At 67.7% G+C, this 53,643-nt stretch carries 54 protein-coding genes and 1 tRNA gene (1 of these 55 only partly in view); 32 read left to right on the plus strand and 23 right to left on the minus strand.

The genetic code is table 11. The features are described from left to right. Positions 1 to 389 precede the first annotated feature (389 nt). From ACFWZ3_RS13510 to ACFWZ3_RS13540, 7 genes are all read left to right on the plus strand, one after another. Positions 390 to 893 carry a chemotaxis protein CheW gene (locus tag ACFWZ3_RS13510; RefSeq protein ID WP_439708236.1) on the plus strand — a complete coding sequence of 168 codons (504 nt, stop codon included), beginning with the start codon at positions 390 to 392 and terminating at the stop codon, positions 891 to 893. Positions 894 to 905: 12 nt separating this feature from the next. Beyond that, positions 906 to 2,633, plus strand: a complete 1,728-nt coding sequence (locus ACFWZ3_RS13515) for a methyl-accepting chemotaxis protein (protein ID WP_439708237.1) — start codon at positions 906 to 908, stop codon at positions 2,631 to 2,633. Positions 2,634 to 2,637: 4 nt separating this feature from the next. Continuing rightward, a complete protein-coding gene (locus tag ACFWZ3_RS13520; RefSeq protein WP_439708238.1) occupies positions 2,638 to 3,513 on the plus strand; it encodes a CheR family methyltransferase in 876 nt (291 codons plus the stop codon). Beyond that, positions 3,510 to 4,160, plus strand: coding sequence for a chemoreceptor glutamine deamidase CheD (gene cheD, locus ACFWZ3_RS13525; RefSeq protein WP_439708239.1), 651 nt, complete (start codon positions 3,510 to 3,512; stop codon positions 4,158 to 4,160). Before ACFWZ3_RS13520 ends, cheD begins: the two co-directional genes overlap by 4 nt. 136 nt (positions 4,161 to 4,296) lie before the next feature. Continuing rightward, a complete protein-coding gene (locus ACFWZ3_RS13530) occupies positions 4,297 to 5,397 on the plus strand; it encodes a protein-glutamate methylesterase/protein-glutamine glutaminase (RefSeq protein ID WP_439708240.1) in 1,101 nt (366 codons plus the stop codon). A 16-nt stretch (positions 5,398 to 5,413) separates the two neighbouring features. Continuing rightward, positions 5,414 to 6,595, plus strand: coding sequence for a methyl-accepting chemotaxis protein (locus tag ACFWZ3_RS13535; RefSeq protein ID WP_439708241.1), 1,182 nt, complete (start codon positions 5,414 to 5,416; stop codon positions 6,593 to 6,595). An 18-nt stretch (positions 6,596 to 6,613) separates the two neighbouring features. Continuing rightward, on the plus strand, positions 6,614 to 6,913 hold the full coding sequence (locus ACFWZ3_RS13540) for an STAS domain-containing protein (protein WP_439700180.1): 300 nt from the start codon (positions 6,614 to 6,616) through the stop codon (positions 6,911 to 6,913). Between the two features lie 249 nt (positions 6,914 to 7,162). Here the strand turns inward: ACFWZ3_RS13540 and ACFWZ3_RS13545 are convergent, their stop codons facing one another. After that, positions 7,163 to 7,489 carry a hypothetical protein gene (locus ACFWZ3_RS13545; protein WP_439708242.1) on the minus strand — a complete coding sequence of 109 codons (327 nt, stop codon included), beginning with the start codon at positions 7,487 to 7,489 and terminating at the stop codon, positions 7,163 to 7,165. 110 nt (positions 7,490 to 7,599) lie between these two features. Here ACFWZ3_RS13545 and ACFWZ3_RS13550 point away from each other — a divergent pair, with 110 nt between their 5' ends. The 3 genes from ACFWZ3_RS13550 (at position 7,600) to ACFWZ3_RS13560 (ending at position 10,923) form a co-directional block, all read left to right on the plus strand. Then, positions 7,600 to 8,184, plus strand: a complete 585-nt coding sequence (locus ACFWZ3_RS13550) for an RNA polymerase sigma factor (protein ID WP_439708243.1) — start codon at positions 7,600 to 7,602, stop codon at positions 8,182 to 8,184. Then, positions 8,181 to 8,621: a hypothetical protein gene (locus ACFWZ3_RS13555; RefSeq protein WP_439708244.1), complete on the plus strand. Its 441-nt coding sequence runs from the start codon at positions 8,181 to 8,183 to the stop codon at positions 8,619 to 8,621. Before ACFWZ3_RS13550 ends, ACFWZ3_RS13555 begins: the two co-directional genes overlap by 4 nt. A 208-nt stretch (positions 8,622 to 8,829) precedes the next feature. Then, entirely contained in the window at positions 8,830 to 10,923 is a 2,094-nt protein-coding gene (locus ACFWZ3_RS13560; RefSeq protein WP_439708245.1) for a M13 family metallopeptidase, read from the plus strand. 203 nt (positions 10,924 to 11,126) lie between these two features. Here the strand turns inward: ACFWZ3_RS13560 and ACFWZ3_RS13565 are convergent, their stop codons facing one another. The 6 genes from ACFWZ3_RS13565 to cdd all read right to left on the minus strand — a co-directional run bounded on the left by ACFWZ3_RS13565 (position 11,127) and on the right by cdd (position 17,236). After that, positions 11,127 to 11,477, minus strand: a complete 351-nt coding sequence (locus tag ACFWZ3_RS13565; RefSeq protein ID WP_439708246.1) for a hypothetical protein — start codon at positions 11,475 to 11,477, stop codon at positions 11,127 to 11,129. Positions 11,478 to 11,660: 183 nt separating this feature from the next. Beyond that, positions 11,661 to 12,224: an NUDIX hydrolase gene (locus ACFWZ3_RS13570; RefSeq protein ID WP_439708247.1), complete on the minus strand. Its 564-nt coding sequence runs from the start codon at positions 12,222 to 12,224 to the stop codon at positions 11,661 to 11,663. A gap of 133 nt (positions 12,225 to 12,357) precedes the next feature. Further along, positions 12,358 to 14,613: a KAP family P-loop NTPase fold protein gene (locus ACFWZ3_RS13575; RefSeq protein WP_439708248.1), complete on the minus strand. Its 2,256-nt coding sequence runs from the start codon at positions 14,611 to 14,613 to the stop codon at positions 12,358 to 12,360. Positions 14,614 to 15,244: 631 nt separating this feature from the next. Continuing rightward, positions 15,245 to 16,150 carry a 5'-3' exonuclease gene (locus ACFWZ3_RS13580; RefSeq protein ID WP_439708249.1) on the minus strand — a complete coding sequence of 302 codons (906 nt, stop codon included), beginning with the start codon at positions 16,148 to 16,150 and terminating at the stop codon, positions 15,245 to 15,247. Further along, entirely contained in the window at positions 16,138 to 16,704 is a 567-nt protein-coding gene (locus tag ACFWZ3_RS13585) for a nitroreductase family protein (protein WP_439708250.1), read from the minus strand. Before ACFWZ3_RS13585 ends, ACFWZ3_RS13580 begins: the two co-directional genes overlap by 13 nt. 130 nt (positions 16,705 to 16,834) lie before the next feature. Then, complete coding sequence (cdd, locus tag ACFWZ3_RS13590; RefSeq protein WP_439708251.1) at positions 16,835 to 17,236, minus strand: cytidine deaminase; 402 nt, start codon at positions 17,234 to 17,236, stop codon at positions 16,835 to 16,837. Between the two features lie 165 nt (positions 17,237 to 17,401). Between cdd and ACFWZ3_RS13595 the strand changes: the two genes are divergently transcribed. Further along, entirely contained in the window at positions 17,402 to 18,502 is a 1,101-nt protein-coding gene (locus tag ACFWZ3_RS13595; protein ID WP_439708252.1) for an NAD(P) transhydrogenase subunit alpha, read from the plus strand. 154 nt (positions 18,503 to 18,656) lie between these two features. Here the strand turns inward: ACFWZ3_RS13595 and ACFWZ3_RS13600 are convergent, their stop codons facing one another. The 3 genes from ACFWZ3_RS13600 to ACFWZ3_RS13610 are packed head-to-tail and all read right to left on the minus strand — an operon-like array spanning position 18,657 to position 20,125. Beyond that, positions 18,657 to 19,160, minus strand: coding sequence for a DUF3106 domain-containing protein (locus ACFWZ3_RS13600; protein WP_439708253.1), 504 nt, complete (start codon positions 19,158 to 19,160; stop codon positions 18,657 to 18,659). A gap of 3 nt (positions 19,161 to 19,163) precedes the next feature. Beyond that, a complete protein-coding gene (locus ACFWZ3_RS13605; protein WP_439708254.1) occupies positions 19,164 to 19,544 on the minus strand; it encodes a hypothetical protein in 381 nt (126 codons plus the stop codon). Then, positions 19,541 to 20,125, minus strand: a complete 585-nt coding sequence (locus ACFWZ3_RS13610; RefSeq protein ID WP_439708255.1) for an RNA polymerase sigma factor — start codon at positions 20,123 to 20,125, stop codon at positions 19,541 to 19,543. Before ACFWZ3_RS13610 ends, ACFWZ3_RS13605 begins: the two co-directional genes overlap by 4 nt. A gap of 144 nt (positions 20,126 to 20,269) precedes the next feature. On the opposite strand from ACFWZ3_RS13610, the gene ACFWZ3_RS13615 reads away from it, so the two are divergent. Then, on the plus strand, positions 20,270 to 20,575 hold the full coding sequence (locus ACFWZ3_RS13615) for an NAD(P) transhydrogenase subunit alpha (protein ID WP_439702400.1): 306 nt from the start codon (positions 20,270 to 20,272) through the stop codon (positions 20,573 to 20,575). Continuing rightward, on the plus strand, positions 20,572 to 21,999 hold the full coding sequence (locus ACFWZ3_RS13620; RefSeq protein WP_439708256.1) for an NAD(P)(+) transhydrogenase (Re/Si-specific) subunit beta: 1,428 nt from the start codon (positions 20,572 to 20,574) through the stop codon (positions 21,997 to 21,999). The genes ACFWZ3_RS13615 and ACFWZ3_RS13620 overlap by 4 nt, the downstream gene beginning before the upstream one ends. A 60-nt stretch (positions 22,000 to 22,059) precedes the next feature. On the opposite strand, the gene ACFWZ3_RS13625 is transcribed toward ACFWZ3_RS13620, so the two are convergent. Beyond that, on the minus strand, positions 22,060 to 22,488 hold the full coding sequence (locus ACFWZ3_RS13625; protein WP_439708257.1) for a hypothetical protein: 429 nt from the start codon (positions 22,486 to 22,488) through the stop codon (positions 22,060 to 22,062). 224 nt (positions 22,489 to 22,712) lie between these two features. On the opposite strand from ACFWZ3_RS13625, the gene sufT reads away from it, so the two are divergent. Further along, on the plus strand, positions 22,713 to 23,270 hold the full coding sequence (gene sufT, locus ACFWZ3_RS13630; RefSeq protein WP_439708258.1) for a putative Fe-S cluster assembly protein SufT: 558 nt from the start codon (positions 22,713 to 22,715) through the stop codon (positions 23,268 to 23,270). Positions 23,271 to 23,717: 447 nt separating this feature from the next. Beyond that, positions 23,718 to 25,880, plus strand: a complete 2,163-nt coding sequence (locus ACFWZ3_RS13635) for a M4 family metallopeptidase (protein ID WP_439708259.1) — start codon at positions 23,718 to 23,720, stop codon at positions 25,878 to 25,880. 121 nt (positions 25,881 to 26,001) lie between these two features. On the opposite strand, the gene ACFWZ3_RS13640 is transcribed toward ACFWZ3_RS13635, so the two are convergent. The 4 genes from ACFWZ3_RS13640 to wrbA form a co-directional block, all read right to left on the minus strand. Next, the gene (locus ACFWZ3_RS13640) at positions 26,002 to 26,490 is read right to left on the minus strand and encodes an asparaginase domain-containing protein (RefSeq protein ID WP_439708260.1); all 489 of its coding nucleotides are present in this window, start codon (positions 26,488 to 26,490) and stop codon (positions 26,002 to 26,004) included. 99 nt (positions 26,491 to 26,589) lie between these two features. Continuing rightward, positions 26,590 to 28,224 carry an acyl-CoA dehydrogenase family protein gene (locus ACFWZ3_RS13645; protein ID WP_439708261.1) on the minus strand — a complete coding sequence of 545 codons (1,635 nt, stop codon included), beginning with the start codon at positions 28,222 to 28,224 and terminating at the stop codon, positions 26,590 to 26,592. Between the two features lie 271 nt (positions 28,225 to 28,495). Further along, positions 28,496 to 28,846 (minus strand): DUF2069 domain-containing protein, encoded by a 351-nt coding sequence (locus tag ACFWZ3_RS13650; protein WP_439708262.1) that lies wholly within the window; start codon positions 28,844 to 28,846, stop codon positions 28,496 to 28,498. Then, positions 28,843 to 29,442 carry an NAD(P)H:quinone oxidoreductase gene (gene wrbA, locus ACFWZ3_RS13655; protein WP_439708263.1) on the minus strand — a complete coding sequence of 200 codons (600 nt, stop codon included), beginning with the start codon at positions 29,440 to 29,442 and terminating at the stop codon, positions 28,843 to 28,845. Before wrbA ends, ACFWZ3_RS13650 begins: the two co-directional genes overlap by 4 nt. A 70-nt stretch (positions 29,443 to 29,512) precedes the next feature. Here wrbA and ACFWZ3_RS13660 point away from each other — a divergent pair, with 70 nt between their 5' ends. Genes ACFWZ3_RS13660 through ACFWZ3_RS13670 form a run of 3 tightly spaced genes read left to right on the plus strand, consistent with a single transcriptional unit; the run spans position 29,513 to position 31,510 of the window. Beyond that, positions 29,513 to 30,778: a YihY family inner membrane protein gene (locus ACFWZ3_RS13660; protein WP_439708264.1), complete on the plus strand. Its 1,266-nt coding sequence runs from the start codon at positions 29,513 to 29,515 to the stop codon at positions 30,776 to 30,778. Beyond that, entirely contained in the window at positions 30,775 to 31,242 is a 468-nt protein-coding gene (locus tag ACFWZ3_RS13665; protein WP_439708265.1) for a TlpA family protein disulfide reductase, read from the plus strand. The genes ACFWZ3_RS13660 and ACFWZ3_RS13665 overlap by 4 nt, the downstream gene beginning before the upstream one ends. 1 nt (position 31,243) lies before the next feature. Continuing rightward, positions 31,244 to 31,510 carry an acylphosphatase gene (locus ACFWZ3_RS13670; RefSeq protein WP_439708266.1) on the plus strand — a complete coding sequence of 89 codons (267 nt, stop codon included), beginning with the start codon at positions 31,244 to 31,246 and terminating at the stop codon, positions 31,508 to 31,510. Here ACFWZ3_RS13670 and ACFWZ3_RS13675 read toward each other — a convergent pair. The 5 genes from ACFWZ3_RS13675 to ACFWZ3_RS13695 all read right to left on the minus strand — a co-directional run bounded on the left by ACFWZ3_RS13675 (position 31,500) and on the right by ACFWZ3_RS13695 (position 36,394). Next, positions 31,500 to 31,808 carry a hypothetical protein gene (locus ACFWZ3_RS13675; protein WP_439708267.1) on the minus strand — a complete coding sequence of 103 codons (309 nt, stop codon included), beginning with the start codon at positions 31,806 to 31,808 and terminating at the stop codon, positions 31,500 to 31,502. The genes ACFWZ3_RS13670 and ACFWZ3_RS13675 overlap by 11 nt on opposite strands. Further along, positions 31,805 to 32,347 (minus strand): sigma-70 family RNA polymerase sigma factor, encoded by a 543-nt coding sequence (locus ACFWZ3_RS13680; protein WP_439708268.1) that lies wholly within the window; start codon positions 32,345 to 32,347, stop codon positions 31,805 to 31,807. The genes ACFWZ3_RS13675 and ACFWZ3_RS13680 overlap by 4 nt, the downstream gene beginning before the upstream one ends. After that, positions 32,331 to 32,669: a DUF6249 domain-containing protein gene (locus ACFWZ3_RS13685; protein ID WP_439708269.1), complete on the minus strand. Its 339-nt coding sequence runs from the start codon at positions 32,667 to 32,669 to the stop codon at positions 32,331 to 32,333. The genes ACFWZ3_RS13680 and ACFWZ3_RS13685 overlap by 17 nt, the downstream gene beginning before the upstream one ends. An 8-nt stretch (positions 32,670 to 32,677) precedes the next feature. Then, the gene (locus tag ACFWZ3_RS13690) at positions 32,678 to 34,129 is read right to left on the minus strand and encodes an alpha/beta fold hydrolase (protein WP_439708270.1); all 1,452 of its coding nucleotides are present in this window, start codon (positions 34,127 to 34,129) and stop codon (positions 32,678 to 32,680) included. A 111-nt stretch (positions 34,130 to 34,240) separates the two neighbouring features. Next, a complete protein-coding gene (locus tag ACFWZ3_RS13695; protein ID WP_439708271.1) occupies positions 34,241 to 36,394 on the minus strand; it encodes an O-linked N-acetylglucosamine transferase family protein in 2,154 nt (717 codons plus the stop codon). Between the two features lie 54 nt (positions 36,395 to 36,448). On the opposite strand from ACFWZ3_RS13695, the gene ACFWZ3_RS13700 reads away from it, so the two are divergent. Beyond that, on the plus strand, positions 36,449 to 37,189 hold the full coding sequence (locus ACFWZ3_RS13700) for a hypothetical protein (protein ID WP_439708272.1): 741 nt from the start codon (positions 36,449 to 36,451) through the stop codon (positions 37,187 to 37,189). Next, entirely contained in the window at positions 37,186 to 38,727 is a 1,542-nt protein-coding gene (locus ACFWZ3_RS13705; RefSeq protein ID WP_439708273.1) for an XVIPCD domain-containing protein, read from the plus strand. Before ACFWZ3_RS13700 ends, ACFWZ3_RS13705 begins: the two co-directional genes overlap by 4 nt. Before the next feature lie 69 nt (positions 38,728 to 38,796). Here ACFWZ3_RS13705 and prfA read toward each other — a convergent pair whose 3' ends face one another. Together prfA and hemA are read right to left on the minus strand one after the other, a co-directional pair. Further along, the gene (gene prfA / locus ACFWZ3_RS13710) at positions 38,797 to 39,873 is read right to left on the minus strand and encodes a peptide chain release factor 1 (protein WP_439708274.1); all 1,077 of its coding nucleotides are present in this window, start codon (positions 39,871 to 39,873) and stop codon (positions 38,797 to 38,799) included. Positions 39,874 to 39,953: 80 nt separating this feature from the next. Beyond that, a complete protein-coding gene (gene hemA, locus ACFWZ3_RS13715; RefSeq protein WP_439708275.1) occupies positions 39,954 to 41,219 on the minus strand; it encodes a glutamyl-tRNA reductase in 1,266 nt (421 codons plus the stop codon). Between the two features lie 216 nt (positions 41,220 to 41,435). Here hemA and ACFWZ3_RS13720 point away from each other — a divergent pair, with 216 nt between their 5' ends. From ACFWZ3_RS13720 to ACFWZ3_RS13760, 9 genes are all read left to right on the plus strand, one after another. Continuing rightward, positions 41,436 to 43,064 carry a tetratricopeptide repeat protein gene (locus tag ACFWZ3_RS13720; protein WP_439708276.1) on the plus strand — a complete coding sequence of 543 codons (1,629 nt, stop codon included), beginning with the start codon at positions 41,436 to 41,438 and terminating at the stop codon, positions 43,062 to 43,064. Then, a complete protein-coding gene (gene lolB / locus ACFWZ3_RS13725) occupies positions 43,061 to 43,690 on the plus strand; it encodes a lipoprotein insertase outer membrane protein LolB (RefSeq protein WP_439708277.1) in 630 nt (209 codons plus the stop codon). The genes ACFWZ3_RS13720 and lolB overlap by 4 nt, the downstream gene beginning before the upstream one ends. Positions 43,691 to 43,694: 4 nt before the next feature. Further along, the gene (gene ispE, locus ACFWZ3_RS13730) at positions 43,695 to 45,101 is read left to right on the plus strand and encodes a 4-(cytidine 5'-diphospho)-2-C-methyl-D-erythritol kinase (protein ID WP_439708278.1); all 1,407 of its coding nucleotides are present in this window, start codon (positions 43,695 to 43,697) and stop codon (positions 45,099 to 45,101) included. A 44-nt stretch (positions 45,102 to 45,145) separates the two neighbouring features. After that, positions 45,146 to 45,222: transfer RNA gene (locus ACFWZ3_RS13735), tRNA-Gln, on the plus strand. 61 nt (positions 45,223 to 45,283) lie between these two features. Next, positions 45,284 to 46,222, plus strand: coding sequence for a ribose-phosphate diphosphokinase (locus ACFWZ3_RS13740; RefSeq protein WP_439708327.1), 939 nt, complete (start codon positions 45,284 to 45,286; stop codon positions 46,220 to 46,222). Positions 46,223 to 46,310: 88 nt separating this feature from the next. Continuing rightward, positions 46,311 to 46,958, plus strand: a complete 648-nt coding sequence (locus ACFWZ3_RS13745) for a 50S ribosomal protein L25/general stress protein Ctc (RefSeq protein ID WP_439708279.1) — start codon at positions 46,311 to 46,313, stop codon at positions 46,956 to 46,958. Between the two features lie 51 nt (positions 46,959 to 47,009). Continuing rightward, entirely contained in the window at positions 47,010 to 47,585 is a 576-nt protein-coding gene (pth, locus tag ACFWZ3_RS13750) for an aminoacyl-tRNA hydrolase (protein WP_439708280.1), read from the plus strand. 97 nt (positions 47,586 to 47,682) lie between these two features. Next, complete coding sequence (gene ychF / locus ACFWZ3_RS13755) at positions 47,683 to 48,774, plus strand: redox-regulated ATPase YchF (RefSeq protein WP_439708281.1); 1,092 nt, start codon at positions 47,683 to 47,685, stop codon at positions 48,772 to 48,774. A gap of 426 nt (positions 48,775 to 49,200) precedes the next feature. Beyond that, a complete protein-coding gene (locus tag ACFWZ3_RS13760; protein ID WP_439708282.1) occupies positions 49,201 to 49,614 on the plus strand; it encodes a hypothetical protein in 414 nt (137 codons plus the stop codon). Between the two features lie 64 nt (positions 49,615 to 49,678). Here ACFWZ3_RS13760 and ACFWZ3_RS13765 read toward each other — a convergent pair whose 3' ends face one another. Further along, positions 49,679 to 50,104 (minus strand): DUF6491 family protein, encoded by a 426-nt coding sequence (locus ACFWZ3_RS13765; RefSeq protein WP_439708283.1) that lies wholly within the window; start codon positions 50,102 to 50,104, stop codon positions 49,679 to 49,681. Positions 50,105 to 50,332: 228 nt separating this feature from the next. Here ACFWZ3_RS13765 and egtB point away from each other — a divergent pair, with 228 nt between their 5' ends. The 3 genes from egtB to ACFWZ3_RS13780 form a co-directional block, all read left to right on the plus strand. Further along, positions 50,333 to 51,580: an ergothioneine biosynthesis protein EgtB gene (gene egtB, locus ACFWZ3_RS13770; RefSeq protein WP_439708284.1), complete on the plus strand. Its 1,248-nt coding sequence runs from the start codon at positions 50,333 to 50,335 to the stop codon at positions 51,578 to 51,580. A gap of 20 nt (positions 51,581 to 51,600) precedes the next feature. Next, entirely contained in the window at positions 51,601 to 52,587 is a 987-nt protein-coding gene (egtD, locus tag ACFWZ3_RS13775) for an L-histidine N(alpha)-methyltransferase (RefSeq protein WP_439708285.1), read from the plus strand. Between the two features lie 130 nt (positions 52,588 to 52,717). After that, positions 52,718 to 53,643 carry the 5' portion of a class I SAM-dependent methyltransferase gene (locus ACFWZ3_RS13780; RefSeq protein WP_439708328.1) on the plus strand. Its footprint extends 130 nt past the window's final position, so the window shows 926 of its 1,056 coding nt (coding positions 1-926); the start codon lies at positions 52,718 to 52,720; its stop codon lies off the right edge, out of view.

Genomic DNA, 53,643 nt, shown 5'->3' on the forward strand with positions numbered 1-53,643 from the left:
CGGCTCGCGGGGAAGCTGGCCAGTGCGTCCCAACCCGAAGCGTCTGCCGGCGCTGCAGGTGAGTCTTTCGCCAGGCCGACCCCTCACCCCAGCCCTCTCCCCGGAGGGGAGAGGGAGCAGAGGCGGTGAGGTCTTTCGCCCGCGGGGAGCGGCCGCCGATTTGAAGCCCTCTCCCCTCCAGGGAGAGGGAAGCAAGGCGGTGACGTCCCTCGCCCAGAGGGAGCCGGCGGCGAGGCCTCTTGCCCGCGAACCCGGCGAGCGCCAATCCGTGACCTGGCGCCCTTTCCCGCCAAGGCCGCCCCCGGCAACGCCTCAAGTTCGCGGCACCGTCGCCGACACAGCCTTGGAAGACGGACTCCCGCAGGCATCCGTCAAAGGTCAATTGCCCCATGTACGCAGACAAACCGGGTGCACCGTCGGTGCAGCAGCTCACTTTCAGCCTGGCAGGCGAGGAGTACGGACTGGACATCCTTGCCGTGCGGGAAATCCGCGGCTGGACGCCGGTCACCCGCATTCCGCAAGCCCCCCACTACGTGCTCGGCGTGCTCGACCTGCGGGGCACGGTCGTGCCGGTGCTCGATCTGCGCCTTCGCTTCGGACTGGTCCGGGACGAATACCCGCCCACGACGGTCACGGTGATCGTGACGGTATCGGGACGTCCGTTCGGCGTGGTCGTCGATGCCGTCTCGGACGTGGTCGACGTCCAGGCCGACCAGATCAGGCCGGTACCGGACATGGGCACCACGGTCGACACCGAATACCTGCGGGGACTGACCGCGGTCCAGGGCCGGATGGTGCTGCTGCTGGACGTGGACAAGCTTTTGCATCCGAAGGATGCGCAAATGCTGGAAGCCGCCTTGCCCGCGGCCGAAGAACTTGAAGCCGTGGCCTGACAGGAACCACCGATGAGACTGCCGAAAATCAAATTCAAGATCCCCTCCCTCTCTGTGCGTGGTCGGCTGCGGCTGGTCATGGGCATGCTGATGCTGATGCTCGTGGGTGGTGCCGTGATCGGCATCGGCTCGATGCAGCTGCAGAACGAAGGCATGCGCACCATGTACGAGGGCGAACTGGTGCCGGCGCAGACCGTCCAGCGCATGCGCTCGACCTCGCTGATGCAGTTCATCGTGCTGGGCGAGGCCGCCAAGCTGGTCACGCAGGCGCCGCAGCTGAAGCAGAAGCTGGCCGACTACGCCGAGCAGGAGAAGAAGTTCCTCGAACTGAAGAAGGACTTCGACGCGGCGCCCAAGAGCGAGAAAGTCGCGGCCGAGTACAAGAAGTACCTGTCCTTCGAGGATGACTACATCACCGGTCTGAAGGACATGACCGATGCGCTGAACCAGCATGACGAAGCCGCCGGCGACGTACTGGACATGGAAGTTCGTCCGCTGATGATGATGCGCCTGGAAGTGCTGGACAAACTGGTGAACCTGCAGCGCGACGAAGCGCTGGAGGCCTACCAGGCGCAGGTGTCGCGCTTCAAGGTGATCCGCGCGATCAGCATCGGCGCCCTGACCGCCGGCCTGCTGCTGGCGCTCTGGATGGCATTCTCGCTCAGCCGCTCCATCGTCGGCACGCTCGCCTACGCCGGCCGCGTCGCCCGCGAGATCGCCCAGGGCAAGCTCGGTCACGCGATCCAGTGCAACCGCAACGACGAGCTGGGCCAGTTGCTGGAAGCGTTCCGCAGCATGGACGAGCGCCTGTCCGCGATCGTCGGCGAAGTGCGCCAGGGCTCCGGTGCGGTGAGCACCGCCGCCCAGCAGATCGCCCGCGGCAACGACGACCTTTCGCAGCGTACGCAGGAGCAGGCCTCCAGCCTGGAGGAAACCGCCTCCTCGATGGAGGAGATGACCTCCACCGTCAAGCAGAACGCCGAGAACGCCAGCCACGCCAACCAGCTGGCCCGCGGTGCCCGCGAGCAGGCCGAGCGCGGCGGCGAGGTGGCCTCGCAGGCGGTGGTGGCGATGAAGGAGATCAACGCCTCCAGCCGCAAGATTTCCGACATCGTCAGCCTGATCGACGAGATCGCCTTCCAGACCAACCTGCTCTCGCTCAATGCGGCCGTGGAAGCGGCGCGCGCCGGCGAGCAGGGCCGCGGCTTCGCCGTGGTCGCCACCGAGGTGCGCAACCTGGCGCAGCGCTCGGCCGGTGCGGCCAAGGAGATCAAGGCGCTGATCAACGACAGCGCGGAGAAGGTCAGGACCGGTTCGGAGCTGGTCGACCAGTCCGGCAAGGCGCTCGCCGAGATCGTCGACAGCGTCAAGAAGGTCACCGACATCGTGGCCGAGATCGCCGCGGCCAGCCAGGAGCAGTCGGCCGGCATCGACCAGGTCAACCACGCCGTGCTGCAGATGGACGAGATGACCCAGCAGAACGCTGCGCTGGTGGAGGAGGCCGCCGCGGCCGCCCGTGCCATGCAGGAGCAGGCTGGCGAGCTGTCCCGGCAGGTCGCCTTCTTCCGTCTCGATGGCGACGCCGCGCCGGCGCCCGCGCCGGCGAAGCCGCAGGCCGCCTCGGTCGTGGCCGAAGCCGAGGCGGTGTTCGCCGCCGTGCGCAACACCCCGGTGCGTGCTGCCCGCGCGGCCGAGCCGGCCGCGGTGACCGCCGACGCCGGCGCGTGGAAGGAGTTCTGAAGCGATGAACGCGGTCGCCAGCCATGACAACACAATGGCCGGCGTCGCCGGCCCCGTGCTCGGCGACGGCGAGTTCCGGTTCCTGCGCGAGTTCGTGTACGAGCACTGCGGCATCGCGCTCAGCGAGCAGAAGCGCCAGCTGGTGCAGGGGCGCCTGGTGCGCCGCCTGCGCGCGCTGGGCATGAAGGGCTTCGACGCCTACTGCGAGCTGTTGCGCGCCGATCCGGAAAGCGAGCTGGGCGAACTGGCCAGCGCGATCAGCACCAACGTCACCTCGTTCTTCCGCGAGGTGCACCATTTCGAGGTTTTGGCCGACGACCTGCTGCCGCGCTGGCTGGACCAGAAGCGGCGCGAGGGCGACCGCCTGCGCATCTGGTCGGCCGGCTGTTCCAGCGGCGAGGAACCCTATTCGCTGGCGATGGTGCTGGCCGAGGCGCTGGAGCGCTGCGGCCGCAGCATCGACGCGAAGATCCTGGCAACCGACCTGTCGCCCGCGGCGCTGGCCGCCGCGCAGAAGGGCGTCTATCCGGTCGAGCGGCTGGAAGGCGTCAGCGCCGAGCGGCGCCGGCGCTGGTTCCTGCGTGGCGAGGGCGAATACGCGGGCCTGGCCTGCGTGCATCCGAAGCTGCGCGAGCTGGTCAGCATCCTGCCGCTCAACCTGCTGCACGAATGGCCGATGCAGGGACCGTTCGACGCGATCTTCTGCCGCAACGTGGTCATCTATTTCGACCAGCCGACCAAGCAGAAACTCTTCCGCCGCTTCGCGCGGCTGCTGCCCGCGGGCGCCCCGCTGTTCCTGGGGCACTCCGAATCCATGCACGGTCTCTCCGACGAGTTCGAACTGATCGGCCGCACCATCTATCGGAAGAAGACTGCATGACCCAGGTTGCCGCGAGCCTGCCTTTCGGCCAGGCCATCGCACCCGCTTTACCCGGTTTCGAACACCTGCGCAGGTTCTGGGACCCGACCCAGCAATGTGTCACCGCCAAGGTGCTGCCGGGCGAGTTCTACGTGAGCACGCAGGAGGAGATGATCTCCACCGTGCTGGGCTCGTGCATCGCCGCCTGCATCCGCGACAAGCGCCGGCGCGTGGGTGGCATGAACCATTTCATGCTGCCCGAGCCGGTGGGCGAGCGCGACAGCTGGTCGGCTGCGGTCGGCCGCGCGGCGCGCTATGGCTCCGATGCCATGGAGCAGTTGATCAACGCCATCCTCAAGGCTGGCGGACGCCGCGAAGACCTGGAAGTGAAAGTGTTCGGCGGCGGCCGCGTGCTGGCGCAGATGACCGACGTGGGCCGGCGCAACATCGAATTCGTCCAGCGCTACCTGACGATGGAGCGGCTCGATGTCGCTGCCTCCGACCTGGGCGACGTGTATCCGCGCCAGGTCCAGTACTTCCCCGCCAGCGGCAAGGTGCGCGTGCGGCAACTGCGCGGCACGCGCGATGCGCAGCTGGTCGATGGCGAGCGCGTCTACCTCAAGCGTTTGGCAAACGATCCGATAAAGGGAGAGGTGGAGCTCTTCTGACACGGTGGCGCTGGGCCGTGGGGGCGCGGCATCCGCCGTTCCCGCGGCGCCCACCGCAGGCGCAGGCGGATCAACGCCCTCACGACCCAGCGCCATCGCTCCACTTCATTTCAAAGGCAAGCTCGAGACATACGGCATGGATAAGGTGCGAGTTCTGGTAGTCGACGATTCCGCACTGGTGCGCAAGCTCCTGTCGACCATGCTTGCCTCCGATCCGCAGATCGAGGTGATCGGCACCGCGGCCGATCCGCTGATCGCGCGCGACAAGATCAAACAGTTGAACCCGGACGTGCTGACGCTCGACGTCGAGATGCCGCGCATGGACGGGCTGACCTTTCTCGAGAACCTGATGCGCCTGCGGCCGATGCCGGTGGTGATGGTGTCCTCGCTGACCGAGCAGGGTGCGGACATCACGCTGCGGGCGCTGGAGCTGGGCGCGGTGGACTTCTTCACCAAGCCGTCCAGCGACCTGGCGAACGTGTTCGCGGCCAGCGCGCAGGACATCTGCGCCAAGGTGAAGACCGCCGCGCGGGCCAAACCCCGCGCACGCACCGCCGTGCGCAAGCTCGACGTGGCGCCGCGGCTGTCGGCCGATGCCGTGCTGCCGCTGTCGCAGTCAGCCGGCACGCGCGGCGGCAGCCCGATCATCGCCATCGGCGCGTCGACCGGCGGCACCGAGGCGATCCGCGCCGTGCTGGAAGCCATGCCGCCGGACGCGCCGCCGGTCGTCATCACCCAGCACATCCCCGCTGCTTTCAGCGGCCCGTTCGCCGCACGCATGGACAACTGCTCGGCGATGCGTGTGTGCGAGGCGCGCGATGGCCAGCCGATCCAGCAGGGCCACGCCTACATCGCGCCCGGCTCGCAGCACCTGCTGGTGATGTGGGATGGCGCCAAGTACGTCTGCCGCCTGCACGACGGTCCGCCGGTGAACCGGCACAAGCCCAGCGTGGACGTGCTGTTCCGCTCCATGGCTGCCAGCGTGGGCAAGGCGGCCGTTGCCGCGCTGCTCACCGGCATGGGCGACGACGGTGCACGCGGACTGCTGGAACTGTCCCAGACCGGCGCCGCCACGCTGGTGCAGGACGAAGACAGCTCGGTGGTGTGGGGCATGCCCGGCGCCGCCTGGAAGCTCGGCGCCGCCCGCGAAGCGCTACCCCTGGACCAGATTGCCGCGCGCCTGCTCAAGCTGGCGCGCCTACCCCTCGACAGCGCGTTACGCGCCGCCGCCCTTTGATCGCGGAAGAGATTTCATGAACGCCATCCTCTCCTTCTTCCACACCCGCCACCTGGTCGGCTTTGCGGCCAGCGCCGCGGCGTTGCTGGTCAGCCTGCTCTGGCACCCGGCGTGGCTCGCCCCCGTGCTGGTCATCGCGCTGGCCGCCGCATGGATCGTCGATGCCCGGCGCAGCGCCGCCGCCGTCGGGGCGGTGGTGCCCGAGGCGGTCGACCCCACGCCCGTGCGCGAGGCGCTGGAAGACGTGCGCAGCGCGCTGGTCGACGAACTCGGCCACGCCACCCGCGAACTGCACCAGGGCCTGGACCTGCTGCGTGACGCGGTGCAGGAACTGGGCGGCGGCTTTGACGGCCTGTCGCAGAAGACCGGCCTGCAGCAGTCGCTGCTCAAGCAGATCATCGACGTGCAGAACGGCGGCGTATCCGTACAGGACTTCGCCGCGCGCACGTCCGACCTGCTGGAGCACTTCGTCGGCATGATCGTGCAGATGTCGCGCGAGAGCCTGCGCATCGTCTACCGCATCGACGGCATGGCAAAGGAAATGGACGCGGTGTTCGGCCTGCTGAAGAACGTCAACACCATTGCCGAGGAAACCAACCTGCTGGCGCTCAACGCCTCGATCGAGGCGGCGCGTGCGGGTGAGTCCGGCCGCGGCTTCGCGGTGGTCGCCGGCGAGATCCGCAACCTGGCGAGCAACTCCAACCAGTTCAATGAGCAGATCGGCAGCCACGTCGAGCGTGCCCGCACCGCGATGGAACAGTTGCGCGGGCTGGTCGGCACGATGGCCTCGCAGGACCTCAACGTGGCGCTGTCGGCCAAGGGCGGCATCGACGCGATGATGGCGCACGTGACCGAATCCGACGCGCGCACCAACGCGGTCGCCGACCAGGTGGTCGAGATCAACCGCGGCCTGGGTTCGGACGTGTCCACCACGATCCGCTCGCTGCAGTTCGAGGACATCCTCAGCCAGCTTCTGCAGCAGACCCGCACCCGCCTGGTCGAGCTGCAGGAAGTCACCGCCGATTGCACCCGCGACATCGAGGAGCTGGCCTGCAGCCGGATCGACGCCGAGGCGCTGGAAGCCCGCGCCCAGCGTGTGCGCGCCCGCCTTGCGGTACAGCGCGAAAAAGCCCGCCTGCGCTCGCGCGGCCCCGCGCTGCAGAGCTCGATGGACGCCGGCGAGATCGAACTCTTTTAAGGAACGCACGCCATGAGCATCAACGTCCACCACGACAGCGACACCGACTGCCTGACCCTGCACCTGGGCGAGCACTTCGACTTCAGCATGCACCGCGACTTCCACGACGCGTGCCTGGGCACCGGCGTCAAGGCGCGCAGCTACGTAATCGACCTCGGGGAAGTCACCCGCATGGACAGCTCCGCGCTGGGCATGCTGCTGCTGCTGCGCGAACACGCCGGCGCCGACCGCGCCGAGATCCGCATCGTCAACGCCCGCGACGAACTGCGCGGCACGCTGCGCGTGGCCGGGTTCGACAAGCTGTTCGTGTTGCACTGAGGATCGCGCGACGGGCGCCCCCATCCGCCTGTCGGCACCTTCCCCCGCGCGCGGGGGAAGGCTCGGTCGTGGGGGCCGCATGCCATGTGCGGTGTCGGGAAGCCCGCCAGTGAGGCTTGTTCCCCACCAGCGAGGAAAGGGACGCTCGGGGAGCCACACGCCGTGGTCGAAAGCCCGCCAGTGTGGTCCTTCCCCCGCCCGCGGGGGAAGGTGCCCGCAGGGCGGATGGGGGAAGCCTGGCGGGGAGCCTCACCCCAGCCGCCGCGCCATCCCGTAAAACACCAGATTGCCCAATCCGGTCGCGCCGACGAGCACGGCGACCATGCCCGGGTTGAGGTCCTGCCAGCCGAACAGCTGGATCAGCCCGAAGCCGATCGCCAGCGCCACCAGCACGATGCCCCAGTGCAGCGACGAGTGCCGGCGTCGCAAATCGTCGCCCTGCAGCACCGAACGCACCAGATCCTCGGAGCCGCCTACGGCCACCATCTGTCGGCGCACACGCGCATCGGCGATGGCCTTGATCGAGTAGGCAATGGAAAAGAAGAGGGTGATGGGAATGAGGATGTCGTAGTTCATGGCTTGTTCCTGTGGTGAACGGGTTTCGGTACAAGAGAGACGACCGCCGCCACGGCGGTTGCACTCCGGCACTTGCAACCGTTTGCCCCTCGCGCGTATCCCAGGTGGCGATGGACGAGCGCCAGCCAACCAACCCGGACCGCGAACTGGTCGATGCCGTGCTGCGCGGCGCGCCCGGCGCGTTCGAGCGCCTGGTGCGGGCCTATCAAGGCCTGTGCTGGCACATCATCTACCGCATGGTCCGCCACCCCGAGGATGCACAGGAGCTGTGCCAGGAAACCTTCCTGCGCGTGCACCAGTGCCTGCACCAGTACCGCTACGAAAGCGCGCTGAAGTCCTGGATCGGGCAGGTCGCCTACTCGATCGCGCTGCGCCACCTGCAGCGCAAGCGCATCCCGCTGTTCGAGCCGGTCGCGGACGAGGAGGCCACCTCGCCCCTGGAAAACCTGGGTGGCGAATTCGACCTGGAGCAGGCCTTCGGCGATGCGCAGGTCGCGCGCCGGCTGCATGCAGCCATCGACGCGTTGCCGCCCGTGCAGCGCGCGGTACTCACGCTCTACCATCTCGAAGAGGCCACGATTCCGGAGATCGCCACGATCACCGGAATGGCCACTGGCACCATCAAGAGTCACCTGTTCCGCGCGCGCCTGCGCCTTCGTGGCGTACTGGAAGGTCCGTTGGGAGTTGCCATATGAACCACGATCCGCATTTGTCTCCGCTGGAAGAGCACGAATGGTCCCTGCAGGAGCGGGCACTGGCCGACAAGCGCGCCGGCCTGGCCCCGAGGGATCGCGAGGCGTCGTCGGGCACCTACCGGCTGATGGCAGAGCTGCTCGCGCAACCGCCGAATGAACAGTTGCCCGCCGATTTTGCCCGCCGGGTGGCGCGGCAGGTGTCGCCGGCCCCGCGCCTGGACACCCGCCTGGAACATGGCCTGCTCGCGCTGCTCGTCGCAGCGATGGCCGTGGCGGCGCTCGCCGTGGTCGTCATCTATGGCGCTTCGTGGTTGCCTGCGCTGGACCAGGGCGTGATCGGTGCGCTGCTGGCCACGCCCTGGGCCTGGGTCCTGGCGGCCTGCCTGGGGCTCTCCCGGCTCTCCCGCCACTGGCTGCACCACGGCCAGCCGGCCTGATCCCGCCGCCGGGGCTCGCCAAACACTCGCGCAGGCCGTTGCAGGAGCCCGCTTGCCGGCGATGCTCTTGTTCTGGCGGACCCAAAGGCATCGCCCGCAAGCGGGCTCCTGCAAAGAGCGCGGCCTGCCCGGATAGCCCACAGGTCATGCACACCCGCTTGCGGGTTCGGGGCTATCGTGGGCGTCTGTTTCGAGTGGAGCAAACGCAATGCAAGCGATGCGATGGATGGTAGTGACCGCACTGCTGTGCGGTTCGGCGGTGAGCGCAGGGGCGTTCGCGGCGGCGGCCCAGCAGGGCAAGGCGCCGGCGGGCATTCCGGTCGGCGGCGCGATCGGCGTCGACCTGGCCGGCATGGATCACTCGGTCAAGCCCGGCGACGATTTTGACAACTTCGCCAACGGCACCTGGCGCAAAAATGCGGTGATCCCCGCCGACCGCGCCAGTACGGGCATCTTCCTGGAAGTGTTCCAGAAGGCCGAAAAGCGCAACGCGCAGATCGTGCGCGAGGCCGGCGCCAGCCATCCGGCCGCGGGCAGCGACCAGCGCAAGATCGCCGACTACTACGCGGCCTTCATGAACGAGGCGGCGATCGAAAAGGCGGGCCTCTCGCCGCTCAAGCCCGAGCTCGACCGCATCGATGCGATCCGCAATCGCAGCGACCTCTCGCGCGTGCTCGGCGGCCAGCTGCGTGCCGACGTCGACCCGATCAACGCCACCAACTACCACACCGAGCACCTGTTCGGCCTGTTCGTGGCGCAGGGCCTGGAAGACCCTTCGCACAACATCGCCTACCTGCTGCAGGGCGGGCTGGGGATGCCCAACCGCGACTACTACCTGAAAGACGACGCGGAGATGGTCGGCTTCCGCGACAAGTACAAGGCGTACATCGCCGCCACCCTCGAGCGTGCCGGCGTGGCCGAGGCGAAGGCCAAGGCGGACGCCATCTTCGGCCTGGAAATGAAGATCGCCAAGGCACAGGCCAGCCTGGTCGAGACCGAGGACGTGCACAAGGCCAACAACCCGTGGCCGGTCAGCGCCTACGCGCAGAAGGCCCCGGGCATGGACTGGAACGCCTACTTCGAGGCCGCCGGTCTGGCCGGCCAGCCGGCGATCGACGCGTGGCAGCCCGGTGCGATCAAGGGTCTGTCGGCGCTGGTCGCCAGCGAGCCGCTCGATACATGGAAGGACTACCTCACCTTCCACACCATCAACGAGAGCGCCGGCCTGCTGCCCAAGGCCTACGCCGACGCCAGCTTCGAGTTCTACGGCCACACCTTGACCGGCACGCCCCAGCAGCGCGACCGCTGGAAGCGCGCGATCGGCGCGGTCAACAACGACCTCGGCGACGCGGTCGGGCAGATCTACGTCAAGAAGTACTTCCCGCCGGCGTCCAAGCGCCAGGTGCAGGACATGGTCAAGAACATCCTGGCCGCCTTCGACGAGCGCGTGGGCCAGTTGGACTGGATGACCGATGCCACCAAGGCCAAGGCCAAGGCCAAGATCGAGTCGCTCAAGGTCGGCGTGGGCTATCCGGAAACCTGGCGCGACTACAGCGCGCTGGTGATCAAGCCCGATGACGCGCTGGGCAACCACCTGCGTGCGGTCGAGCAGGAGTTCGCCCACCAGAAGGCCAAGCTTGGCCAGAGCGTGGACCGTGGCGAGTGGTGGATGACGCCGCAGACGGTCAACGCGGTCAACCTGCCGCTGCAGAACGCGCTCAACTTCCCGGCGGCGATCCTCGAGGCGCCGTTCTTCGATCCGAAGGCCGACGCGGCGGCCAACTACGGCTCGATCGGTGCGGTGATCGGCCACGAGATCAGCCACAGCTTCGACAACATGGGCGCCGAGTTCGACGCGCAGGGTCGTCTGGCCAACTGGTGGACGCCGGAAGACCTGGCCCACTTCAAGGCCGCCGGCCAGAAACTGGTCGAGCAGTACAACGCCTACGAGCCGCTGCCCGGGCTGCACATCAACGGCCAGCAGACCCTCGGCGAAAACATCGCCGACGTCTCCGGCCTCACCGCCGCGTGGATCGCCTACCAGAAATCGCTCGGCGGCAAGCCGGCGCCGGTGATGCACGGGCTGACCGGCGCGCAGCGCTTCTTCCTCGCCTACGCACAGTCCTGGCGCAGCAAGACCCGCGATGCGGCCTTGCGCCAGCAGGTCATCACCGATGGTCACGCACCGGGACGCTACCGCGCGCAGACCGTGCGCAACATCGACGCGTGGTACCAGGCGTTCGACCCCAAGCCCGGCCAGAAGCTCTACCTGGACCCGAAGCAGCGCGTGCATATCTGGTAAGCCTACCGATCCTTCCCCCGTTCACGGGGGAAGGTGCCCAACGGCGGATGGGGGAGGCCTTGCGCAACACCTCCCTGTCGAACCCATCCGCCTGTCGGCATATTTCCCCGCGGAATGGGGGAAGGCTCACCTCGAGGCGTCCTCGTGGAACGCAACAAAAAGGCCCCGATCGGGGCCTTTTTGCTGGGCATCCAGTCCGATGCTTACCAGGTACGCACGTTGGCCACGCCGGCCGTGAAGCTCTGCATGTCCGACTGATAGCGGAACAGGCGGCCCAGGTCGAACTCGACCGACTGGCCCGGAGCGATGTTGGCCGTACCGGCCGGCCAGCCCTTCTTGCTCGCCAGCACCTTGCCGGTGGAGTCCTTGGCGTCGATGGAGATCTGCGCGGCCGCCGGTTCGGCGCAATGGTTGACCAGCTGGCCCTTCAGGCTCAGGCGGCCGCCGCTGGCGGCGATCTTGAAGTCCTGCACGGCGAAGTCAGTCGGCGAGCAGGCGGCATGCGCGGCCATCGGCGCGAGCAGGAACAGGGCGGAGGCGAGCAGGATTTTCATGGCGGATTCCGTTGCAGTAGGGATGTCGATAGGAGGCGACACCCCCGGAATCGGCCGCTGTCGGGAAATCTTTAGCGCGGTTGTCTCACCCTGGCCAAGATGCCCGTAGGGTGGGCTTCAGCCCACCGCCACCCTGCGGCGAGGCCAGGGTGGGCTGAAGCCACCCTGCGCCCCCTCGCCAACTCAGCCGCGCCGGCCCGCGTGCTCCAGGAACCACAGCCCGGCGAACAGCTTCGGATCGACCGAATACCCCTCCGCCGCCCGCGCGAACAGCCACGCGCCTGCCTCGCTGCGGGGTAGCTCATGCACCACGATATTCTCGCTCTCGTCGCCGCCGCCGGCGCCGACCCGGACCAGGCCGTGGGCGCGCACGAAGGCAATCATTTCGGTACTCATGCCCGAGGACGAAGGCCCCTCGTGGATGAACTCCACGCGGTCGCACCGATAGCCGGTCTCCTCCTCCAGCTCGCGCGCGGCGGCGAGCAGGGCGCTTTCGTCCAACTGGTCGGCCAGGTCCCCGACCAATCCGGCCGGCATCTCGATGGTGTGCTTGAGAATCGACACCCGGTACTGCTCCACGAACAGCACGCAATCATCCGGCGTCACCGCCACGATGATCACCGCGCCGCCGGGGTTGTTGCGCTCGGCATACTCCCAGCGTCCCCGTTTGCGCAGGCTCAGCCAGCGTCCTTCGAACAGGGTTTCGACGGGGGCGTGGGCGTCATCGGGGATGCGATCGTCGTTCATGGGGCTGCCCGTTCGAGGAGTAAGGCATGGTGCCGCGCACGGCCTTACCCGGCAATCAGGGCCGCTTCCGGCCAGGAGCGGACACCCCCTCCTTAGTGGAGCCCACCACGAGGCGTTGTTGGCTTGGATGTAGCTAGTCGTCTTCGTCCTTGGCGATCGCATCCAGTAATTCCAGTGCCTCAGCAGCATTCGAGGGATCGCAAGCTGATGAAACAGCTAGCAACCGGTTCCGCAGCCGGCCAATATCCATGAACGGTGAAAGACTGGATTCCCATAGTGGATAAGAAACGACTCCGTTCGAGGACTTCCAGCTCCGCATCCCCTGCAGAAATTTTAGAAGGTCCGCATCGTTTCGGCAGAGCTGTGCGACCTTTGTTTGAATTTCATAGAGTGACTGCGGCTCATGCTGCTTCCACGCAAAGAGCAACGGCGCTATCCGCGGCAACCGATCCAAATCGTCAGGGGTTAGGGCACGATAACGGCGTACGAGTTCCGCTGCCGCAATATCGAGTTCCTCGGTAGAAAACAACCAATCACTTTCAGGCTTTCTTCGTGTGCCGGAGATGCCATGGGCCGAACTTTCAGTGCGAAAAATCTCTGTCAACCATGCGATAGATCTTCCTGAGCCGAACATCTGATTGGCCATATGGGTGCGCATGTTTGCCGGAAGCCTGGGCCAGACGGCTTCTAGAATGTCCTCGCCTTCACGCCAGACCCAATACTCGCCCCAGTCGCCCCTGCCGCTCGTCAATGCGGCTGCGTCCATGCTATCCGCAAGGGAGCGCAATACTCCCGGTAAAGCGTTCTCCGGAACAGCCCGAATGCCGCTGCCTTTCAAGCGATCCATCAAGGCTTGTGCTGCCACGCGCCCTTGGCTGGTGAGGGTCTTGGCAAGCCGAGTGAACTGAGCAACCGCGGCCTCGGGCGAGCTCTGGGCGCTTTCGAGGAAGATCGAGAATTCCCTGTCGCTGATGGAATTTTTTGGCGCACTCAATGCGAAGTAATATCGATAGTGTTGAGGACTCCCGAGTCTCCTTTCCTGGACTAGCTCTGAGATATCTTCAGCCCCATAAAGGGTCAGCACCATCGTCGATTTGCCATCAACTCTTTCGAAGTCAAAATCAACACCGGGGAGAGCAGAGGTTAGCGCCATCCTCCGCGCGTCACGTGAGGAACTGGCGCTGCCCATTTCCTCGAGAATCGCGTTTAGCTCAAGAAGCTCGGCATTCTTGCTTTCCTCGGTGATCATCGCACCGTTGTGTCTGGCATCAAAGCCGATCAAGTATTCTTCGATCCATTTGTGCAGTTTTGGTGACTGCATTCGGATGAGCTGCAGCCACACCATGTCGGGGATGTCGATATTGCTCAGCACAGAGGTAGCGTGGAAGCGCAACGCGTTTACTGCGCGAACGACATGCCGGGGCGTAAGCAGCGCCCGCCCGCCTTCGCCGTCAATTACTTCTGCGAGGCGATCCCGGGATGAGCGTGCCCGGTCTGATTCGCCCTCTAACAGGTCCGGATACAGAAGTTGGATCTCGTGACGAAACATCCGCCGTAGGTCGAAGGCTTCAGGCTGGGGGACGGGAAAACTGACCTGGATGATCTTGTCCAGATAATCATCGCCACGTTGGAGGTGAAATGCGGAAGACAGGTTTTTCGCAACGATTTCTTGGGAATAGCACAACACGAAAACAACGCCTGGAAAGTCGACTACCGCCCGGACGAGGCGAAGAACCTCCGCTACTTCATGTGGGTCTAGGCGATCAAGGTCGTCAATGAAAACGACGATCTTGCGCTTGAGCTTTCGTAGCTCCTTTTGAATGTCGGACTTTTCTTTATCAAGAGAAGCGTTCGCCAACCATTCGTCGATCGAACGCTTTCCGGCCTCCGCCGCAACCCCAGCGCCCGGCAGAGCGAACAGGTCGACGAGTTTTCCCGCTTGGATCAAGCGCGAAGAAAACCTGGAAAATAGAGCCCTGAGTCGCGCTCTTCGGATGGCACGTGCTGAGTATCGTCTTGGCCAGACTTTGGCTAGAGCTCCGGCCCACCAACCAAGCGGCAGCTCATCCGTTTCGATGTGAACCGCCGCCTTGTTGATTTCTGAGAATAGCTCTTTGAGTAAGCCCTCTCGTGACCTGATCAACCAAGGGAGGAAGCGGATTACCTCTGGCGCGTATTCCAGCTGGCTCAGGGCATCAGACACAAGGTTAGTAAAGCTTGACTTGCCCGAGCCCCATTCCCCTTCGATGCCGATCACGAACCCATCGGGGGAAGCCATCCGGTGGATCGCTCGGGCTACGTGTTTGGCGGGCAAACTAAAGCCAAGGCGATCTTCGCCCGGTGCTTCAATGGGGCGGTCTCCGTGGAAGGGCTGGTCAACTGTTCTCACTGTCTCGCTCCTAGTCGCCCCGGCACTGCCTTGGTTCGCCGCTATAACCTGCTGCGCTCGTGCGGCCTTTTTAGCATGCCTAGAACCAGGCGGTTCCGTCCAAATCACGGTCGGCGATGAATTACACGTCTCGCGCGAGTGACATGCAGTAAATGCGCGCGAGCTCCGTAGGTGTCCGCTTTGGGTCGGGAGCGGACTGCATTTCATCGGGAACAGAGTGCACATCCAGCATCTCCGCCTAGGCGCTATTGCGCCCCACTTTTATCGGCCGTCGAATCTGCTGCGCCGAATGATGGCTTGAGGTTCGGTGCCTTCTACACACCTGTGTGCATCCAGTGCTTCTTCTGACGCCTTCGAGGTTGGCACTAAGGCGCTCGAACGACCCGTCACCTCAAGGAACGTCGTGAACCGGACGGAGCAAGCTTCGCAGCCGCATTCGCCGGCGCAGCGAACCTCGCAGGCGCCGCTGCAAATGCAGCGAATCGCGCTGGCGTGTCCATGTTGTATCCAGCCGTCGTGGCGTAACGCTTCAGGCCTTCAGCTGTAGGTTCGGACATCATGGGCGAGGGCATTGCCATGTTCGGAACATTGTCCGCTTCGATAGAAGCGGGCCCATCGTTTCGGGTTCTGGTCAGACGCCAGCCAATGTCCGCAACCGCGAGCGCGTCAGCGGACCGAAGCGCAGCTGCTCGCACACGGCATCCAGTTGCCCGTTGCCCGCCTGCCGGCGCAGCGCGTCGGCGGTCGGGGCGACTGGCGCGTCCAGTGCGATGCGGGTGAGGCGTCGGTACATGAGGGCCAGTTCGGCGTGCTCGCGCAAACGCGCCGCGCACGCGGCGGCGCCGCGGATGCGCAGGAAGGCGACTTCGTCGACGCGTTCCAGCAACACGTCCAGGCTGCCGAAGTGGGCGAGCAGGGCGGCGGCGGTCTTGGCGCCGATGCCGGGGACGCCGGGGATGTTGTCGACCGCGTCGCCGCACAGCGCGAGGTAGTCGGCGACCTGGTGCGGGTGCACGCCGAGCTTCTCGTGCACGCCGGCCGGGCCCCAGCGCAGGTTGCGGGCGAAGTCCCACTGTTCGTCGCGTTCGCCCAACAGTTGGCCGAAGTCCTTGTCGGCCGAGACGATCACGCTGTCCAGGCCGTGTCCGCGCAGGCTCCACAGCGCGCTGCCGATCAGGTCGTCGGCCTCGTAGCTGTGGTCGATCAGCACGGTGATGCCCAGTGCCTCGGTGATGGCGCGGCAGAGCACGAACTGGCGTTCCAGGTCGGGCGGAGGCAATTCGCGGTTGGCCTTGTAGGCCGGGTAGATCGCGTTGCGGAAAGAGCTGGTCAGCGACGCATCGAAGGCCACCGCGACGTGCTCGGCGCGGCTCTTTTCCAGCAACTCGCAGAGGAAGCGGGTGAAACCGTGGACGGCGTTGACCGGGTGGCCATCGGCATCGTGGAACTGGTCCGGCATCGAGTGCCAGGCACGGAAGACGTACAGGCTGCCGTCGACCAGATGGACGGCGCTGGTTGCGGTGCTCACGGCGTCCATGTGGAAAACACCTCTTCCACCGTTGGCCGCTCGCGGTCGGGCACGTCGATCTGCGGCGTGCCGATGTGGACGAAGCCGATCACCCGCTCGTTGCCGGCCAGCCGCAGGATCGCGGCGACCTCTTCGTCGTACGCCGCCCACCCGGTCAGCCATTGCGCGCCGTAGCCGAGCGCGTGCGCTCCCAGCAGCAGGTTGTAGGCGACGCAGCCGGCGGCGATCTCCTGTTCGATCGGCGGCACCTTGCTGCCGGCGGTGAGCCGCGCGACGACCACCAGCACCAGCGGGGCGAACGCGTAGCGGGTGCGTTCCTTCTCGCGCTTGGATTCGGACAGCGCGGGGTTGCGCGCGGCGATCGCGGCCAACTGCTCGCCGAAGGCCAGTTTGGCGTCGCCGCGCAGCTCGATCAGCCGGAACGGCACCAGTTTGCCGTGGTCGGGCACGCGCACGGCGGCCGCGAGCAGCGCGTGCAGTTCGGCGCCCTGGGGCGCCGGCTCGCCGAGCTGGCGCGAAGGGATGGAGTGGCGCTGCATCAGCAGCTCGAGCGCAGGGGGCATGGCGGGCTCGGATATGGGCGGGTCGCCCATGATAGCCGCCACGGCCGGGTGAGGTCGGTAAGCGTAAGGTGGACTCTGGCCCACCGTCCTGACGTGATAACGGGAACGAGGCCGATCCCGCGATCCGGAATCAAGGCAGGCGGAACGAACCGGGCAGCAACTGGCCGACGGTGGTCTCCTGCAGTGCATCGGCCAGGTTGCCCATCAGCACCGGCATGGTTTCGTCGCAGAGTTCGGCCATCACCTGCCGGCAGGCACCGCACGGGCTGACGGGCCCGGGCGTGTCGGCGACCACCGCCAGCTGCACGAAGTCGCCTGGCCGGCAGCCGGCCGCGATGGCGCCGAAAAGCGCGGTGCGTTCGGCGCAGTTGCACAGGCCGTAGGAGGCGTTCTCGACGTTGCAGCCGGTGAAGGTGCGTCCGTCGCGGGTGAGCACGGCGGCGCCGACGTGGAAATTCGAATACGGCGCATAGGCCAGCTCGCGGGCTTCGCGGGCTGCGAGCATCAGCGGATCGACGACGGGAAGGGGCATCGGAGTGGACAAGTGGGATCTCCCTTGCAAAGACCCCGCGTGCGCCGGTCGTGGCGCTGCCGGTGGGCCAGTCTACTGCGCCCGGCGCGGCGCCGGTCAAGCGGGCCGGTGCTTGCGGGCTGGGCCGTTGGGCTAGGATGAGGCGTCAGGTCCCAGGGGAACCGTATGGCGATCACGGTGGGCGCGTTGCGCGAGGTGGCGGACGGCGAGCGGCGGGTGGCGGTCACGCCGGAGATCGCGCGCAAGCTGCAAGGCAAGGGCGTGCGGGTGTTGCTGGAGCGCGGCGCGGGTGTGGCCGCGGGTTTTCCGGATGCGACCTACGGCGAGATCGAGTTTGGCGACGCGTCGCAGGTGCTGGCGCAATCGGACCTGCTCACGTGCGTGCTGCCGCCATCGGATGAGGCCCTGCGCCAGCTGCGCGAGGGCGCGCTTGTCGTCGGCCAGTTGCGCCCGCACGGCGCGGCGGCGCGCATCGTTGCGCTGGGCAAGCGCAGGCTCACGGCCTTCGCGCTGGAACTGCTGCCGCGCACCACCCGCGCGCAGGCGATGGACGTGCTGAGCTCGCAGGCGGCGGTGGCCGGCTACCGCGCCATGCTGATCGCGGCCGAAGCCTGTCCGAAGTTCTTCCCGATGCTGACTACCGCCGCCGGTACCATCCGCCCCTCGCGCGTGCTGGTGATCGGCGCGGGCGTCGCCGGGCTGCAGGCGATCGCCACGGCGCGGCGGCTCGGCGCGCAGATCGAGGGTTACGACGTGCGGCCGGAAACGCGCGAGCAGGTCGAGTCGCTCGGCGCCAAGTTCCTCGACCTGGGCGTCAGCGCGGCCGGCAGCGGCGGCTACGCGCGCGAGCTGTCGGAGGACGAGCGGCGGGCGCAGCAGCAGGCGTTGGCTGAGCATCTGAAGCTGGTGGACGTGATCGTGACCACCGCGGCGGTGCCCGGTCGCCCGGCACCGAAGATCCTCAGCGCGGCGATGGTCGAGGGCATGAAGCCCGGCGCGCTGATCGTGGACCTGGCGGCCGAAGGTGGCGGCAACTGCGAGCTGACCCGGCCAGGCGAGCGCGTGGAGCACGCGGGCGTCACCATCCTGGGGCCGCTGAACCTGCCCGCGGGCGCGCCGCTGCATGCGTCGGAGATGTATGCGCGCAATGTGTACAACTTCGTCGAGTTGCTATTGCACGACGGTGCGCTGGCGCCAGACTTCGAGGACGAGCTGGTTGCCAGGACGTGCCTGACGCGCGGTGGCGAGCCGCACTTTTCCGGCTGAGTCCTGGCAGGAGCGCACCCTGTGCGCGAACGCCATGACCGGGTTGTCCGGGATGGCGCGGCTGCCGGTCGCGCACAGGGTGCGCTCCTACAGCGGTCCGGGCGCGCCTGAGTCTATGCACCTCGCCGGTGCAGGCAGTCCGCGGTGGCTTTCCTCAATGGCCCGGCGGGGGCGGGCCTGGCGGATGCCGCAGCCCCTGCAGCCGCTGCTCGATCGTCTGCGAACGCCACTGGCGCAGCAGCCGCTCGCGCTGGTCCGGCGGCATGTGCTGGAACTGCTCGTAGGCCTCGTGCAGGCGTGCACGCTGCTCCGGCGGCAGCCGGTGGAACTTGTGCATGTTCTCGCGGGCGCGTTCGCGCTCATCGGGTGTCATGGTCTGCCAGCGGGCGATGCGCTGGCGGATCTCCTCGCGCCGGTCCGGCGGCAGGGTGACCCAGTGTTCGGCGCGCTTGAGCATGTGCTGCTGCTTGCGCGGCGACATGCCGTTCCAGTGCCCGCGCAGCGGGGCGAGCACCTCCTGCTGGGCCGGGTCCAGGCTTTGCCAGGGACGCGGGGTCGCAGGCGCGGACGAAGCGCCGGGTGGCGGCGCGTCCTGCGCATGCAGCGGCGCCAGGACGGCCAGGGCGAACAGCAGCGGGAGCAGTGCGAAGCGGGTCATGAGTCAGCGGCGTACCTTCACGCGGTCGTTGGCGGCCAGCCAACCGTAGAAATCGAGGTTCTGGTAGAGCTGCGGGTCGGCGCTGTCGGCGTCCGGCGGCAGGTCGGTATCCGTATCGGCGGTGGACGCCGCCGGCACCGCGTGCGCAGGCGCATGGTCGGCGTGGTGCGACGGTTGCCAGATCATCAGCGTGGCCAGCGCGAGCACGGCGAAGGCGCCGGCCGGCAGCAGCAGGCGCGAAGCGACGCGTGCGGGTGGCTGCGCGGCTTCCAGCGCCTGTCGGCGGGCGGCGCGCAGGCGGCCGCTGGTGGCCGGGTCGAGCTGCCGGCTGGCTTCCTGGTACAGCGCGCGGGCGCGCTGGGCCAGCTTGTCCGGATCGGTCATTGCCAGTCCTCCAGTTGATCGCGCAGATGGTGCATTGCGCGGGACAGATGAGTTTTCACGCTGCCTTCGGAGCAGCCCATGGCCTGTGCGGTCTGCGCCACGTCCAGACCCTCCAGCATGCGCAGCAGAAACGCTTCGCGCTGGCGTTGCGGCAGGCGCTGCACCGCGGCGGAAAGATCGGCCCAGGACTGGCTGTCGTGCAGCCGCTGCAGCGGGCCGGGGCCGTGGTCGGGCGGTTCCCAGGCGGGCAGGTCCTCGCCGTCCTCGTCGCGCCCGCCCAGCCAGCCGACCACGATCGAGCGCACCTTGCGGCGGCGCTGCAAATCGACGATGCGGCGGCGCAGGATGCCCCAGAACAACGGCGTCCATTCCTGCGCGGGCTTGTCGCGGTAGTGCTTGACCAGCCGCAGCATGGCGTCCTGCACCGCGTCGAGCGCGTCTTCGCGATGGCCCAGTTGCAGCTCGGCCAGGCGGAAGGCGCGCCGCTCGACGTCGGCCAGGAAGGCATCCAGCGTCGCCGGCACGGCGCGCTCGGGCGTCGCCAGCAGGTCGCTGTCGAGGGTGCCTGCGAGGCTGCTCATGGCATCGAGATCCGCGTCATCGGCGCTGCGGCCCTGTTCCGGTTCGGTCGGATGCTTCAACGCGGCAGACTCGCACGGGTTGACGCGCGACCGTATGATGCGGTCGCAACCGCTCGAAGGGGCGGGCGGACAGGGGAAGGGGTCATGCTCGACGGTTTCCTGGCGCTGTATGTCTTCATGCTCGCGGCGTTCACGGGCTACGAGATCATCGCGCGGGTGCCGGTGATCCTGCACACGCCGCTGATGTCCGGTTCGAACTTCATTCACGGGATCGTGCTGGTCGGTGCCATGATCGCGCTGGGCCACGCGCAGACGCCACTGGAAATCGGCATCGGCTTCGTCGGCGTGCTGCTGGGTGCCGGCAACGCCGCAGGCGGCTATGTGGTGACCGAGCGGATGCTGGAGATGTTCAAATCCAGCCGCCCCGGTGGGCCGGAGTCGCGCCGATGAGCTGGCTGCCGGGGGCGATCAAGGCCTGCTATTTCCTTGCTGCACTGCTTTTCATCCTTGGCCTCAAGCGCATGAGCTCCCCGCGCAGTGCGCGCGGCGGCATCGTGTGGGCGGGCTTGGGGATGGCGCTGGCGGTGGTGGCGACCTTCGCGCTGCCGGGGCTGGCCCATCGCGGGCTGATCCTGGCAGCGCTGTTGCTGGGCACCGGGGCCGCGTGGTGGTCGGGCCGGCGTGTGGCGATGACGGCCATGCCGCAGATGGTCGCGCTGTACAACGGCATGGGCGGCGGCGCCGCGGCGGCGATCGGCGCGGCCGAGCTGGTGGCGTTTTCGGGCGCCGCGGTGACGTTGCTCGATGGCGGCCGCTTTACCGCCGACGGAGAGGCACCGGGCACCGTGCAACTGGCGCTGGCGGTGCTGGGCGCGTTGATCGGGGCGGTGAGCTTTTCCGGCTCGCTGGTCGCCTTCGCCAAGCTGCAGGGCTGGCTGGACCGGCGCTTCGTGTTTCCCGGCCAGCGCGCGGTCAATTTGATGGTGCTGGCGCTGGCGGTCGTGTTGGGCGTGTTGCTGGCCGCCGGCACGCTTGCGCCAGGCGTGATCGCCGGCTTCTTCGCGCTGGCGCTGCTGTTCGGCCTGATGATGACGCTGCCGATCGGCGGCGCCGACATGCCGGTGGTGATCTCGCTGTACAACGCCTTCACCGGGCTGGCGGTGGCGTTCGAGGGCTTCGTGCTGGGCAACGAGGCGATGATCATTGCCGGCACCGTGGTCGGTGCGGCCGGCACCCTGCTGACTCAGTTGATGGCCCGGGCGATGAACCGCTCGCTCGGCAACGTGCTGTTCGGCAGCTTCGGCGCGGCCTCGGGCGCTGCCCAGGCGATCGGCGGCGCGCAGAAGCCCGTCGAGGCGACCGACGCGGCCGTGATGATGGCCTATGCCGAGCGCGTGGTGATCGTGCCGGGTTATGGCATGGCCGTGGCGCAGGCGCAGCACAAGGTGTGGGAGTTCGCGCGGTTGTTGATCGAGCGCGGAGTCAAAGTGAAGTTCGCCATCCATCCGGTCGCCGGGCGCATGCCGGGGCACATGAACGTACTGCTGGCCGAGGCGGGCGTGCCGTATGACCTGATCGCGGACATGGACGAGATCAACGCGGAATTCCCCAGCACCGACGTGGCGCTGGTGATCGGCGCCAACGACGTGGTGAACCCGTTGGCCAAGACCGACCCGGCCTCGCCGATCTATGGCATGCCGATCCTCGACGTGGCTGTGGCGAAGAACGTCATCGTGGTCAAGCGCGGCAAGGGCACCGGCTTTGCCGGTATCGAGAACGCGCTGTTTTACGCGGATAACGCGCGCATGCTGTATGGCGACGGGCAGGCGGTGGCCGCGGAGCTGGTGGCGGCGCTCAAGGGGCTCGACGCGTAATGACCGGTAGGCTTCGGTCCAACCGCGGCTCTTCCCGAAGGGCGCGGGCTGAAGCCGACCCTACGAAGTCTTGCGCGGCCGGCGGCTGGCGATCCAGACGGCGAGCAGCGCGCCGGCGAGGGTGAATACGATATCGGTCGGGCGCACCGCGAGCTGCGCGAGCGAGAGCAGCATGGCCAGCCCGGCGCCCCGCAGCGCGTCCAGCAAACCCATCCCCATGGAGCCGGCGATCCTCGCCGCGGCGGTCAGCACGTCGACATACACGGCGGCCAGCACGGTCGCGCCCGCAGCCAGCGTGGCAGCCACGCGCCCGGCCGGACGCACCCAGCCACGGATAGCCAGCGCCAGCAGCACGCCGACCACCAGCGCCAGCGCGGGCAGCGGGCGTTGCAGCGCCATCGTCGGAAGCATCCACACCGCACCGGCGGCGAGCCCCAGCATGGCCGCGCTGAAGGCGGCGAACAACAGCGGGATCAGGCGCACGGGCACGGCCCATGCGGCGGAAAGTGAAAAGCCATGCGGTTCCTGCGGATCGTGGAGCAAACGCACATGATAACCCGCCCCTGCATCCAGCCCCCTCAGTGCGTGCTCGCTCCCTTGAGAAACCGGGGGCGGGCCTGATCTTGGTCAGCGGCCCACGTCCGCGGCGGGGCATAATAGAGCGCTTCCCCGCCGCGTTTGCGCGGCTTCGACGAGTGATCGGCAGGATCGGCATGAGTGGCTTCAGTCTTAGCAGCGAACCCTTCACCCTGGAACGCGATTGCGTGGCGGTGATGGTGCCGCAGGGCGAGAGCGTGACGCTTCCGGCCGGACAGATCGGCTACATCACCCAGGCGCTGGGCGGCAGCTTCACCGTGTACGTGGAGGGCAACCTGTTCCGCATCGCCGGCTACGATGCCGATGCGCTGGGCAAGGAACCGCCGCCGCCGATCGAACTGGCCGCCGATGCCAGCGACGAAGACGTGGAAAAGCTCGTCTGGCAGCAACTGCGCACCGTGTTCGATCCGGAAATTCCGATCAACGTGGTGGAGCTCGGGCTGGTCTACGACGTCTCCATCGAGGCGGGCGACAACGACTCGCGCAAGGTCTACGTCAAACTCACGCTGACCGCACCCGGCTGCGGCATGGGCGACATCCTGGTCGACGACGTGCGTACCAAACTCGAATTGATCCCGACCGTCGGCGAGGCGGATGTCGACCTGGTGTTCGATCCGCCGTGGAATCATTCGATGATGTCGGATGCGGCCAAGCTCGAGACCGGCATGCTCTGAGTTGAACGCCTGTTAACCGAGCGAGTTCCAAGCCCGGCATGTCCGGGCTTTTTTTATGCGCGCGCAGCTCTGTTTGCGCGCCTGTAAGTGGCTTCGCTACGCGGTTTTCGCGCGGGCCTAACAGCGACGATCACAATTCGGATACCTAGGAAAAATTCACCCTTGACCCCTCCGCAAGCGGGCTCTTAATGTCGACGAATCCGTTGGCGGGGAGGTTGACGGATGGTCCTGCAGCGACGACAGGGGGTTCCTGCGTCGCCCTCGCATGATGAGCCCGCGTACTGCCCTCTCAGGGAAGAAAGGGGGAGAAGCAGCGCGCATCGGGATGCAGCCAGGACCGTTGGCAAACAGTGGCGCCGTGCCCGGCACGGCTAATTCACTCATGGGGTCCGAAGTGACCGCATCAGGTCCGCTCGCCCCGAATTTCTCTTTTACGGAGTACCTGAAATGCCAAGCAATATCCGTCTGAAGCTCCTGGTTGCCGCCATCGGCATGGCTTGCGCCTCGACCGCCATGGCAGCGAACAACGAGCACGTGAACGTGCAGAATCTCGGTGCGGTGCCGGCCGGCAGCCTCGCGACGCACCTGAACCTGGGTGCCAACATGTCGCTGGCCGCACGCGGCACGGCGCACCTGCCCAACGGCAAGCAGGTCGTGCGCCAGCAGCAGATGTACCGCGGCGTGCCGGTGTACGGCCGCAGCGTCGCAGTGGTGCAGGACGCGCACGGCAATATGCTGCGCGCCTCCGGCGAAGTGATGAAGCTGCCGGCCAACCTTGCCGCAGCGCTGTCGGTGACCCCGAAGCTGAGCGCCGCGCAGGCGATCGCCAAGCTGCGGTCCCATGCGCACACCCTGCTGCAGGCCGGTGCCTCTATCAGCAACAAGAAGGCCGACCTGTTCGTCTATCCGCAGGAAAATGGCTCGCCGCGCCTGGTCTACCGCACTTCCTATTTCGTCGGTGGCCAGCATCCGAGCCGCCCGACGGCGATCGTCGACGCCCACACCGGCGAAGTGATCAAGAGCTGGGAGGGCCTGACCGACGCGACCGCCAACGGTCCCGGCGGCAACCAGAAGACCGGCAAGTACTACTACGGCACCGACTATGCCGCGCTGGACGTCACCCAGTCGGGCAGCACCTGCACGCTGAAGAACACCAACGTGGTGACCTACAACCTCAACCACGGTACCAGCGGCGGCTCGATCGTCAGCTTCACCTGCCCGACCAGTGACACCGACGCCATCAACGGCGCCTACTCGCCGGTCAACGACGCGCACCACTTCGGCGGTGTCGTGCATGACATGTACGTCGCCTACACCGGCGCCCCGCCGCTGAGCATGCAGCTGCGCATGAACGTGCACTACAAGAGCAACTACGAGAACGCGTTCTGGGACGGCACCGCGATGTACTTCGGCGACGGCGCCAGCACGTTCTACCCGCTGGTGTCGCTGGACGTGACCAGCCATGAAATCAGCCATGGCTACACCGAGCAGAACTCGGGCCTGGAATACAGCGGCCAGTCCGGCGGCATGAACGAGGCCTACTCCGACATCGCCGGCGAAGCGGCCGAGTTCTATGACCGCGGTGCGGCCGACTTCCTGGTCGGCGCGGACATCGTCAAGGCCAGCGCCGGCATCGGCGACGCCCTGCGCTACATGTGCAACCCGCCGCAGGATGGCGGTTCGATCGACAATGCGGCCGACTACTACAACGGTCTGGACGTCCACTACTCCTCGGGCGTCTACAACAAGGCGTTCTGCCTGCTGGCCAAGACCAGCGGCTGGGATGTCAAGAAGGCCTTCCAGGCCTTCCAGGTGGCCAACAAGTCGTACTGGAACGCCACGTCGGACTACAACGACGGCGCCTGTGGCGTGGAGTCGGCGGCCGAGGCCCTGGGTTACAACAAGAATGACGTGATCGCGGCCTTCAACGGCGTGGGCGTCACCTGCCCGGGTACCGGTGGTGGCGGCGGTGGCGGCGGCACGACGGCGCTGCAGAACGGCGTGCCGGTCTCCGGCGTCTCCGGTGCGTCGGGCGCTGACAACGACTTCAGCATCGCGGTGCCGGCCGGTGCCAGCAACCTGGTGATGTCGATCTCCGGTGGCAGCGGCGATGCCGACCTGTACACCAAGTTCGGCTCGATGCCGACCACCAGCAGCTACGACTGCCGTCCGTACAAGACCGGCAACAGCGAGAGCTGCTCGGTCGCCTCGCCGCAGGCGGGCACCTACTACATCAAGGTGCACGGCTATTCCTCGTACTCCGGCGTGACCGTGAAGGCTTCCTACACCACCGGCGGCGGTGGCGGCGGTGGCAGCACCGATTCGGTGAACCTCCCGACCGTGTCCACCGGCAACTGGTCGGCCACCTACACCGAAACGGTGCAGGCCGGCCATACGGCCAAGTTCGCGATCTCCGGCGGCACGGGTGACGCGGATCTTTACGTGCGGGCCGGCTCCGCGCCGACCACCAGCAGCTACAACTGCCGTCCGTACCTCACCGGCAACAACGAGAGCTGCACCTTCACCCCGTCGACGACCACCACCTATTACATCAAGGTGCGTGCGTACCAGACGTTCTCTGGCGTGACGCTGACCGAAACGTTGAACTGAGGTCAGCTTCGGGACCGCGCCTGGTAAACCGGCGCGGTTCCCTGAAGTAAAAAGGAACCCCGGCTTCGGCCGGGGTTCTTTTTTTTTGGGCAATCCGCGTTTCGGCTTGACGACGCGCGGGTTAGCCGTGTTCCTCGAAACGGTTCTCGGCGCGGTTCTTGCGCACCTTGGCCGGATCCCACACGCGGCCGTTCATGGTGATGTAGACGCCGTCGGGCAGGGTCTGCACGGCGGCGACCGCGCAACCGATGTTGAACACCGCATCGGAGCCCTGGAAGCGCGCCGGGTTCAGTGCGCCGGTCAACACGATGACCTTGCCGGGAATGGAAGCGAGCTCGCGCGCGGTTTCGACCATCGTGTCGGTGCCGTGGGTAACCAGCACGTGCCGATGCGGCTGCGCCTCGATGGTCGAGCGCACCAGCGCACGATCCTCGGCGCCCATGTGCAGGCTGTCCTTGCGCAGGATCGGAATCACATCGAACGCGAACGCGACGCCCAGCTGGCCAAGGATCTCGCCGATCTGCGGCGCGCCGATCTTGTAGTCCGACTTGTCGTCGAAATAGATCTTGTCGATGGTGCCGCCGGTGGTGACGATGGTCAGATGCTGCATGGCTTCGACGCCGGATGGGGAAAGCGCAAGTTTAATGGGTAGGGGCACGCCTTGTGCGCGGCCGTCAGGCCGTGCCCGCGCGAGAGCTCACGGTGTCGATCAGAGCAATAGACGTGTATCGGCCACGTCCGCCGCGGTCGACCGGTCCAGTCCGCGTGCCACGAAGCGCCGCAGCGCCGCGCCCGGACGCATGTCGCTGCGGCCGCGGGCAAAGGTGGACTGGCGCGCGAGCAGCGCGGCCGCGGCGCAGCGGGCCAGCGTGAGCGACAGGCAGCGAGCCGCGGCTTCCAGGTCCGCACGGTTGTTCCCGGACGCCTGCCATTGCCGTGAGGCCGCATCGAGCGCGGCGTGGATCGGCGCCACCGCTTCGGGTTCGTGGCAGCCGTCGACCCAGCCGGCGATCGCGGTGCGCAGCGCATCCAGGCCTTCGCCGAGCGCGCGCAGGCTGTCCAGCGCAAGCACGTTGGTGGTGCCTTCCCAGATCGCGTAGACCTGCGCGTCGCGCAGCAGTTGCGGCAGGCCGGTGTCCTCGATGTAGCCGGCGCCGCCGAAGCATTCGAGCGCTTCGGAGCACAACGCCACCGCGACCTTCCCGGTCCACAGCTTGGCCAGTGGCGTGAGCAGGCGCAGCAGTGCACTTTCGTGCGGGGCCGCCTGGCCCTGTTCCACGCGGCCGAGCAATTGCACGACCTCGAACGCCAGCGCGAACGCGCCCTCGAACTCGGCGCGCATGTCGGCCAGGGTGCGTGCATGCAGTGGTTGCTCGATCAACGGACGGCCAAACGCTTCGCGCCGCGCCGCGTAGTCGCAGGCGAGCGCCAGGGCGCGGGCCATGCTGGCCACCGCGCAGACGGCGTTCCAGGTGCGCGTGACGTTGAGCATCGGCGCGACCTGGCGCACGCCCTGGGCCAGCTCGCCCAGCGGCCAGGCCGGAAGGCCCTCGAGGTGGATCTCGGCGGTCGGCAGCTCGCGGGTGCCGAGCTTGTCTTTCAGGCGATCGACGACGAGCTCCGGCTTGCGCGCGGCGCCGTCCATCGTCTCCACGTAGAACAGCGCCAGCGCGGCAGTCCCGTCGCCTGCGCCTTCCGGGCGTGCGAGCGCCAGCGCGGCCTCGCCGACCACCGCCGAGCTGAACCACTTGCGCCCGTGCAGGCGCCAGTGGCCGGCTTCATCCTGGCGCGCGATGGTCCCGGTGCGTGCTACGTCGGAGCCGCCCGCGGTCTCGGTCATCCATTGGCCGCTCAGCCAGAACGTGGCCGGGTCGCGGCTCAGGAAATGCGGCAACGCGCGGTCGATCAGCGCCTGGTTGCCGGAAGCCTTCAGCGCCGCGATGGCTCCGTCGGTCATCGCCAGCGGGCAGGTGTAGAACTCGCTGGCCAGGTGGTAGAGGTAGACGCGTGCGAACTGTTCCAGTCGCGCGTGTTCGTGCGGCTCGTGACCGGCCGCCAGGATGGCGTGGCGGGTGGTCAGGCCGGGGCCTTCCTGCCAGGCGTCGGTCAGTTCGATGCGATCCACGCGCCGGCCCCAGGCATCCCAGCGCGTGAGCACCGGTGTCCGTGGCGTGCTGCGGCGGGCGCGCTCCCAGGCAAACTGCGCGTAGTCGCCGAGCGCGTCGAGGTCGGTATCGAGCGCCGGCCGGCGAACCGACAGGATCACTCGGTCCAGCAAGGCCAGCAGCGTGCGGTCGTTGCGGTAGGGGTGGACCAGTTGAGGCGCGGCCTGCAGGAAATCCATGGTGCGATCCCGTTGCTCGATACGCGCGAGTATAGGAGCGGCTTCGTGGGCGCCGTGCGAGATCCTTCGGCGTCGGGGTGTGTGCCTGAACCAGGGCTTCCATGGCCCCGGATGCCACTCGCGCTGGACACGGCGCGCATCCGAAGTCGAAGCCCAGCCACAAACCCCATGCCCCTCTCCCTTCGGGGGAAACTATGCCGCCAGGCCGGTGAGGGTCCCGAGGGAGCGACGTGGCGGACCTCGCCGCAAAACCTTCTTCGGGCAAGCCGCCTCAGCCTTGCGGCTTGCTGCGCTTGACCCCCGCTCCAAGGGCCACGATAAGCAGCAGCGTCAAGCCGATCTCCGCCAGCGCCAGCCACTTCTCGGTCGGCGCACTCCAGGCCTCGGCCACGCCATGGCAAAAGTAGAACAGGCTGAGGATGCCCACCCACAGCAGCGCGCGGCGCAGGTCCGGCAGGGCGGCGAACGGCAGCAGCAGCGGCACCACGGTGATCGCCAATGCCAGCCAGGTGGGCAGATGCTCCGGACGGGCGAGCCACCCGTGCCATGCCAGTTGCAGGGCAATCAGCGCGACCCACGCGACCCGGCCGATGCGGTAGGGCAGTGCGATCGGCGTGCTCATGCCGGGGTCGCCAGCTTGCGTGCGGTTTCTGCCAGCCGTCGTCCAAGCGCTCTGGCCAAATCCCGCTCATGCTCGCTGATCGCATTGTCGCCCTTGGCGCCGGCCACATGACTGGCGCCGTAGGGCGTGCCGCCGCTGCCGGTAGCGGTCAGCGCCGGCTCGGTGAACGGGATGCCGAGCAGCACCATGCCGTGGTGCAGCAGCGGCAGCGCCATGGTCAGCAGCGTCGCCTCCTGCCCGCCGTGCATCGTGCTGGTGGAGGTGAACACCGCCGCCGGCTTGCCAGCCAGCGTGCCGCTCGCCCATTCGGCGCCGGTGGTGTCCAGGAAATGCTTCAGCGGCGCGGCCATGTTGCCGAAGCGCGTGGGACTGCCCAACGCAAGGCCTGCGCACTCGGACAGATCCGCGCGACTGACGTACGGCGCGCCCTCATCAGGCACCGGCGGCTGCGCGGTCTCGGTGACTGGTGCGACCGGGGGTACCTGGCGCAGGCGTGCTTCCAGGCCGGCCTCCTCCACGCCGCGCGCGATCAGGCGCGCAAGTTGGGCGGTGTGGCCGCTTCGGCTGTAGTAGAGGACCAGGATCGTCAGGCTCATGCAGGCTCGGTTGGGCGTTCGCGGGCGATCGGGTAGTGTAGCGGCCGCCTTCCGCTTGATGGTGCCGTCCATGGCCTGGCGTTTCGACCGCGACCGCGCGCTCAGCTTCAGCCGCTTCATCTGGCAGCGGTTCATCGACGACAAATGCTTCGAGACCGCCGGCGCGCTGTCCTACACCACGCTGGTCTCGCTGGTGCCGCTGATGGTGGCGGTGCTGGCGATGCTGTCGGTGTTCCCGGTGTTCCAGAGCGCGCGCGACGTGCTGCTGAACTTCGTGTTCCAGAACTTCCTGCCGACGACCGTGGCCAAGGTGCAGGCCACGCTGCAGACCTTCGCCGCCAACGCCAGCCAGCTCACCGGCATCAGCATCCTGGTCATGCTGTTCAGCGCGCTCTCGATGATGATCAGCATCGAGGACCGCCTCAACCGCATCTTCCGCGTGCACCAGCCGCGCAGCTGGAGCTCGCGCCTGCTGCTGTACTGGGCCGCGCTGACGCTCGGGCCGATCCTGGCGGTCGGCGGCATCGCGGTGACCTCGTACGTGACGGCGATGCCGTTGCTGGCCGGCGCCTACGCGCACCTGGGCCTGGGGCAGCGCCTGCTCGGCGTGCTGCCGTTCGTGGTGACCTTCATCACCCTGTGGCTGATGTATGCGGCGATTCCCAACTGCAAGGTGCGCCGCAGCGACGCGGCGATCGGCGCGCTGCTGGGCGCGGTGCTGTTCGAGGTCGCGCGCTGGGGCTTCACGCTGTTCGTCAGCAACGCGCAGACCTACCAGCAGATCTATGGCGTGCTGGCGACGATCCCGATCTTCCTGCTGTGGATCTACCTTTCGTGGGTGATCGCGATCCTCGGCGCGTCGATCGCCGCCTCGCTGTCGGCCTACGAGTACCACGCACCGGCCGAGACGTTGCCCGAAGGTGCGGAGTTCCTCGGCCTGATGGTGGTGCTGCGCCACTTCGTCGATGCGCAACGCGATGGCTGCAGCGTCGACCCCGCCACCGTGCGGTTGCAGGAGCCCTACCTGCGCAGCGCCAGCATCGCCACCTACTTCGACGACCTGCAGCGCGCCGACCTGATCCAGCGCGGTGAGGCGGGCGGCTGGCTTCTGAGCCGCAGCCTCGACAGCACGGACCTGTTGCGGGTGTATCGTCACACCAGTTACCGCCTGCCGCTGCACCCCATGGAGGAAGCGCAGGCCCTTGGCATCAACCTGCCGGCCGCCCTGATCGCCCTGCTCGCGGAGGTGGCGCGGATGCTGGACGACACGCTGGGCCGGCGACTGGACCACACATTCCCGCCGCCCCCGCCCGAACCGGAGAACCCCCTCCCATGAAGCTCGCCCCGCTCGCCCTTGCCGCCTGCCTGCTCGCCGGCGCGGCGCCCGCGCATGCGGCCATGCCGGCGCAGCCGACGCTCAAAGTGACCACCCTGGACGGCAAGCCGTTCGACCTGGCCGCGCAGCGCGGGCACTGGGTGATCGTCAACTTCTGGGCGACCTGGTGCGTGCCCTGCATCAAGGAGATGCCCGACATCTCGCGATTCGTGAAGACGCACGCCAACGTGCGCGCCATCGGCCTGGCCTACGAGGACAGCGACAAGACGGACATCCAGGCGTTCCTCGCCAAACACCCGGTGAGCTACCCCATCGCCCAGGTCTCGCTGGACGATTCGCCGAAGGATTTCGACGAGCCGCGCGGCCTGCCCACCACCTACCTGATCGCGCCCGACGGCCATGTGGCCAAGCGCTTTGTCGGCCCGGTGACCGAACAGTCGCTGGGCGCCGCGGTCGGCCAGTGACATGGCGGCCGCCCGTTTTCTCTTGAGCGGTCGGGTGCAGGGCGTGTTCTATCGCGCCAGCACCCGCGAACAGGCGCGGCGGCTGGACCTGACCGGCCACGCCCGCAACCTGCCGGACGGATGCGTCGAGGTGCTAGCGTACGGTCCGCCCGAGGCGCTCGATGCGCTGGAGCGCTGGCTTTGGCAGGGGCCGCCAGCGGCGAAGGTCGAAGGCGTGCAACGCGAAGCCTTCGACGGTCCGGCTCCCAGAGACTTCACTACCGGCTGATCGGCGTACGCCACGCAGGTCGCGAGGTTTCAGTCGCCATCGTGATCAAGCCGCTTGCTACCGCCAGCAGCAGCAGCGAAATCGTGCTACGCACATCCCACGCCAGCGCGCGCGCAGGGAACATCCACGCGGCGACGGCCGTGGCGCAGATGGCCAGCAGCGTCGTGACGATGAGGATCGTGCGTCGCCGCCGTGCGCGATGCCGGATGCGCCGCATCACGCGCTCGGCAAAACCATTGTCCGGGACGGTTCCGCCGGACAGGCAAACCAGCGTCTTGAAGTCGTCGTGGTCGATCATGGGGTGACCTTATCGAGTCTGGCGAGGCGCTCCAGCTTGCCGCGCGCTCGGCGGATGAGCGATTTGATCGTGCCGAGCGGAAGCCCCATGGCTTGGGCGACTTCCGGGTGGCTGAGATCATGACGGTAGTGCAGCAGCAAGGCCGCGCGCTCGTCCTCGCGAAGGGTATCGAGCAGTCGGTCAAGGGTGAGCTTGCCAATCAGGTCCGGGCGCGGGTCCACCGGTTCGAGCGCCTGGTTCAGCATCGGCTGCCTGGCAAGTTCGCGTTGCTGGGCTACGAACGCCTGCCAGGCAATGCGGAACAGCCAGCTCAGCAGGCGCCCGCGTCCCTGGAATCCGGCCAGGTGGCGATAGGCGCGCAGGAAGGTTTCCTGCGCCAGGTCCTCGACGCGTTCGACATCGTTGCGCGTGAGCCGGCTCAGGAAGCCGCGCACGGCCGATTGATGGAGACGTACCAGCTGGGCGAACGCATGATGGTCATCGTGCAGCACCACCTGCCGGATCCACGCCGCTTCCTGCGCGTCATCGCGCGTGCTCATCGAGCTTCCATAGCAGCAGGCAAGCCAGTCCGAGGGCTGCCGGGATGAAACCCAACACCCAGCCCTTGCCGCCAACGAAGTAGGTGACAACCGACCAGGACACACCCGTCGCGAGAAGCAATAGGCCGCGGCGCAGATCCCTGCTTGCCGGGTGCGGCAGGCCCGCCAGGGTCGGCCATTGCTGGCTGCCCACCCCTTGGTCGATCAACCGTTGCAGCGTGCGCTGCTGCTCGATCTTCAGGCGCGCGAACGCGAGCACGATACTGGCCAGGACCAGCGAAAGGCCAAGAATTCCGGCGATGGCGAGCAAGGTCTGTTGCATGGGATCTCCTAGGGCTTGGTGCCGAAACGGCGATAGCTGAGCGGGGGCAGTTCGATCCTCGACGGGAAATCGTCCGTGGTCGCGGAGAGGTAGGCGCGCATCCGTGCCCACATCGGCGGCCAGTGCGCGTAGAGGTTGTACAGCGCGCCATGCGTGCCGCCAACGACTTCGACCACCCGTGCGTTCGGCAAGGTGGCGGCAACCTCCCGGGCGTTTTCCAGGGGTGTGGAGGTGTCCCAGGTGCCCTGGAAAATGAGGGCAGGAACCTTGGCATGGACGGGCGTGGGGTCGTGCTTGTCCGGGTCGACCGGCCAGAGGTCGCACAGATCGGCGTACTCCTGGTTGACGTCACCCAGCAGGCGGCGTGCCGGCGAGGCCTCGTAGCGCTGACGCCGTGACGGACTGATGCCAGCCGAGCAATCCATCATGTAGTGCATCGGGTCTTGCAGGCGCAGGGTGCGATGGGCCAAGGCAAAGCGGGCAACCTGCAGGTAGTTGCCCCGGGCCATCGTCATGATCCAGTCGGGCCACGCATTGGGGTGACTTCGTCGGCCGGCGTCGCGGCGGAGCATCAGCCGCACCCAGTCGTCGTCGACGACCACCGTTGCGGGATTGCCTTGGTCGGGCAGGGCAACGGCCACCGGATGCGCATGCAGCCGGTCGAGCGTGCGCTGCAGCGAGGCCAGCAGACCTCCCTCGGGGAGGTCGCGGACGAGCGCCGGCGATTGCTGTGCGTCCTGCGCGATGCGAGCGAGCGAAGCGAGCACGCCCGCCGGATCGTCCCAGGTCTGGTTGGGGCCTTCCATCCCGTAAAGCACCATGCGGTCGACGCTCCGGGGGTGCTTTCGCAGGTACGCCAACGCCAGGTGCGAACCGTAGCTGCCACCTATCAGGGTGATCCGCCGGTAGCCAAGCGCTCTGCGCAGGTCGTCCAGATCCTCGGCGTTCGCCTGGGTGTTGTATGCGGCAAGGTCCACGCCTGCGGCGAGCCAGTGGTCGCGGCAGGCGCGGACCATGCGCCGCAGATTGTCACGCACCTGGTCCATGTCCAGCGGACGATCGACACGCAGCGGCGTGCTTTGCAGGCAATGCATGGCCGGCAACGCGTGGCCGCCACCCCGCTGATCGAACAAGACGACGTCGGCGATGGAGCGATAGAACATGACTTCGCGGAAGTTTTCCGCGTGTTCGATCAGATCGAGCCAGGATGCCCCCGGACCGCCGGCCAGCAGGAAGATCGGCGTGGCCGGATGGGGCGAGGTCGACTTCAGCCGGTACCACGGGATCGTGAGCTGGCGACGGGAGGAAGGGTCCCGGCTTTCCGGTACGAGCAGCTTGCCTGCTTCTACCGTGGTGGTGTGGCCGTCATCGGCCTGAATCCGCTTTGCATGCGGGTACGGCGCCGATGTCGCGGCGCAGGTCAGCGCGGCTCCTGCGAGTAGCCCGAACAGATATTTCATGCGCGTCGTCCATGGGAATGCTTTCCCTACAGAACAACGAAAGGCCTGGATTGGATTCAGCTCCGTCGGCGATCAAGGCCCCGTCGTGCGCGTGGTGGCGAGAACGGCAGTTCAGAAAGCCAGATCGATCGGCGGCCGGCCGATGCGATGGCGGGTGCCGATCGTCTGCACCACGCGGCGGAAATCCATGGCGAACCCGGCGATGTCGAACAGCGGCGAGCGTGTGCGCAGCTCGGCCAGTTCGGCGCGAATGGTAGCGAGGGCGGGTCGATCACGACCCAACCGGACGGCCGTTGCCACGAAGGCATCCGGATCGTCGGCGACCAGTTCGGGCAGATGGGCGTGGTGCAGCAGGCTGGCGGCCATGCGACCGGCGAACGTATCGCCGGTACAGGTCAGCAGCAGACAGCCGGCCGACAACGCGTCGATGGCGGTGTTACGGGCGCCGCAGGGGAGGGTGTCCAGGCACAGGTCGACCAGCGCGTAGCGCGCCAGGTAGTCCGCGTGCGACAGCTCGGGCAGGAAGACCAACCGATCCGGCGATACCTCCAGCCCGGCGGCCTGGGCGCGCAGGCGCTGCTCGACGCCGTCAGGTCCCGTGCGCAGCCACAACATGCTGCCCGGTACCTCGCGCAGGATCTGCATGAAGCGCGCGAACACCTCCGGGCCGATCGTGGCGGTAGCGTTGAAACAGGCGAACACCGTGCCCGTGGCGGGCAGGCTGCATTCGCCGCGCGTGGGCGGCGGTGCCATCGCGCAGCCTTCGAGCGGCAGGAAGCAGCGGGGCAGCGACAGCACTTTCTCGCTGTAGCCTTCGCGATGCGATGGCGGCAACACGGCGGTGTCGGCGAGGATGTAGTCGATCCATGGAGCACCGGCGGTGCCCGGGTACGCCAGCCAGTTCACCTGTACGGGCGCCGGGCGCAAGGCCAGGATGTCCGCATTGGTGTGCGCGCCGTAACCGGTGAGGTCGAACAGCACCTCGACGCCCTGTGCGTGGATGCGCTCGGCCACCTGCGGGGGCGGTAGCGCGTCGACCGCGTGCAACGGCGCTGCCGCCGACAGGCGCTGGCGAATCGGGCTGCCATCGTCAATGTTCGTGGCGAACAGGTGCAACTCCAGCCCGCCCAGCGCGGCCAGGGCCTCGACCAGCCCGGACACGGCGCGGCCTGTCGGATGGTCGCCAAAGCTATCGGAAAGGAGGCCGACGCGAATCGGTGCATCCGGCGCGGGCCGGGGCAGGGTGAAGGCGAGCTGCTGGCGCAACGGCGCCAAGTGGTGCTCGATGGTTCGGGTGAAGGTTTCCATCGCCTTGCGCTGGAGCGCGCGGTCGAATGGCTCCAGCGGCAGCGCGAAGGGCACGATGCCCGGTTGCCCGGTTTCGATCGCCTCGCGCAGGCGCGTGGTCAACGACGCCTGCTCGCGCCAGTCGGCCAGACGTCGCCGCAGCACGGCCAGCCGACTCAGTGCGGCCCCGGAGTGCGGCGCCAGTTGCAGCGCGCGCGCATACGCCTCGGCCGCCTCGGCCGGTCGGTCGGATGCCTCGAGCATCCGCGCAGCCTGGAAGGCGTGGCGTGGTTCGCGCGGTGCCAGTCGCTCGGCCTCCAGCCAGGCGCTGGCGGCTTCCGCGCTGTGGCCCTGCGCCTGCAACGCGTGCCCGAGCAGGGCGTGGGCCGCATCCAGGCGGGGTGCGAGCGTCAATGCCTCGCGCGCGTGCACCAGCGCCTGCGCGGCATCGCCCAGCTCGAGCTCCACTTCGGCGAGATTGAGGCGCAGGCCCGGGTGTTGCGGTGCCGCGCGCAGCGCTTGGGTGAAGGTCTCGCGTGCTTCCTCGTGGCGGGCAGCGACCATCAGCGCCACGCCGAGCACCTGCAGAACGGCCGGGTGGCCAGGCGTGCGCGCCAGTGTGGCGCGCAGCCGTTCGATGGCGGCCTTGGGGCGCCCATCCTCCAGCGCCACGTTGGCGAGGTTGCACTGCACTTCGATGCTGTCCGGCGCCAACTCGGCGGCCCGGTTCAGGGCACTCAAGCCGTCGGGGCGACGACCCAGCTGCAGCAATGCAACGCCGTGCAGGCGAACCAGTTCGCTCGCCAGGGGAAAATGTCGGCGCGCGCGTGCGGCCAGCGCCTCGGCTTCCTGGCTGGCGCCTTGGCGAAGCAGATGCGCCAGGCGATTGAGCAAGGCTTCCAGCTCGGCGCGCGCGTTCGCCGGCATGGTGCTCTTGCCGTCGGCAGAGCCACCCGGAAAGCCTGTCGTCATCGCCATCGATTCCCCAAGCCTGCTACGCTGGCCTGCACTGCCGCTGCCCGCAAGGATGCCATGGTCGCCAGTCCAATGGAAAAACGTGCGCCCCCCTCGACCCGAGGCAACAAGCGCCAGCCGTACGCGCCCTGTGAGGATGCCCCTTGCGGCACCCTCGTTCCCGTGCCACGCCGACCCGCCGCCCGCCGCCGGGCCGCCGCCATGCGTCGTTGTGTCGCCGCGGTGCTGGTCGCGGGACTTGCCGCCCTTCCTGCCGCCTGCTCATCGCCCATGGACGACATCAAGCTCAATCCGCACCCCACGCAGCGCTACGAACTCATTGCCACGGTCGACGCGCCCGGTGCGTTCGATTCGGTGGAGGGTTTTCTGTCGTACGACGTGACCAATGTCGAGTGCGTGCCGAAAAATCCGGTCGAAGGGGCGCGCAACGTTCCAACCACGAGCCGGTCGTTCGTGCTGACGCGCGTGGACGAGCGCACGTGGAAGGGCAGCTTCTACCGGGATCTGTTGGAGGACGAGGACTACTTCGGGCTGGGTGTCTGCCATTGGGATATAGGCACCGTCAGTCCCGGTTTTGTGGTGCATGGGCAGACGTTTGGTCCTGGACTGATGTTGCCCATGGTTCTGAGTGATCAACCTTTCAGGCGCTATTTCAGCAAGGCCGACTACTTCAATCGCTCGAATAACGATATGAATGCGGGCGTGGCGTTGGAACGACCAAGCCATGATGAGGAGGTCAGGAAACATCCAGACCGCTTCTTCCATATAGAGGTCCAGGCGCGAAAGGTCGTGCCATGAGGCCGGCGAGCGAGGACTATGCCTGGGCCGCGAGGACGTCCTACCGCAATCTAGATCCCAACAAGGACGAACAAAAAAAGGTCGTGCTCAACGGCCATCCGTACAAGGTTTTTGCCTATAGGGAAAGCCCGTCCGGTTTCCATGCCACAGCCTATCGACAGCTGGAGCCGCCTTATGGCGTCGTCATCGCCTACCGCGGAACCGATCCGGACTTCAGGAGCCACACGCTGACAGGTGTGCAAGATGTTGCCGTGGACACCATCATGGTCGCCAACGGTTTCAACCCGCAGGAGGCCGACGCCCGCAGCTTTACGCAGGCGGTGCTGGAGAAGGCGGCAAGGCAGAGCATTCCGCGCGACCTGGTAACCGTCACCGGCCACTCCATGGGCGGCACCCTCGCGCAGATCGAAGCGTGGCGTTTCGGCCTGCGTGGGGAGACTTTCAACGCCTACGGCGCCGCGGAGCTGGGCATCGGCGTTCCCGAGGGCGGCAGCCAGGTGATCGACAACGTCCTTGCGGGCGACCCGGTAAGCGCGTGCAGCCGCCATTTCGGGCAGGTCCGCGTCTATGCCACGCCCGCGGACGTGGCGAGCTTGCGCGAAACGGGCTACCTCGACGGGCAGCGCGGCTTGGGGAAGGCGCTTGCCACGCTGCGCGTCGCGGATCATGGCATCGACAACTGGGCGCCCGACGAGGGCGAGTCGGTGCTGACGGCAGCGAACGAGGCCCGCGCGGAGCGTTACGCCAGCGTCATTGCCACGTTCCGCCAGGATACGTGGGCGGCGCGTGCCGGCTTGCATGCCTCGACCAAGGTGCCCTGGTCGGCGACCTGGAGTCTGGCGCGGGTGACCGAAGCGGTCGAGTTGGCGACGGCGACAGGCTTGCATGCGAAGGCTGAAGGCAGCCGGCTGGGTCGCGCCCTGGCGCGTGAAGCAGGGCAGGTCTGGGCCGGGGCGCGAGAGGTCGTGCAGGACACCCGCGAGGTGATCGCGCACGCCGCGCTGGGTGCGGTGAGGCATCTGGAAGAGGGATGGGCTGGCGCCCGCAGTGCGCTCGCCCAAGGCCCCCGTTTCGCAGTGGGCTTGCCAACGTCCGATTTGTATCCCGCGCCGGCCAGCGGCACGGCGGCACCGCGCATGCCCGCGGTGTCGGAAGCGCCACGCCTGGATGACCGCGGTCACCCTGCCAGTGGCCTTTACGCTCAGGCATTTGACGCGGTCAAACAGATGGAGGCCCGTCACGGGCTACCGGGCGGCCCGCACAGCGAACGCGTGGCCGGGGCGCTGACGGTGGCGGCTCGGCGCGAGGGTTTGCAGCGGATCGACCGGGCGGAGCCTTCGGCGGATCGGGGCAGGGTGATCGCCGTACAAGGTGAGCTGCGGAGCCCGTCTCGCCGGCTGGCAGCAGTCGATGCCGCGCTTGCTGCCAATACGCCGTTGGAACGCAGCAGTGCCGAAGCGTTCTGGGCGCAAGCGCCGGATGTGCACCAGCCCATGCCCTTAGCCATGCAGGCGGTCATGCACTCGCAGGCGCGCTGATCGCGCCCGGCGAAGCCGGCCCCATCGGTGCCGGGCGACCGATGTCCGGCGGCGGAAGCTTTACCCCGATTACGAGGCGAGGCTCTTGAGCTCGTCGGCCTGGTGCTCGCGGGTGAGCGTGTCGACCAGCTCATCCAGGTCGCCCGCCAGCACTTCGGGCAGGCGGTACAGGGTGAGGTTGACGCGGTGGTCGGTGATGCGGCCCTGCGGGAAGTTGTAAGTGCGGATGCGCTGGCTGCGGTCGCCCGAACCCACCTGCAGGCGGCGCTCCTGCGCCTGCGCGGCCGCCTGTTTGCTCTGCGCCTCGTCGAGCAGGCGCGCCTTCAGCAGCGACAGTGCGCGCGCGCGGTTCTTATGCTGGCTGCGCTCGTCCTGGCACTCGACCACGATGCCGGTGGGCAGGTGCGTGATGCGGATGGCCGAATCGGTCTTGTTGACGTGCTGACCGCCGGCCCCGGAGGCGCGGAAAGTGTCGGTCTTCAGGTCCGCCGGGTTGATTTGGATGTCGTCGATCTCGTCCATCTCCGGCAGGATCGCGACCGTCGCGGCCGAGGTGTGGATGCGCCCCTGCGATTCGGTTTCCGGCACGCGCTGCACGCGGTGCGTGCCCGATTCGAACTTCAACCGCGAGTAGGCGCCCTTGCCCTCGATGCGCGCGACGATCTCCTTGTAGCCACCGTGCTCGCCGGGGCTTTCGCTCAGCACTTCCACATGCCAGCGGCGGCGCTCGGCGTAGCGCGCGTACATGCGGAACAGGTCGCCGGCGAACAAGGCAGCCTCGTCGCCGCCGGTGCCGGCGCGTACTTCCAGGAACAGGTTGGCTTCGTCGCGCGGGTCCTTGGGCAGCAGCAGGATCTGCAGTTCACCGTCCAGTTCGGCCAGGCGCGTTTCCAGGCGCGCGACGTCGTCGGCGGCCATCTCGCGCAGTTCCGGATCGGTGAGCATGGCGCGCGTCTGGGCCAGTTCCCGCTCGGCACCGTCGTGCTCGCGCAGCGCGGCAGCGACCGGCTCGACCTGCGCGTATTCGCGGGACAGTTCGCGGAAGCGACTGGCGTCGGCCAGTACGTCCGGCTGGGCCAGCAGCAGGCCGATTTCTTCGTGGCGCTCGGCCAGGGATTCGAGTTTGCGGCGGATCGATGGGGTCATGGAAAAGCCAGGGGACACGGGAGGGAAGCAACCGGCATGCGCCGGCTCACGAGGCGGGAGGCGGCAGCCAGCCGCCCTCGCTATTCGTCCCTCGGCTCCGACTCACCATATAGCCGGCCTGCCGCGTGCAGCAGGTCGAGATCGCCGTTGAGCGCCGCCTCGCGCAGGCGCGCGCTCGGGTGGTGCAGCAGCTTGTTGGTCAGCGTGTTGGCGAGGAACGCCAGCGCCTCGTCCGGCGTCTTGCCACGCGCCAGCATCGCCTGCGCCTTGGCCAGCACCTCGTCGCGATAGCGCTCGGCATGCAGGCGCAGGTCGATCGCCGGGTTGCGCAGGGTCAGCGCGCGGCGCCAGGCCATATAGCGGTCGACCTGCAGGTCGATGATCGTCTCGGCCTCGCGCGCCGCGGCCTCGCGCGAGCGGCGGTTCTCGTCGATCACCTGCTGCAGGTCATCGATGGCATACAGATAGACATCCTCCAGCGAGGCGACCGCTGGGTCGATGTCGCGCGGCACCGCGATGTCGACCATGAACATCGGCTTGCGCTTGCGCGCCGCCACCGCCCGCTCGACCATCGGCCGGGTCACCACCGGCTGGCGCGCGGCGGTGGAGGAGATGACGATGTCGGCCTCGGCCAGGTGCTGCGGGAGGTCGGCCAGCGCAATGGCGTAACCGCCGTAGCGGCTGGCCAGCTCCTGCGCGTTTTCCAGCGTGCGGTTGGCCACGATCAGGCGGCTGACCTGCTTGTCCACCAGGTGCCGCGCGGCCAGTTCGATGGTGTCGCCGGCGCCGATCAGCAGCACGCAGGCCTGTTTGAGGTCGGTGAACACCTGCTCGGCCAGCCGCACGGCGGTAAAGGCCACCGAGACCGTGTGCGCGCCGATGCGGGTATCGGTGCGCACGCGCTTGGCGACGGCGAAGGTGTGCTGCAGCAGGCGGTCCAGCGGCGCGCCGAGCGCCCGCGCGTCGCGCGCGAGCTGGTAGGCATCCTTTACCTGCCCCAGGATCTGCGGCTCGCCCAGCACCATCGAGTCCAGGCCCGTGGCGACGCGGAACATGTGGCGTACCGCCGCGTCCTCGTCATGCCGGTAGAGGAACTCGTCCAGCTTGCCCGGGGTCAAGCGATGGTGGCGGTTGAGCCACGCCTGCGGCGCCTGCTCGGCACCCTCGGCCACGCCGACATACAGCTCGGTGCGGTTGCAGGTGGAGAGGATCAGCGCCTCTTCCACGCCGGGCTCGGCGCGCAATTCGCGCAAGGCCTCGCCGGCGGCGTCTGCATCGAACGCCACCTGTTCGCGCAGGCTGACCGGCGCGGTGAGGTGATTGAGCCCGAGGGCGATCAGCGGCATGGCGTGGAATGCGAAGTGACGACGGGGTATCCGCGGCGGCGTAGGCTAAGCTTTCGGTACCGGGCGCGATCAGGTACGGGCCGGACGGACGATGGGATGAGGACTAGTGTGCTGAGCGTGAAGGGCAAGTTCAAGCAACTGCGGCATTTTGCAGGCGCAGCCGGTTGCGCGCTGGGCCTGGCTGCGTGCGCGGGGCTGCCCGCCGGGAAGGCTCCCATGCCCACCCCGAAGCAGCCGCTGGACCGGCTCACCGTGGTGACACCGGACGCGCAGCACGACCTGCTGGCGCAGCTGCTGGCCGGCGAAATGGCGCTGACCCGCAACGACCTCAAGGGCGCCTCGGCGCGTTACACGCAGGCGATGGCGCTGTCGAACGACCCCGCCGTCGCCCGGCGCGCGGCGGAACTGGCCCTGGCGGTACGCGACACGGCCGCCGCGCGACGCGCGATCGACCGTTGGCAGGCGCTCGGCGCCAGCCCGGCGGACCTCGCCCAGGCCCGCGCCGAACTGGCGCTGTCCACCGGCGATACCGTCGGTGCGCGCGAGCAACTGGAACGCCTGGTCGGCAGTGGCGACCCGCACGCCTGGCGCCGCTTCGGCCGTGCCCTTATCGGTGCGCGCGATCCGGCCCAGGCTGCCCAGTTGCTGGAAGCCCTGGCCACGCCTGAGCGGCTGCCGGCCGACCCGCAGGCCTGGCTGGCGATGAGCGAGCTGGGCGAAAAGCTGGGCCGGCCCCGTTACGCCATGCAGATCGCCGATGCCGCGGTGGCGCGCTTCCACGACACCGAGACTTACGCCTGGGCGGCGCAGATGAAGTTCAAGGCCGGCGACAAGAAAGCCGCCACGGTGCTGCTCAGGCAGGCGCTGGCGCGTTCGCCGGACAACGTTCGCCTGCGCCTGACCTATGCCAGCCTGCTCAGCCAGGGCGGCGACTACCAGGCCGCCGCGAAGCTGCTGGACAAGGGCGCGCAGAGCGCCGAAACCTACGCCCTGCGCGCCGGACTGGCAGCAGAGGCGCACGACAAGAAGGCCATCGCCAGGCTCTATCGGGAGCTCAAGCAAGCGCCGGCCGATGTGCGCGAAAGCAGCGCGTTCCTGCTCGGCCAACTGGCGGAGATGCAGGACCACGACGCCGAAGCGCTGGACTGGTACGACCAGGTCGGCGACGACGACCCGCACGCCTTCGATGCCGACCTGCGCAGCGCGGTGATCCTGCACACCCAGGGCAAGGTGGACGACGCCCATGCGCTGCTGGAGCAACTGGAGACCGCCTACCTCGACCAGCCCGAGGAACTGCGCCGCGCCTGGCAGGCCGACGCCGAGCTCTACATGCGCGAGGGGCACTACGCGCAAGCCGCCAAGGCGTACGATCATGCGCTGCAGGTGTTGCCGGACGATCCCGGCCTGCTCTACGGCCGCGGCCTGGCCTACGCCGAGGCGGGCAACATCGACCGCGCGGTGGCGGATTTCCGGCATCTGCTCAAGCTCAAGCCGGACGACATCGACGCAAGCAACGCGCTCGGTTACACGCTGGCCGACGCCGATCGCGATTTGCCTGAAGCGAAAAAGCTGATCGAGATGGCCCGTTCCGCCAAGCCACACGATCCGGCAATCGCCGATTCCTGGGGCTGGTTGCAGTACCGCCTGGGGCATCTCGACGAGGCCGCACGCACGCTGCGCCAGGCCTGGAGCGCCGCGAAGGATGCCGACGTCGGCGTGCATCTGGGCGAGGTGCTGTGGAAGCTCGGCAAGCGCCAGGACGCCCGGCACGTGTTCGACCAGGTTCGCAAGATCGACCCGCGCAACGTCAATCTGCGCGATACCTTGCGGCGCCTCGAGCCATGAGGCGCCTCCTCTTTCTGGGTGCGGCAGCCGGCCTGCTGCTGACCGCCTGCGCGCCGGTGCCGGTGCGCAGGCCGGCCGACGAGGCCGCGCTCGCCGCACAGGCGGCGCGCGAGCGGCAGCTTTCGGGCGTGGACCGGTGGACGCTGGAAGGCCACCTGGCGGTGTCCGATGGGCATGATGGCGGCAGCGGCAGCCTGCGCTGGAAGCAGGACGGGCAACGCTACGATTTCGAGCTGCGCGCGCCGATCACCGGCAAGAGCTTCCGCTTGAGCGGCGGCCCTGACGGGGCCCTGCTCGAAGGCATCGAGGGCGGCCCGCTGCGCGGCCCCGACGCCGAGGCGCTGATGCGCAAGGCGTTGGGCTGGGAGGTGCCGCTGGACGATCTGCGCGCCTGGGTGCTCGGCCTGCGCGCGGCCGGTGCGCCTGCCGAACTGCGCTTTGGTGAACACGACCTGCCGTCCCTGCTCGTGCAGGATGGCTGGACGGTGGACTACCGTGCCTGGGACGCGACGCAGCAGCCGCCGTTGCCGCAGAAGGTGTTCGCCAGCCGTCCGCCCTACAAGGTCAAGCTGTCGATCGACAGCTTCCGGCTTGGCGCGGCGTCCTGCGCCGACTGCGGGCGCTGAGGCCATGGTGGTGACCATCGTGCGCGCCGTGGCCGCGCAGGTGCCCACGTTGTGCGCGATCGAGCGTGCGGCGGTGGAACTGTTCCGCGGCCATCGCGCGTGGCCCGCCTATGCGGCGATGGCGATCCCGCCCGAACTGCTGGAAGTGGCGGTCACGCGCGGCCTGGTCTGGGTGGCGCTGGAAGAGGGTGTACCGGTCGGCTTCGTGTGGCTGCAGGACGGGATGGCCGAAGGCGCCGTCGAAATCGCCGAGATCGACGTCCTGCCTGCCAACGGACGCCAAGGGATTGGCGCCGCCCTGCTCGAACACGCCTGCGCCTGGGCGGGCGAGGCCGGCTACCGACGCATCGACCTGGGCACGCTGGCCGACGTGCCGTGGAACGCGCCGTTCTATGCCAGGCACGGCTTCGCGGCGGTGGACAAGGCCGACCCGACCTTCGCCCGCGCCCGCGAGCGCGACCGCGAAAACGGTTTTCCCGATGCTTTGCGCGTCTTCATGTCGCGCCCGCTTGCCGCGCCCGAGTCCGACGCATGGACCGTCTGGCCGGCGCCGGCCAAGCTCAACCTGTTCCTGCGCATCGTGGGTCGCCGCGCCGACGGCTACCACGACCTGCAGACGGTGTTCCGCCTGCTCGACTGGGGCGACGAACTGCGCGTGCGCGTACGCAGGGACGGCGTCATCGCCCGCGTGAACGAGGTCCGCGGCGTGCCGGCCGAGACCGACCTGGTGGTACGCGCCGCGCGCCTGCTGCAGGCGGAAGCCGGCGTGACACTGGGTGCCGAGATCGCGGTGGACAAGCGCATCCCGATGGGCGGCGGCCTCGGTGGCGGCAGCTCCGACGCCGCCACCGCGCTGGTCGCGCTCAACCACCTGTGGGGCTGCGGCCTCGACGAGGATGCGCTGGCCGGCCTGGCGTACCGCCTGGGCGCCGACGTGCCGGTGTTCGTGCGTGGTCGCTCGGCATGGGCCGAAGGCGTGGGCGAGCAGCTCACGCCCGTCACGCTGCCGCGGCGCTGGTACGTGGTGCTGGACCCGCGCGACCACGTGCCCACCGCGGCCTTGTTTCAAGCGTCTGAATTGACACGAAATGCACCGCCGGCGACAATTTCATCCTTTGCTTCCGGCGAAACGGCAGAAAACGCATTCGAGCCGGTCGTGCGCGCGCGACACCCGAACGTGGCCGCGGCGCTGGACTGGCTCTCGCGCTTCGGTCGTGCCCGGCTTTCCGGCAGCGGCGGGTGCGTTTTCCTGGAAACCGCCTCGCTCGCGCAGGCGCGCAAAGTGGTGCGGGAGTGTCCTCCGGCATTCACGGCGCAACTGGCCGCGGGACTGGAGGTTTCGCCCCTGCATCGGGCTCTCGCGCGCCATCGCGCATGGGCCGCGGCGCCGGGGCAGCCGTTGCGGGCTTGAAACACACGGCAGGCGGTCAGGACGACGGCCTGTCAACGAAACACTGGGGCGTCGCCAAGCTGGTTAAGGCACGGGATTTTGATTCCCGCATGCGCAGGTTCGAATCCTGCCGCCCCAGCCACATTGAATCGGCCATTCACGAATGGCTCTTTGAGGAATCCAAAGTGGACACGTCCACCCCGATGCTCTTCACCGGCAATGCCCATCGCGCCCTGGCCGAGGACGTCGCGCAGCGACTCGGCGTGCCGCTGGGCAAGGCCCTTGTCGGCAAGTTCAGCGACGGCGAAGTGCAGATCGAGATCGAGGAGAACGTCCGCCGCCAGGAAGTCTTCGTGCTGCAGCCGACCGGCGCGCCTAGCGCGGAGAACCTGATCGAGATGCTCGCGCTGGTGGACGCGCTCAAGCGCGCCTCGGCCGCCACTGTCACAGCGGTCATGCCGTACTTCGGCTACGCCCGGCAGGATCGCCGGCCGCGCTCGGCGCGCGTGCCGATCACCGCAAAAATGGTGGCCACGCTGATCGGTACCGCCGGCGTCGATCGTGTGCTCACGGTGGACCTGCACGCCGACCAGATCCAGGGCTTCTTCGACATCCCGGTGGACAACGTCTACGCCTCGCCGATCCTGTTGGCGGACATCTGGCGCAACCACTCGATGGACGACCTGATCGTGGTCAGCCCCGACGTCGGCGGCGTGGTGCGCGCCCGCGCGATCGCCAAGCGGCTGGACGACGCGGACCTGGCGATCATCGACAAGCGCCGCCCGAAGGCCAACGTCGCCACGGTGATGAACATCATTGGCGAGGTCGACGGCAAGACCTGCGTGCTGGTCGACGACATCGTCGACACCGCCGGCACCCTGTGCGCCGCGGCCGCGGCGCTGAAGGAGCGCGGCGCGCGCAAGGTGGTCGCCTACTGCGTGCACCCGGTGCTCTCCGGTGCGGCGATCGGCAACATCGAGAACTCCCAGCTCGACCAGCTGGTGGTCACCAATACGCTGCCGCTGCGCCCCGAGGCGCAGGGCTGCAGCAAGATTCGCCAGCTCTCGGTCGCCGAGCTGCTGGCCGAAACCATTCGCCGCATCGCCTTCGGCGAGTCGGTGAGTTCGCTTTACGTGGACTGACGGTCCGCGTTCCCAAGGCTTCCCTGGTCGCGGGGAAGTCACCTGTCCGCCGCGAGGCGGGCAAACACCAACCAAGGTAGTAACAGCAATGGCCCAGACTCATGAAATCAAGGCCCAGAGCCGCACGGACGAGGGGAAAGGTGCGAGCCGCCGCCTGCGTCACGCGGCGATGGTGCCTGCCGTCGTCTACGGTGGCACCCAGCCGCCGCAGAGCATCCAGATCGAGCACAACACCATCCTGCTCGCCGCCAAGAACGAGTGGTTCTTCTCCTCGATCCTCGACCTGAACGTCGACGGCAAGGTGCAGAAGGTGCTGGTGCGCGACTGGCAGAAGCATCCGTTCAAGCAGCAGATGCTGCACATGGACTTCCTGCGCGTGAACGAGAACGAAGCGATCCGCGTCAACGTGCCGCTGCACTTCCTCAACCAGGAGAAGTCGCCGGCCGGCAAGACCTCCGGCGTGGTGATCTCGCACAACCTGACCGAGGTTGAGGTGTCCTGCCTGCCGGGTAACCTGCCGGAGTTCATCGAGCTCGACCTGGTTGACCTGAAGCCCGGCGACATCGTCCACCTGTCGCAGATCAAGTTGCCCAAGGGCGTGAGCCTGCCGGCGCTGAGCCTGGGCGCGGACCACGACATCGCCGTGGTCACCGCCAACGCGGTCAAGGAAGAAGCCGAGCCGGCCGCCGAAGCGGCCGCGCCGGAAGGCGAAGCCAAGCCCGCCGAGAAGAAGTAAGCGAAGTCCGGGCCTCCCGCCTCGCGGGAGGCCCGGCCATCGGCTCACGGCATGGCTGGACTCAAGCTCATCGTCGGCCTGGGCAATCCCGGCGCCGAATACCTCCGGACCCGGCACAATGCCGGGTTCTGGTTTGTGGACGCACTGGCTTCGGGCCAGGGCGAGCGCTTCGCCTTCGATGGCAAGCTGCACGGCGAGGCCTGCCGCGTGCGCATCGGTGGCGACGGTGTGTGGTTGCTCAAGCCATCCACCTTCATGAACAAGAGCGGCATCGCGGTCGTCTCCGCGCTGCGCTACTACAAGATCCAGCCCGACGAGTGCCTGGTGGCGCACGACGAGCTGGACCTGTCAGCGGGCACCGTGCGAATGAAGTTCGACGGCGGCCACGGGGGCCAGAACGGCCTGCGCGACACCATGCAGCATCTCGGGCATGGCAAGTTCCACCGTCTGCGCATCGGCATCGGCCATCCGGGCCACAAGGACAAGGTCACACCCTGGGTGCTCGGCAAGCCGTCCGCGCAGGACGAGGACGCGATCCTCGACGGCATCGCCCGCGCGCTCGACGTGCTGCCGCTGGCGGTCGGCGGGCAGTTCGACAAGGCGATGCAGCAGCTGCATACGAAATAGCCGGGATTTGGGAGTCGGGATACGGGATTCGTCAGACGCACGGCGGCCCGCTCCTTCGAATCCCGAATCCCAAATCACGAATCCCGGAGTCAAACCCATGGGCATCAAATGCGGCATCGTCGGCCTGCCCAACGTCGGCAAGTCCACTCTGTTCAACGCGCTGACCAAGGCCGGCATCGCCGCCGCCAACTTCCCGTTCTGCACGATCGAGCCGAACGTGGGCGTGGTGCCCGTGCCCGATGAGCGCCTCAATGCGCTATCGGCGATCGTCAATCCGCAGAAGGTGATTCCGACCGCGGTGGAGTTCGTCGACATCGCCGGCCTGGTCGCCGGCGCGTCCAAGGGCGAGGGTCTGGGCAACAAGTTCCTGGCGCACATCCGCGAGGTCGACGCGATCGCGCACGTGGTGCGCTGCTTCGAGCACAGCGACATCGTGCACGTGGCCGGCAAGGTCGATCCCATCGCCGACATCGAGACGATCGATACCGAGCTCGCGCTCGCCGACCTGGACTCGGTCGAGAAGGCGCTCAACCGCGCCGAGCGCGCGGCCAAGGCCAACGACAAGGAAGCGCTGGCGAAGAAGCCGGTTCTGCAGAAGCTCGCCGCCGCGTTGAACGAAGGCAAGTCCGCGCGCAGCGTGGAGCTGGACGAGGAAGAGAAGGCGCTGGTTCGCGACCTGTTCCTGCTCACGCTCAAGCCGCTGATGTACATCGCCAACGTGCGCGAGGACGGTTTCGAGGACAACCCGCACCTGGATGCCGTGCGTACGCGCGCCGCGACCGAGGGCGCCGAGGTGGTGCCGGTGTGCGCGGCGATCGAAGAGGAAATGGCGCAGCTCGACGACGCCGACCGCGACGAGTTCCTCAAGGACCTGGGCCTGGACGAGCCGGGTTTGAACCGCGTGATCCGCGCCGGCTACAAGCTGCTCAACCTGCAGACGTACTTCACCGCGGGGGTGAAGGAAGTGCGCGCATGGACGGTGAAGAAGGGCGCCACCGCGCCGCAGGCCGCGGGCGTGATCCATACCGATTTCGAGCGCGGCTTCATCCGTGCCGAGACGGTGTCCTACGACGACTTCATCCAGTACAAGGGCGAGGCCGGCGCCGCCCAGGCCGGCCGTCTGCGCAAGGAAGGCAAGGACTACCTCGTCAAGGACGGCGATGTGTTGCACTTCCTGTTCAACGTCTGAGCTCGGCCGTATTCGCCGGTCTGCAGGGCGATCCCGCCCAAGGGTGCCTCATCCGCCTGCCGGCACCTTCCCCTGCGGAGCGGGAGAGGCTCCTGATGGGAGGCCGTCGTCGATCCTTCCCCCGCCTGCGGGGGAAGGTGCCCGAAGGGCGGATGGGGGCGGACGAGCCGTATCGCCTCACTTGACGAAGTTTCTTCCGCGCGGCACCCGGTTGCAGCGGCGAGCCACCGGCATCCAGGGTTGCCAGGATGTTTTTGACTGCGACTGCCGGGGTCCACCGTGGCGACCGGATGGCGCGCAGCAAGATACCCATCCCATCCCCAAACGCCCGTTGACCCGGATCGGCTTTCCCGCTCGACTGCCTTAAGTGCCGATTAAGCGCTTTACCCGGAGCATCGGGTAAAGGGCATCTCGCCCGATGGAGGCATGAATATGACCAAGCATTGGCCAGGCAAATCCGCGATGGCGATGGCTGCCCTGCTGCTTGCGTCGGCTGTGGCACTGCCGACCGTCGCATCGGCGCATGATCGGCACGATCGCGGCTGGCACGGACGCGGACATTACGATCGCGGCTGGCATGATCATTACCGCCATGACCGCGGCGGCCATTGGAGCGGCGGTCGCTGGGTCGCCGGCGCCATCGTCGCCGGCGCCGTCATCGGCCTGGTCGACGATGCGCTCCGCCCGCCGCCGCGCGTGGTCTACGAGCGTCCGGTCTATCGGCGCCCGGTGCGGGTCGTCTACGAAGAGCCGGTAGTGACCCGCCGCGTGGTCGAAACGCGCACGGTCTACGTCGAGCAGGCGCCGCCCACCCGCTATGTTGGCTACTACGGCGACTGACATACGTGCCAACCGAACGCGGAAAGGCCCGGCCATGCCGGGCCTTTTTTTATGCCCGCGACCATCATCCGGCAGGCGGCAATTCCGCACCGCTGCCGTGGCGCGCGGCGTGTTCGCGCATCTGCTCGAACCTTGCCTTGTCTACCATTTCCACCGAGGAAATTGCACAAGGCGGCTGCTCGCGGGCGCTGACGCTCTCGCCCAGGTCCCCGCAGATGCGGCCACCGCCGACCGACTTGCCGGACTCGCTGGCCTCGAGCAGGAAACCCGGCACGCCGATGCCCAGGCGCGGGCAATCGGCCTTCAGGTGCACCACATAGCGATACGGGCCCGTGCGGACCAACGCCGTGTGTGCATCGACCACGTGCCATTCGTTGATCTTGTCGGTCTGGATGCACTGGGCGTATGGCAGCGCCTTGCCTGGCCCGTTGGCGGCGAGCGCGGCGGAGCTGGTGGCGACAAGCAGCAGCAGGAAGGACAGGCGTTTCATGGCATCACCTCGCGGGGGAAGGGGCACGGGTCCAGCGGCCCGAGCATCGCGCGCCGGCGCGGGTGGCGCCAGCGCGGCGGTGTCAGCAATCTGCCATCGACCGATCACACGTATTGAACAGGCGCTGCGTCATGCTTGGAGCATGCCAACGGTCCGATCCGTACCGCGCTTCAGCGTCGCTGGCACGGCGCACGTGGACCGCGCGCCCGACCCACGAAGGAGCAGGCCATGACGCAGCTGAGCCCCATCGCCGGCGACACGCTGGCTCAGCGCTATCGGCGGGTGCGCCAACAGACCCTGCAACTGTGCGCGGGCCTTACAGCCGAAGACATGATGGTGCAGTCGATGCCCGACGCCAGTCCGGCGAAATGGCACCTGGCACACACGACCTGGTTCTTCGAGCAGTTCGTACTTGCGCGTGATGCACGTTATCGCCTGCGCAACCCCGCTTGGCACTACCTGTTCAACTCCTACTACCAGAGCGTCGGTCCGATGCATGCGCGGCCGCAACGCGGCCTGCTCTCGCGCCCGACGCTGGACGAAGTGCTGGCTTACCGCCGCCACGTCGATGAGGCGCTCGGTTCGATGCTTCTGCGCGGTGACGAGGTCGTCCCTTCCGCGGTGATCGAGCTCGGGTTGCAGCACGAGCAGCAGCACCAGGAATTGCTGCTTACCGACATCCAGCACGCGTTCTGGAACAACCCGCTGTTGCCGGCCTATCTGCGGGAGTCGACGCTACCGGCCGCCACAATGTCCGCGCCCCTGCAGTACCTGCCGGGCGCAGAAGGTGTCGTGGAGATCGGCCATGCGGGCGAGGGCTTTGCCTTCGACAACGAGACCCCACGCCACCGCACGTTGCTGGCGCCGCATGCGCTGGCCAACCGGCTGGTCACCAACGAAGAGTACGCTGCGTTCGTGCACGACGGCGGCTACCGCGAGCCGTCGTTGTGGCTGTCCGACGGCTGGGCCACCGTGCAGAACGAGGGATGGCAGCGCCCGCTCTACTGGCGAGCCGACCTGGCCAGTGCCTTCTCGCTGGCCGGTGTGCATGCACTCGATCCGAATGCTCCGGTCTGCCACCTGAGCTACTTCGAAGCCGATGCCTTCGCCCGCTGGGCCGGCGCGCGGCTGCCCACGGAAGCCGAATGGGAGACCGCCGCCGCAACACTGCCGGCCCAGGGCAACCTGCTCGACGGCGTGCCGCGACTGCCGCAGGCCGCCCACGGCAACGGATTGCTGCAGATGTACGGCGACGCGTGGGAATGGACGGCCTCGCCCTATGTCGCCTATCCGGGCTTTCGTCCCCTGCCGGGCGCGCTCGGCGAATACAACGGCAAGTTCATGTGCGGCCAGTGGGTGCTTCGTGGCGGCTCGTGCGCCACTCCCGTCGACCACATGCGCGCGAGCTACCGCAACTTCTTCCCCCCGCAGGCGCGCTGGCAGTTCGCCGGGCTGCGCCTGGCCAAGGACCGATAAAACCTCAAGGAGCATTCTCCATGAACATCCGTGCCCTGGACCTGCCCACCGACGCACGCACGCCGTCGGCCGGCGGGCTGCTGGAGACCGTTCGTCGCGGGCTGCGCGCGCAGCCAAAGCGCCTGCCCTCGTGGCTGTTCTACGACGCGCAGGGATCGGCGTTGTTCGAGCGCATCTGCGAGCAGCCGGAGTACTACCTCACACGCTGCGAAACCGCGCTGATGCGGGAGCACGCCGGCAGCATCGCCGACACCCTGGGCGTGGACGTTCGCCTGGTCGAATACGGCAGTGGCAGCGCGACCAAGACGCGCCTGTTGCTCGAACACATGGCTGCGCCGGTGAGCTACGTGCCGGTGGAAATCTCGTCCGAGCCGTTGCAGCAAAGCGTGCGTCGCCTGGGAGAGCACTTCACCCAGCTGCCTGTGCAGCCGCTGTGCGCCGATTTCACCCGCCCGCTGCGCCTGCCGATCCCGCCGCGCGCGCCGCGGCGGACGGTGGTCTATTTTCCCGGTTCGACCATCGGCAACTTCGACACGCGCGAGGCGATCGCGCTGTTGCGCAAGATGCGCACGGAGATGGGCGACAACGGCGGCATCCTGATCGGCGCAGACCTGAAGAAAGACACCGCCCTGATCGAGGCCGCCTACAACGATGCCGCGGGCGTCACGGCCCAGTTCACCCTCAACATGCTCGCGCGCCTGAATCGCGAGTTGGGCAGCGATTTCGACCTCGCCGCATTCCGCCATCGGGCGCACTACAACGCGATGGCCGGACGCATCGAAACCAGCCTGGTCAGCCAGCGCGAGCAGAAGGTGCACGTGGGCCGCAGCCAGATCGCCTTCGGCAAGGACGAAGCGATCCGGGTGGAGGTCAGCTGCAAGTACTCGCTGGAAGATTTCGCGGTGCTCGCGGGCAAGGCCGGGCTGGAAGTGCTGCGCGTGTGGCTGGATCCCGAACGGATGTTCAGCGTGCAATATCTGGTGCGCGCCGGGTCGGTCGCACGCTAGGTGGAGGATTCGCGCGGTGAGTTGGCTCGCCGCACTCGCGAACGGATCGAAGCCGGCCTGCGGATCACTGCCTGCGTTGCCGCCAGCGCCAACGCGTAGAATCCGGTTCCCGCTTTCCAAACCGATCTCGATGGCAGCCACCGTCGCCACTACGCCCGCGCTCCAACTGGACGCCCTGTTCCTGCCCATCACCCACGGCGAAATCCGGTTGCCTGAGGACGGTCGGGTACTTTTCCTGCGGGCCCGCGACGGCGCGCCGCTGCGCACGTTTGCTCGATCCGGCTGGCTTTGCCAGCAGACCTTCAAGCCGTTTGCCGACAAGCTTCGCCGCGCGGGCGTGGCGGTCGGAGAGCCTGTGCAGGACGACCGCTTTGCATTGGTGCTCGTACTGCCGCCGCGCCAGCGTGACGAGGCCCGTGCCTTGTTCGCCCGCGCCGCGCATTACCTTCAGCCCGGCGGCGCCGTGCTGACGGCGGTGCCCAATGCCGAAGGCGCGAAATCGGCCGAAGCGGATGTCGTGCGGCTGTTCGGCGCGGTGCGCAGCCTTTCCAAACACAAGTGCCGCGTGTTCTGGGCGAGCGCCGGCGATGCGCTGGACTCCGCGCTGCTGGCCGAATGGGAGGCGCTCGATGCGCCGCGCCAAATCGCCGGCGGCCATCTCAGCCGTCCGGGACTGTTCGCGTGGGACCGTATCGACCCGGCCTCGGCCCTGCTTGCGGTGCACCTGCCAGATGACCTGCACGGCCGCGTCGCCGATCTGGGCGCGGGCTATGGGTATCTCGCCGCGCAGGTGATTACGCGCTGTCCCGGCGTCACCGCGGTGGACCTGTATGAAGCGGAGAAGCGCGCGCTGGAGCCAGCACGCGTGAATCTCGCCGAAGCCGTGGCAGCCAGCGGCCGCGAAGTCGACGTGGAACTGCACTGGCACGATGTCACCACCGGCCTGCCGCATCGCTACGACGCGATCGTGAGCAACCCGCCATTCCACCAGGGGCGCGCGGACCTTCCCGAACTCGGGCGCGCCTTCATCGATGCCGCGGCCGACGCGTTACTGCC

This window comes from Frateuria sp. GZRR35, from assembly GCF_051900415.1.
GTDB lineage: Bacteria > Pseudomonadota > Gammaproteobacteria > Xanthomonadales > Rhodanobacteraceae > Frateuria_A.

Bases quoted from the DNA above. Each gene is read 5' to 3' on its own strand.
- ACFWZ3_RS13560 (WP_439708245.1), top strand. From the start codon at position 8,830: ATGCAAGCGATGCGATGGATGGTAGTGACCGCACTGCTGTGCGGTTCG.
- ACFWZ3_RS13675 (WP_439708267.1), bottom strand. From the start codon at position 31,808: ATGATCGACCACGACGACTTCAAGACGCTGGTTTGCCTGTCCGGCGGA.
- ACFWZ3_RS13670 (WP_439708266.1), top strand. From the start codon at position 31,244: ATGGCGGCCGCCCGTTTTCTCTTGAGCGGTCGGGTGCAGGGCGTGTTC.
- ACFWZ3_RS13745 (WP_439708279.1), top strand. From the start codon at position 46,311: ATGGCCCAGACTCATGAAATCAAGGCCCAGAGCCGCACGGACGAGGGG.
- ACFWZ3_RS13600 (WP_439708253.1), bottom strand. From the start codon at position 19,160: ATGACCCGCTTCGCACTGCTCCCGCTGCTGTTCGCCCTGGCCGTCCTG.
- ACFWZ3_RS13565 (WP_439708246.1), bottom strand. From the start codon at position 11,477: ATGAAAATCCTGCTCGCCTCCGCCCTGTTCCTGCTCGCGCCGATGGCC.
- ACFWZ3_RS13645 (WP_439708261.1), bottom strand. From the start codon at position 28,224: ATGGATTTCCTGCAGGCCGCGCCTCAACTGGTCCACCCCTACCGCAAC.
- sufT (WP_439708258.1), top strand. From the start codon at position 22,713: ATGAGTGGCTTCAGTCTTAGCAGCGAACCCTTCACCCTGGAACGCGAT.
- ACFWZ3_RS13640 (WP_439708260.1), bottom strand. From the start codon at position 26,490: ATGCAGCATCTGACCATCGTCACCACCGGCGGCACCATCGACAAGATC.
- lolB (WP_439708277.1), top strand. From the start codon at position 43,061: ATGAGGCGCCTCCTCTTTCTGGGTGCGGCAGCCGGCCTGCTGCTGACC.
- ACFWZ3_RS13530 (WP_439708240.1), top strand. From the start codon at position 4,297: ATGGATAAGGTGCGAGTTCTGGTAGTCGACGATTCCGCACTGGTGCGC.
- ACFWZ3_RS13595 (WP_439708252.1), top strand. From the start codon at position 17,402: ATGGCGATCACGGTGGGCGCGTTGCGCGAGGTGGCGGACGGCGAGCGG.
- ACFWZ3_RS13620 (WP_439708256.1), top strand. From the start codon at position 20,572: ATGAGCTGGCTGCCGGGGGCGATCAAGGCCTGCTATTTCCTTGCTGCA.
- ACFWZ3_RS13665 (WP_439708265.1), top strand. From the start codon at position 30,775: ATGAAGCTCGCCCCGCTCGCCCTTGCCGCCTGCCTGCTCGCCGGCGCG.
- ychF (WP_439708281.1), top strand. From the start codon at position 47,683: ATGGGCATCAAATGCGGCATCGTCGGCCTGCCCAACGTCGGCAAGTCC.
- ACFWZ3_RS13520 (WP_439708238.1), top strand. From the start codon at position 2,638: ATGAACGCGGTCGCCAGCCATGACAACACAATGGCCGGCGTCGCCGGC.
- ACFWZ3_RS13510 (WP_439708236.1), top strand. From the start codon at position 390: ATGTACGCAGACAAACCGGGTGCACCGTCGGTGCAGCAGCTCACTTTC.
- ispE (WP_439708278.1), top strand. From the start codon at position 43,695: ATGGTGGTGACCATCGTGCGCGCCGTGGCCGCGCAGGTGCCCACGTTG.
- ACFWZ3_RS13610 (WP_439708255.1), bottom strand. From the start codon at position 20,125: ATGAGCAGCCTCGCAGGCACCCTCGACAGCGACCTGCTGGCGACGCCC.
- ACFWZ3_RS13570 (WP_439708247.1), bottom strand. From the start codon at position 12,224: ATGAACGACGATCGCATCCCCGATGACGCCCACGCCCCCGTCGAAACC.
- ACFWZ3_RS13580 (WP_439708249.1), bottom strand. From the start codon at position 16,150: ATGGACGCCGTGAGCACCGCAACCAGCGCCGTCCATCTGGTCGACGGC.
- ACFWZ3_RS13765 (WP_439708283.1), bottom strand. From the start codon at position 50,104: ATGAAACGCCTGTCCTTCCTGCTGCTGCTTGTCGCCACCAGCTCCGCC.
- hemA (WP_439708275.1), bottom strand. From the start codon at position 41,219: ATGCCGCTGATCGCCCTCGGGCTCAATCACCTCACCGCGCCGGTCAGC.
- ACFWZ3_RS13705 (WP_439708273.1), top strand. From the start codon at position 37,186: ATGAGGCCGGCGAGCGAGGACTATGCCTGGGCCGCGAGGACGTCCTAC.
- egtD (WP_439708285.1), top strand. From the start codon at position 51,601: ATGAACATCCGTGCCCTGGACCTGCCCACCGACGCACGCACGCCGTCG.
- prfA (WP_439708274.1), bottom strand. From the start codon at position 39,873: ATGACCCCATCGATCCGCCGCAAACTCGAATCCCTGGCCGAGCGCCAC.
- cheD (WP_439708239.1), top strand. From the start codon at position 3,510: ATGACCCAGGTTGCCGCGAGCCTGCCTTTCGGCCAGGCCATCGCACCC.
- ACFWZ3_RS13685 (WP_439708269.1), bottom strand. From the start codon at position 32,669: ATGCAACAGACCTTGCTCGCCATCGCCGGAATTCTTGGCCTTTCGCTG.
- ACFWZ3_RS13550 (WP_439708243.1), top strand. From the start codon at position 7,600: ATGGACGAGCGCCAGCCAACCAACCCGGACCGCGAACTGGTCGATGCC.
- ACFWZ3_RS13660 (WP_439708264.1), top strand. From the start codon at position 29,513: ATGGCCTGGCGTTTCGACCGCGACCGCGCGCTCAGCTTCAGCCGCTTC.
- ACFWZ3_RS13545 (WP_439708242.1), bottom strand. From the start codon at position 7,489: ATGAACTACGACATCCTCATTCCCATCACCCTCTTCTTTTCCATTGCC.
- ACFWZ3_RS13760 (WP_439708282.1), top strand. From the start codon at position 49,201: ATGAATATGACCAAGCATTGGCCAGGCAAATCCGCGATGGCGATGGCT.
- ACFWZ3_RS13695 (WP_439708271.1), bottom strand. From the start codon at position 36,394: ATGGCGATGACGACAGGCTTTCCGGGTGGCTCTGCCGACGGCAAGAGC.
- egtB (WP_439708284.1), top strand. From the start codon at position 50,333: ATGACGCAGCTGAGCCCCATCGCCGGCGACACGCTGGCTCAGCGCTAT.
- ACFWZ3_RS13535 (WP_439708241.1), top strand. From the start codon at position 5,414: ATGAACGCCATCCTCTCCTTCTTCCACACCCGCCACCTGGTCGGCTTT.
- ACFWZ3_RS13740 (WP_439708327.1), top strand. From the start codon at position 45,284: ATGCTCTTCACCGGCAATGCCCATCGCGCCCTGGCCGAGGACGTCGCG.
- ACFWZ3_RS13555 (WP_439708244.1), top strand. From the start codon at position 8,181: ATGAACCACGATCCGCATTTGTCTCCGCTGGAAGAGCACGAATGGTCC.
- ACFWZ3_RS13690 (WP_439708270.1), bottom strand. From the start codon at position 34,129: ATGAAATATCTGTTCGGGCTACTCGCAGGAGCCGCGCTGACCTGCGCC.
- ACFWZ3_RS13515 (WP_439708237.1), top strand. From the start codon at position 906: ATGAGACTGCCGAAAATCAAATTCAAGATCCCCTCCCTCTCTGTGCGT.
- ACFWZ3_RS13605 (WP_439708254.1), bottom strand. From the start codon at position 19,544: ATGACCGATCCGGACAAGCTGGCCCAGCGCGCCCGCGCGCTGTACCAG.
- ACFWZ3_RS13585 (WP_439708250.1), bottom strand. From the start codon at position 16,704: ATGCCCCCTGCGCTCGAGCTGCTGATGCAGCGCCACTCCATCCCTTCG.
- ACFWZ3_RS13650 (WP_439708262.1), bottom strand. From the start codon at position 28,846: ATGAGCACGCCGATCGCACTGCCCTACCGCATCGGCCGGGTCGCGTGG.
- pth (WP_439708280.1), top strand. From the start codon at position 47,010: ATGGCTGGACTCAAGCTCATCGTCGGCCTGGGCAATCCCGGCGCCGAA.
- ACFWZ3_RS13615 (WP_439702400.1), top strand. From the start codon at position 20,270: ATGCTCGACGGTTTCCTGGCGCTGTATGTCTTCATGCTCGCGGCGTTC.
- wrbA (WP_439708263.1), bottom strand. From the start codon at position 29,442: ATGAGCCTGACGATCCTGGTCCTCTACTACAGCCGAAGCGGCCACACC.
- ACFWZ3_RS13700 (WP_439708272.1), top strand. From the start codon at position 36,449: ATGGTCGCCAGTCCAATGGAAAAACGTGCGCCCCCCTCGACCCGAGGC.
- ACFWZ3_RS13635 (WP_439708259.1), top strand. From the start codon at position 23,718: ATGCCAAGCAATATCCGTCTGAAGCTCCTGGTTGCCGCCATCGGCATG.
- ACFWZ3_RS13680 (WP_439708268.1), bottom strand. From the start codon at position 32,347: ATGAGCACGCGCGATGACGCGCAGGAAGCGGCGTGGATCCGGCAGGTG.
- ACFWZ3_RS13720 (WP_439708276.1), top strand. From the start codon at position 41,436: ATGCCCACCCCGAAGCAGCCGCTGGACCGGCTCACCGTGGTGACACCG.
- cdd (WP_439708251.1), bottom strand. From the start codon at position 17,236: ATGCCCCTTCCCGTCGTCGATCCGCTGATGCTCGCAGCCCGCGAAGCC.